This window comes from Streptomyces sp. NRRL B-3229 (assembly GCF_000719505.1).
In the GTDB taxonomy this organism is placed as follows: Bacteria; Actinomycetota; Actinomycetes; order Streptomycetales; family Streptomycetaceae; genus Streptomyces; species Streptomyces griseorubiginosus.
Genome location: NZ_JOGP01000009.1, coordinates 113083 through 170753, shown reverse-complemented (window position 1 = coordinate 170753; position 57671 = coordinate 113083). Strand labels below are relative to the sequence as shown.

49 protein-coding genes and 2 tRNA genes (2 of these 51 only partly in view) are annotated in these 57671 nt (G+C 71.4%); 25 read left to right on the top strand and 26 right to left on the bottom strand.

The features are described from left to right. Positions 1–309, bottom strand: the 5' portion of a protein-coding gene (locus tag IF54_RS0117165) for a M24 family metallopeptidase (protein ID WP_030319443.1). The gene continues 534 nt to the left of window position 1, outside the view; the window shows 309 of its 843 coding nt (coding positions 1–309); its start codon is at positions 307–309; the stop codon falls past the left edge of the window. 249 nt (positions 310–558) lie between these two features. Between IF54_RS0117165 and IF54_RS0117160 the strand changes: the two genes are divergently transcribed. The 6 genes from IF54_RS0117160 to IF54_RS0117135 all read left to right on the top strand — a co-directional run bounded on the left by IF54_RS0117160 (position 559) and on the right by IF54_RS0117135 (position 4733). Then, a complete protein-coding gene (locus IF54_RS0117160; RefSeq protein WP_030319440.1) occupies positions 559–1536 on the top strand; it encodes an ABC transporter ATP-binding protein in 978 nt (325 codons plus the stop codon). Then, on the top strand, positions 1526–2434 hold the full coding sequence (locus tag IF54_RS0117155) for an ABC transporter permease subunit (protein ID WP_030319437.1): 909 nt from the start codon (positions 1526–1528) through the stop codon (positions 2432–2434). The genes IF54_RS0117160 and IF54_RS0117155 overlap by 11 nt, the downstream gene beginning before the upstream one ends. After that, positions 2431–3342: an ABC transporter ATP-binding protein gene (locus IF54_RS0117150; RefSeq protein ID WP_020134091.1), complete on the top strand. Its 912-nt coding sequence runs from the start codon at positions 2431–2433 to the stop codon at positions 3340–3342. Before IF54_RS0117155 ends, IF54_RS0117150 begins: the two co-directional genes overlap by 4 nt. A gap of 10 nt (positions 3343–3352) precedes the next feature. Continuing rightward, on the top strand, positions 3353–4072 hold the full coding sequence (locus IF54_RS0117145) for an ABC transporter permease subunit (RefSeq protein WP_020134090.1): 720 nt from the start codon (positions 3353–3355) through the stop codon (positions 4070–4072). 112 nt (positions 4073–4184) lie between these two features. Next, a complete protein-coding gene (locus tag IF54_RS0117140; protein WP_030319434.1) occupies positions 4185–4382 on the top strand; it encodes a hypothetical protein in 198 nt (65 codons plus the stop codon). Positions 4383–4646: 264 nt separating this feature from the next. Further along, positions 4647–4733 (top strand) — tRNA-Ser (locus IF54_RS0117135). Positions 4734–4805: 72 nt separating this feature from the next. Here the strand turns inward: IF54_RS0117135 and IF54_RS0117130 are convergent. The 9 genes from IF54_RS0117130 to IF54_RS0117090 all read right to left on the bottom strand — a co-directional run bounded on the left by IF54_RS0117130 (position 4806) and on the right by IF54_RS0117090 (position 14696). Further along, complete coding sequence (locus IF54_RS0117130) at positions 4806–5603, bottom strand: HAD family hydrolase (RefSeq protein ID WP_030319431.1); 798 nt, start codon at positions 5601–5603, stop codon at positions 4806–4808. After that, on the bottom strand, positions 5600–6877 hold the full coding sequence (serS, locus tag IF54_RS0117125; RefSeq protein WP_030319429.1) for a serine--tRNA ligase: 1278 nt from the start codon (positions 6875–6877) through the stop codon (positions 5600–5602). Before serS ends, IF54_RS0117130 begins: the two co-directional genes overlap by 4 nt. A 531-nt stretch (positions 6878–7408) precedes the next feature. Continuing rightward, on the bottom strand, positions 7409–8341 hold the full coding sequence (gene pheA, locus IF54_RS0117120; RefSeq protein ID WP_030319427.1) for a prephenate dehydratase: 933 nt from the start codon (positions 8339–8341) through the stop codon (positions 7409–7411). Positions 8342–8409: 68 nt separating this feature from the next. Next, a complete protein-coding gene (gene efeB, locus IF54_RS0117115) occupies positions 8410–9687 on the bottom strand; it encodes an iron uptake transporter deferrochelatase/peroxidase subunit (protein WP_030319424.1) in 1278 nt (425 codons plus the stop codon). Positions 9688–9695: 8 nt separating this feature from the next. Further along, on the bottom strand, positions 9696–11711 hold the full coding sequence (locus IF54_RS0117110; RefSeq protein WP_030319420.1) for a copper resistance CopC/CopD family protein: 2016 nt from the start codon (positions 11709–11711) through the stop codon (positions 9696–9698). 13 nt (positions 11712–11724) lie between these two features. After that, positions 11725–12183 carry a copper chaperone PCu(A)C gene (locus tag IF54_RS0117105; RefSeq protein ID WP_030319418.1) on the bottom strand — a complete coding sequence of 153 codons (459 nt, stop codon included), beginning with the start codon at positions 12181–12183 and terminating at the stop codon, positions 11725–11727. Positions 12184–12194: 11 nt separating this feature from the next. Further along, positions 12195–12851, bottom strand: coding sequence for an SCO family protein (locus IF54_RS0117100; protein WP_030319415.1), 657 nt, complete (start codon positions 12849–12851; stop codon positions 12195–12197). A 79-nt stretch (positions 12852–12930) separates the two neighbouring features. After that, on the bottom strand, positions 12931–13668 hold the full coding sequence (locus tag IF54_RS0117095; RefSeq protein WP_030319413.1) for a YcnI family protein: 738 nt from the start codon (positions 13666–13668) through the stop codon (positions 12931–12933). Between the two features lie 170 nt (positions 13669–13838). Next, the gene (locus IF54_RS0117090) at positions 13839–14696 is read right to left on the bottom strand and encodes a hypothetical protein (protein ID WP_030319411.1); all 858 of its coding nucleotides are present in this window, start codon (positions 14694–14696) and stop codon (positions 13839–13841) included. Positions 14697–14926: 230 nt separating this feature from the next. On the opposite strand from IF54_RS0117090, the gene IF54_RS0117085 reads away from it, so the two are divergent. Continuing rightward, the gene (locus IF54_RS0117085; protein ID WP_030319410.1) at positions 14927–15373 is read left to right on the top strand and encodes an ATP-binding protein; all 447 of its coding nucleotides are present in this window, start codon (positions 14927–14929) and stop codon (positions 15371–15373) included. A gap of 119 nt (positions 15374–15492) precedes the next feature. Continuing rightward, complete coding sequence (locus IF54_RS0117080; protein ID WP_030319409.1) at positions 15493–16365, top strand: alpha/beta fold hydrolase; 873 nt, start codon at positions 15493–15495, stop codon at positions 16363–16365. Between the two features lie 150 nt (positions 16366–16515). On the opposite strand, the gene fxsT (IF54_RS0117075) is transcribed toward IF54_RS0117080, so the two are convergent. From fxsT (IF54_RS0117075) to IF54_RS0117040, 8 genes are all read right to left on the bottom strand, one after another. Further along, positions 16516–20481, bottom strand: coding sequence for an FxSxx-COOH system tetratricopeptide repeat protein (gene fxsT, locus IF54_RS0117075; protein ID WP_030319408.1), 3966 nt, complete (start codon positions 20479–20481; stop codon positions 16516–16518). Positions 20482–20560: 79 nt separating this feature from the next. Next, entirely contained in the window at positions 20561–21814 is a 1254-nt protein-coding gene (locus tag IF54_RS0117070) for a TIR-like protein FxsC (RefSeq protein WP_030319406.1), read from the bottom strand. A gap of 208 nt (positions 21815–22022) precedes the next feature. Continuing rightward, on the bottom strand, positions 22023–22841 hold the full coding sequence (locus tag IF54_RS0117065; RefSeq protein WP_030319404.1) for an aminoglycoside N(3)-acetyltransferase: 819 nt from the start codon (positions 22839–22841) through the stop codon (positions 22023–22025). After that, positions 22838–23932 carry a hypothetical protein gene (locus tag IF54_RS0117060; protein ID WP_234438996.1) on the bottom strand — a complete coding sequence of 365 codons (1095 nt, stop codon included), beginning with the start codon at positions 23930–23932 and terminating at the stop codon, positions 22838–22840. Before IF54_RS0117060 ends, IF54_RS0117065 begins: the two co-directional genes overlap by 4 nt. A 132-nt stretch (positions 23933–24064) precedes the next feature. Further along, on the bottom strand, positions 24065–28060 hold the full coding sequence (gene fxsT / locus IF54_RS0117055; RefSeq protein WP_030319400.1) for an FxSxx-COOH system tetratricopeptide repeat protein: 3996 nt from the start codon (positions 28058–28060) through the stop codon (positions 24065–24067). Next, positions 28057–29232 (bottom strand): FxsC protein, encoded by a 1176-nt coding sequence (gene fsxC, locus IF54_RS0117050; protein WP_030319398.1) that lies wholly within the window; start codon positions 29230–29232, stop codon positions 28057–28059. The genes fxsT (IF54_RS0117055) and fsxC overlap by 4 nt, the downstream gene beginning before the upstream one ends. 276 nt (positions 29233–29508) lie before the next feature. Beyond that, complete coding sequence (locus tag IF54_RS0117045; RefSeq protein ID WP_030319395.1) at positions 29509–31005, bottom strand: HEXXH motif domain-containing protein; 1497 nt, start codon at positions 31003–31005, stop codon at positions 29509–29511. Then, on the bottom strand, positions 31002–32126 hold the full coding sequence (locus tag IF54_RS0117040) for an FxsB family cyclophane-forming radical SAM/SPASM peptide maturase (protein ID WP_234438995.1): 1125 nt from the start codon (positions 32124–32126) through the stop codon (positions 31002–31004). Before IF54_RS0117040 ends, IF54_RS0117045 begins: the two co-directional genes overlap by 4 nt. Before the next feature lie 622 nt (positions 32127–32748). Between IF54_RS0117040 and IF54_RS0117035 the strand changes: the two genes are divergently transcribed. Then, on the top strand, positions 32749–33684 hold the full coding sequence (locus IF54_RS0117035) for a DUF4231 domain-containing protein (RefSeq protein WP_030319390.1): 936 nt from the start codon (positions 32749–32751) through the stop codon (positions 33682–33684). Positions 33685–33805: 121 nt separating this feature from the next. Here the strand turns inward: IF54_RS0117035 and IF54_RS0117030 are convergent, their stop codons facing one another. Together IF54_RS0117030 and IF54_RS0117025 are read right to left on the bottom strand one after the other, a co-directional pair. Further along, positions 33806–34306, bottom strand: a complete 501-nt coding sequence (locus IF54_RS0117030; protein ID WP_037820138.1) for a hypothetical protein — start codon at positions 34304–34306, stop codon at positions 33806–33808. A gap of 168 nt (positions 34307–34474) precedes the next feature. Further along, a complete protein-coding gene (locus IF54_RS0117025) occupies positions 34475–34765 on the bottom strand; it encodes a hypothetical protein (RefSeq protein WP_030319382.1) in 291 nt (96 codons plus the stop codon). Between the two features lie 128 nt (positions 34766–34893). Between IF54_RS0117025 and IF54_RS0117020 the strand changes: the two genes are divergently transcribed. Beyond that, on the top strand, positions 34894–35214 hold the full coding sequence (locus tag IF54_RS0117020; protein ID WP_030319380.1) for a hypothetical protein: 321 nt from the start codon (positions 34894–34896) through the stop codon (positions 35212–35214). Between the two features lie 66 nt (positions 35215–35280). Here the strand turns inward: IF54_RS0117020 and IF54_RS0117015 are convergent. Further along, positions 35281–35365, bottom strand: a tRNA-Ser gene (locus IF54_RS0117015). A gap of 58 nt (positions 35366–35423) precedes the next feature. Beyond that, positions 35424–37001: a S1C family serine protease gene (locus tag IF54_RS0117010; RefSeq protein ID WP_030319379.1), complete on the bottom strand. Its 1578-nt coding sequence runs from the start codon at positions 36999–37001 to the stop codon at positions 35424–35426. 257 nt (positions 37002–37258) lie between these two features. Here IF54_RS0117010 and IF54_RS0117005 point away from each other — a divergent pair, with 257 nt between their 5' ends. From IF54_RS0117005 to IF54_RS0116995, 3 genes are all read left to right on the top strand, one after another. After that, complete coding sequence (locus IF54_RS0117005) at positions 37259–38086, top strand: glycerophosphodiester phosphodiesterase (RefSeq protein ID WP_030319378.1); 828 nt, start codon at positions 37259–37261, stop codon at positions 38084–38086. Positions 38087–38144: 58 nt separating this feature from the next. Beyond that, positions 38145–38783 (top strand): ATP-binding protein, encoded by a 639-nt coding sequence (locus IF54_RS39630; RefSeq protein WP_037820099.1) that lies wholly within the window; start codon positions 38145–38147, stop codon positions 38781–38783. A gap of 162 nt (positions 38784–38945) precedes the next feature. Further along, on the top strand, positions 38946–39935 hold the full coding sequence (locus IF54_RS0116995; RefSeq protein ID WP_030319372.1) for a DUF5926 family protein: 990 nt from the start codon (positions 38946–38948) through the stop codon (positions 39933–39935). Positions 39936–40179: 244 nt separating this feature from the next. On the opposite strand, the gene IF54_RS0116990 is transcribed toward IF54_RS0116995, so the two are convergent. Together IF54_RS0116990 and IF54_RS0116985 are read right to left on the bottom strand one after the other, a co-directional pair. Then, positions 40180–40842: a hypothetical protein gene (locus tag IF54_RS0116990; RefSeq protein ID WP_030319370.1), complete on the bottom strand. Its 663-nt coding sequence runs from the start codon at positions 40840–40842 to the stop codon at positions 40180–40182. A gap of 55 nt (positions 40843–40897) precedes the next feature. Beyond that, positions 40898–41563, bottom strand: a complete 666-nt coding sequence (locus IF54_RS0116985; RefSeq protein WP_030319368.1) for a bifunctional DNA primase/polymerase — start codon at positions 41561–41563, stop codon at positions 40898–40900. A gap of 455 nt (positions 41564–42018) precedes the next feature. On the opposite strand from IF54_RS0116985, the gene IF54_RS0116980 reads away from it, so the two are divergent. The 4 genes from IF54_RS0116980 to IF54_RS0116965 all read left to right on the top strand — a co-directional run bounded on the left by IF54_RS0116980 (position 42019) and on the right by IF54_RS0116965 (position 47837). Beyond that, positions 42019–43530 carry a PP2C family protein-serine/threonine phosphatase gene (locus IF54_RS0116980; protein ID WP_199821217.1) on the top strand — a complete coding sequence of 504 codons (1512 nt, stop codon included), beginning with the start codon at positions 42019–42021 and terminating at the stop codon, positions 43528–43530. Positions 43531–43613: 83 nt separating this feature from the next. Continuing rightward, positions 43614–45080, top strand: coding sequence for an aminopeptidase P family protein (locus IF54_RS0116975; protein WP_030319362.1), 1467 nt, complete (start codon positions 43614–43616; stop codon positions 45078–45080). Between the two features lie 62 nt (positions 45081–45142). Continuing rightward, positions 45143–46555, top strand: a complete 1413-nt coding sequence (locus IF54_RS0116970) for a PLP-dependent aminotransferase family protein (RefSeq protein WP_030319360.1) — start codon at positions 45143–45145, stop codon at positions 46553–46555. A gap of 52 nt (positions 46556–46607) precedes the next feature. Continuing rightward, on the top strand, positions 46608–47837 hold the full coding sequence (locus tag IF54_RS0116965; RefSeq protein WP_037820097.1) for an MFS transporter: 1230 nt from the start codon (positions 46608–46610) through the stop codon (positions 47835–47837). Here the strand turns inward: IF54_RS0116965 and IF54_RS0116960 are convergent. After that, complete coding sequence (locus IF54_RS0116960) at positions 47812–48696, bottom strand: triphosphoribosyl-dephospho-CoA synthase (RefSeq protein ID WP_030319356.1); 885 nt, start codon at positions 48694–48696, stop codon at positions 47812–47814. The genes IF54_RS0116965 and IF54_RS0116960 overlap by 26 nt on opposite strands. A 467-nt stretch (positions 48697–49163) precedes the next feature. On the opposite strand from IF54_RS0116960, the gene IF54_RS0116955 reads away from it, so the two are divergent. Both IF54_RS0116955 and IF54_RS0116950 read left to right on the top strand, forming a co-directional pair. Continuing rightward, positions 49164–49355 (top strand): hypothetical protein, encoded by a 192-nt coding sequence (locus tag IF54_RS0116955; RefSeq protein ID WP_030319353.1) that lies wholly within the window; start codon positions 49164–49166, stop codon positions 49353–49355. A gap of 37 nt (positions 49356–49392) precedes the next feature. Then, positions 49393–51801, top strand: a complete 2409-nt coding sequence (locus IF54_RS0116950; protein WP_030319351.1) for an FxsB family cyclophane-forming radical SAM/SPASM peptide maturase — start codon at positions 49393–49395, stop codon at positions 51799–51801. A 296-nt stretch (positions 51802–52097) separates the two neighbouring features. On the opposite strand, the gene IF54_RS0116945 is transcribed toward IF54_RS0116950, so the two are convergent. Continuing rightward, the gene (locus tag IF54_RS0116945) at positions 52098–52967 is read right to left on the bottom strand and encodes a bifunctional DNA primase/polymerase (protein ID WP_030319348.1); all 870 of its coding nucleotides are present in this window, start codon (positions 52965–52967) and stop codon (positions 52098–52100) included. A 348-nt stretch (positions 52968–53315) separates the two neighbouring features. On the opposite strand from IF54_RS0116945, the gene IF54_RS0116940 reads away from it, so the two are divergent. The 6 genes from IF54_RS0116940 to IF54_RS0116915 all read left to right on the top strand — a co-directional run. Then, positions 53316–53630, top strand: coding sequence for a hypothetical protein (locus tag IF54_RS0116940; protein WP_030319346.1), 315 nt, complete (start codon positions 53316–53318; stop codon positions 53628–53630). Between the two features lie 280 nt (positions 53631–53910). Continuing rightward, complete coding sequence (locus IF54_RS0116935) at positions 53911–54900, top strand: bifunctional MaoC family dehydratase N-terminal/OB-fold nucleic acid binding domain-containing protein (protein ID WP_030319343.1); 990 nt, start codon at positions 53911–53913, stop codon at positions 54898–54900. Further along, positions 54897–55286, top strand: a complete 390-nt coding sequence (locus IF54_RS0116930) for a MaoC family dehydratase (RefSeq protein WP_030319340.1) — start codon at positions 54897–54899, stop codon at positions 55284–55286. Before IF54_RS0116935 ends, IF54_RS0116930 begins: the two co-directional genes overlap by 4 nt. Further along, a complete protein-coding gene (locus IF54_RS0116925; RefSeq protein WP_030319335.1) occupies positions 55283–56449 on the top strand; it encodes a lipid-transfer protein in 1167 nt (388 codons plus the stop codon). Before IF54_RS0116930 ends, IF54_RS0116925 begins: the two co-directional genes overlap by 4 nt. A gap of 146 nt (positions 56450–56595) precedes the next feature. Next, a complete protein-coding gene (locus tag IF54_RS0116920; protein ID WP_020134048.1) occupies positions 56596–57153 on the top strand; it encodes a SigE family RNA polymerase sigma factor in 558 nt (185 codons plus the stop codon). 243 nt (positions 57154–57396) lie between these two features. Then, positions 57397–57671, top strand: partial view of a long-chain fatty acid--CoA ligase gene (locus tag IF54_RS0116915; RefSeq protein WP_030319333.1) — the start only. It continues 1402 nt past the right edge of the window; 275 of the gene's 1677 nt are visible here — the first part of the coding sequence; the start codon lies at positions 57397–57399; the stop codon falls past the right edge of the window.

Here is a 57671-nt window from a genome sequence, read left to right as displayed (position 1 = left end):
GTACACCGGGGCCATGTCCAGGATGAACGGCATCCCCGGCTCGAGCCGGCGGTCGGTGGGGAAGAACTGGAGCGGGACGCGGAAGCCGGTGAACGCCGTGCGGTCCCCGAACCAGGCGAAGGGCAGGTGGAACCAGTCCCTCACGCCCCGCTCGCACAGCCACCCGCGCTGCATGCGGGCGGCCTGCCGCTCGGTGACGCCGGGTTCCAGGCGGGCCGCGACCGCCTCCGCGCACGCGTAGGCGAGCCGCTGGACCTTCTTGAACCCCTGGAGCCGTGCGGAGAGTTCGCCGTGCACTGCCGTCGCCATGCCACCCCCGTCCTGTCGATCGCGGTACGTGTCCGTAACGTGACACTGGCGAATGTGACAGTCGTTGGAGGCTGCGTCAATAGGCCCTGTTCAGGCTGTGGAAAACCTTGCCGATGTGGAAAACACGGTCCGCGTTGTTCGACCTCAGGGGGGACCCCTAGGTGCCCGTACGCCTGGAGTCTGATGCCGATGCAGCTCTGCGGGGTGACGACCGGAGTGGTCCGCGTCACTAATGTCGATGACGTGACTGTGATCGCGACCGAAAGCCTGAGCAAGCGGTTCCCCCGGGTGACCGCGCTTGACCGGCTCTCCTTGGACGTCGGACCCGGTGTGACCGGACTCGTCGGAGCCAACGGAGCCGGCAAGTCCACCATGATCAAGATCCTGCTGGGTCTGTCCCCCGCCTCCGAGGGCCGTGCCGAAGTGCTCGGGCTCGACGTCGCGACCAAGGGTGCCGCCATCCGCGAGCGGGTCGGCTACATGCCGGAGCACGACTGCCTGCCGCCGGACGTCTCGGCGACCGAGTTCGTGGTGCACATGGCCCGCATGTCCGGCCTGCCGCCCACCGCCGCGCGCGAACGCACCGCGGACACCCTGCGCCATGTCGGCCTGTACGAGGAGCGCTACCGCCCCATCGGCGGCTACTCCACCGGCATGAAGCAGCGGGTGAAGCTCGCGCAGGCCCTGGTCCACGACCCGCAGCTGGTCTTCCTGGACGAGCCGACCAACGGCCTCGACCCGGTCGGCCGCGACGACATGCTGGGTCTGATCCGGCGCATCTACACCGACTTCGGCATCTCGGTCCTGGTCACCTCGCACCTGCTGGGCGAGCTGGAGCGCACCTGCGACCACGTGGTCGTCATCGACGGCGGCAAGCTGCTGCGCTCCAGCTCCACCACCGACTTCACCCAGACCACGACGACCCTCGCGGTCGAGGTCACCGACACCGACGAGCACCCGGACGGGACCAGCGCGGTGCGCGAGGCGCTGCACGCGCGCGGGGTGGAGGTCCTCGACTCCACCGGCGGCCTGCCGGGCGCCGGCCACATCCTGCTGCTGACCGCGCAGGGCGAGGAGACCTACGACGTGGTCCGGGACGTCGTCGCCGACCTCGGGCTCGGCCTGGTGCGCATGGAGCAGCGCAGGCACCACATCTCGGAGGTCTTCACCAGCGAGGACGCGAGCGACGACAAGAAGCGGAAGGAGGCCGTCGGCCATGGCGGTTGAGCACCCGGTCGCCGCGCCCTCGGGCGACCAGACCCGTATCCACAACATCGGCTACCGCAGCTACGACGGCCCGCGACTGGGCCGCTCCTACGCGACCCGCTCGCTCTACTCGCAGTCCCTGCGCGGCGCCTACGGCCTCGGCCGTTCGGTGAAGTCCAAGGTGCTGCCGATGCTGCTGTTCGTCGTGATGTGCGTGCCCGCGGCCATCATGGTGGCCGTCGCGGTCGCCACCAAGGCCAAGGACCTGCCCGTCGACTACACCCGCTACGCGATCATCATGCAGGCCGTCATCAGCCTGTACGTCGCCTCGCAGGCCCCTCAGTCGGTCTCGCGCGACCTGCGCTTCAAGACGGTGCCGCTGTACTTCTCGCGGCCCATCGAGACCGCCGACTACGTCCGTGCGAAGTACGCGGCACTGGCCTCCGCGATGTTCATCCTGACCGCGGCCCCGCTGATCGTGCTCTATGTCGGCGCCCTGCTCGCCAAACTCGACTTCACCGACCAGACCAAGGGCTTCGGGCAGGGACTGGTCTCCGTGGCCCTGCTCTCGCTGCTCTTCGCCGGCATCGGCCTGGTCATCGCGTCGGTCACCCCGCGCCGGGGCTTCGGCATCGCGGCCGTGATCGCCGTCATGACCATCTCCTACGGCGCGGTCTCCACCCTCCAGGCCATCGCCGACGCCCAGGGCAGCACGTCGGCCATCCCGTGGATCGGCCTGTTCTCGCCGGTCACGCTCATCGACGGACTCCAGTCGGCGTTCCTCGGCGCGAGCTCGGCATTCCCCGGCGCGGTGGGTCCGGACAACGGCGAAGGGGTCGTCTACGTCCTGGCCGTCCTCGGACTGATCGCCGCGTGCTACGGCCTCCTGCTGCGCCGCTACAAGAAGGTGGGACTGTGACCACGCTCCAGATCGACCATGTCTCCCGCTGGTTCGGCAACGTGGTCGCCGTCAACGACATCACCATGACGATCGGCCCCGGCGTGACCGGCCTGCTCGGCCCCAACGGCGCCGGGAAGTCCACCCTCATCAACATGATGGGTGGCTTCCTGGCCCCCTCCACCGGCACCGTCACCCTCGACGGACAGCAGGTGTGGCGCAACGAGGAGATCTACAAGCACATCGGCGTCGTCCCCGAGCGCGAGGCGATGTACGACTTCCTCACCGGCCGTGAATTCGTCGTCGCCAACGCGGAGTTGCACGGCCTGGGCGCGAAGGCCGCCCAGAAGGCGCTGGCCACGGTCGAGATGGAGTACGCGCAGGACCGCAAGATCTCCACCTACTCCAAGGGCATGCGCCAGCGCGTGAAGATGGCGTCCGCACTGGTCCATGACCCGTCGCTGCTCCTGCTCGACGAGCCGTTCAACGGCATGGACCCGCGCCAGCGCATGCAGCTCATGGACCTGCTTCGGCGCATGGGCGACGAGGGACGCACCGTCCTGTTCTCCTCCCACATCCTGGAAGAGGTCGAGCAGCTCGCCTGGCACATCGAGGTCGTCGTGGCCGGACGGCACGCGGCCAGCGGTGACTTCCGCAGGATCCGCCGCCTGATGACGGACCGTCCGCACCGCTACCTGGTGCGCTCCAGCGACGACCGCGCCCTGGCGGCCGCGCTGATCGCGGACCCGTCGACGTCCGGCATCGAGGTCGACCTGGCCGAGGGCGCGTTGCACGTCCAGGCCGTCGACTTCGGCCGTTTCACCGCGCTGCTGCCCCGGGTCGCCCGCGACCACGGCATCCGGCTGCTCACGGTCTCGCCGTCCGACGAGTCCCTCGAGTCCGTCTTCTCGTATCTCGTCGCGGCGTAGGAGGCCGAAGATGTACGACCCCACAGTCGCCCGACTCACCTACCGGGCCCTGCTCGGCCGCCGCCGGGCCCTCATCCTGGGCGCCCTGCCACTGCTGCTTATCGTGATCTCCGTGATCGTGCGCGCCCTGGTCGGCGCCGACGACCAGACCGCCTCCGACCTGCTGGGCGGGCTCGCGCTGGCCACCATGGTGCCGATCATCGGCGTCATCGCGGGCACCGGCGCGATCGGCCCGGAGATCGACGACGGCTCGGTGGTCTACCTGCTGTCGAAGCCCATCAAGCGGCCGACGATCATCTTCACCAAGCTGATCGTGGCGATCGCCGTCACGATGGTGTTCTCGGCGCTGCCCACCTTCATCGCCGGCCTCATCCTCAACGGCAACGGCCAGCAGATCGCCGTCGCCTACACGGTGGCCGCGCTGGTCTCCTCGATCGCCTACGCGGCGCTCTTCCTGCTCCTGGGCACGGTGTCCCGGCACGCGGTGGTCTTCGGACTCGTCTACGCGCTGGTCTGGGAGGCGCTGTTCGGCTCGCTGGTCGCCGGGGCGCGCACTTTGAGCGTCCAGCAGTGGTCGCTGGCCGTCGCCCACAAGGTCGCCGGCGGGGACCTGGTCACCTCGGACGTCGGACTGCCGACGGCCACGGTGCTGCTGGTCGTGGTGACCGTCCTGGCCACCTGGTACGCGGGACAGAAGCTGCGGTCGCTGACGCTGGCGGGCGAGGAGTAGCGGCCACTCCCCGGCCCTGATACGGGGCTTATTGACAGGGACTTCACCTTTGTCCGGGCACACTGGGCAAAGGTGGACGTCCAGCTGCGAGGTGAAGGGAACGGGCGCGGGCATGGCAGACGACTGGGACGACCTCGTGCTGGACGAGGACTTCATACGCTCCGCCGACACCTCCGAGCCGTCCGCCCGGGCCCGCATGCTCGCCGCGCGCTGGCGCCGGGAGTCGCCCGAGCCGCAGCCCTGGCGTTCCGACGAGCCGCCCGCGGGATGGTTCTTCAGCAAGCGCCGCAAGCGGTGGGGACGCCGGTAGGTCGAACTCCCGGGAAGCCAGTAGGTCGAACACTTGGCCGTTTAATCAGTGGCGCCCAACTCGGTGTGCGGGCACGATGGTTGTGTCACCACGATCTGGGAGAGGAGCCGGACGATGTCCATGCACGACAGTACGTCCAGCTCCCGTCGGGGCGGCCGGCGGAGGACTCCGGTGTAGTTACGCCACCGTCGAGTCCACCGCAGGACCCGCCCGGGGCGGCCGCTTCGAGCACGCGATGTCGCTCTCGCGTGAGGCCGCCCACCCGGAGGATTGGCCGAGTGGTAAGGCACTGGCTTGCTAAGCCATGGTCGGGTGTCAAAGCCCGCGCACGTTCGATCCGTGCATCCTCCGCGAACAGCGAACAGCGAACAGCGAACAGCACCGACCGTCACAGCAGTTCGAGCACCGGCGGCTGAACCGGTGTCAGCCCAGCATCCGCTCCAGCACCACCGCGATCCCGTCCTCCTCGTTGGAGGACGTCACCTCGTCGGCGACCGCCTTGAGCTCCTCGTGGGCGTCCGCCATCGCCACGCCGTAGGACGCCCAGGCGAACATGGGGATGTCGTTGGGCATGTCGCCGAAGGCGATCGTGTCCGCGGCCTTCAGGCCCAGGCGCCGGGCCGCCAGGGACAGACCGGTCGCCTTCGACAGACCCAGCGGGAGCAGCTCCACGATGCCCTGGCCGGCCATCGCGACCGAGACGAAGCCCCCCGCGGCCCGTACGGCGGTCTCGGCCAGCTCGTCGTCCGTGAGTTCCGGATGCTGTACGTAGATCTTGCCCAGCGGCTCCGCCCACAGGTCGGACACGTCCGTGAACGGCGTCGCCGGCAGTGCGCCCGTCAGCGCGTACCCCGGCCCGACCAGCACGTCCCCGTCCACACCGCTGCGGCTCGCTGCCAGGAACAGCGGGCCGACCTCCGCCTCGATCTTCGCGAGGGCCACCGCGGCCAGCTGCCGGTCCAGCGTCACCGAGGTCAGCAGACGGTGCCGGCCGGCGTCGTAGACCTGCGAGCCCTGTCCGCACACCGCGAGGCCCTGGTAGCCGAGGTCGTCGAGGATGTGCCGTGTCCACCGGACACCGCGTCCGGTGACGACGATGTGGGCGGCGCCCGCCGCGGTGGCCGCGGCGAGGGCGTCCCGAGTGCGCTGCGAGACCGACTCGCCGGAACCCAGGAGGGTCCCGTCGAGGTCGGTCGCGATCAGCCGGTACGGAAAGCTCACTTGGCGACCGGTTCCAGCAGCTCCCGACCACCGAGGTACGGACGCAGCACCTCCGGCACCCGCACGGAGCCGTCGGCCAGCTGGTGGTTCTCCAGGATGGCCACGATGGTGCGCGGGACGGCGCACAGCGTGCCGTTGAGCGTCGCCAGCGGCTGGACCTTCTTGCCGTCGCGCATGCGTACGGCCAGGCGGCGGGCCTGGAAACCGTCGCAGTTCGAGGCCGAGGTCAGCTCGCGGTACTTGCCCTGGGTCGGGATCCACGCCTCGCAGTCGAACTTGCGGGAGGCGGACGCGCCGAGGTCGCCCGAGGCCACGTCGATCACCTGGAAGGGCAGCTCAAGACCGGTCAGCCACTGCTTCTCCCACTCCAGGAGCCGCTTGTGCTCGTTCTCCGCATCCTCGGGGGCGACGTAGGAGAACATCTCGACCTTGTCGAACTGGTGCACGCGGAAGATGCCCCGGGTGTCCTTGCCGTAGGTGCCGGCCTCGCGGCGGAAGCACGGCGAGAAGCCGGCGTAGCGCAGCGGCAGCTTGTCGGCGTCCAGGATCTCGTCCATGTGGTACGCGGCGAGCGGGACCTCGGAGGTGCCGACCAGGTAGTAGTCGTCCTTCTCCAGGTGGTAGACGTTCTCCGCGGCCTGGCCGAGGAAGCCGGTGCCCTCCATGGCGCGCGGGCGGACCAGCGCGGGCGTCAGCATCGGCGTGAAGCCGGCCTCGGTGGCCTGGGCGATCGCCGCGTTGACGAGCGCCAGCTCGAGGAGGGCGCCGACACCGGTCAGGTAGTAGAAGCGCGAGCCGGACACCTTGGCGCCGCGCTCGACGTCGATGGCGCCCAGCGCCTCGCCGAGCTCCAGGTGGTCCTTGGGCTCGAAGCCCTCGGCGCCGAAGTCGCGGATGGTGCCGTGCGTCTCCAGGACGACGAAGTCCTCCTCGCCGCCCACCGGGACGTCGGGGTGGACGAGGTTGCCGAGCTGGAGCAGGAGGCGCTTGGTCTCCTCGTCGGCCTCGTTCTGGGCGGCCTCGGCGTCCTTCACCTCGGCCTTCAGCTGCTCCGCCCGCTTCAGGAGCTCGACGCGCTCCTCCGGAGTGGCCTTGGGGACGAGCTTGCCGAGGCTCTTCTGCTCGGAGCGCAGCTCGTCGAAGCGGACGCCGGACGACCTGCGCCGCTCGTCGGCGGACAGGAGGGAGTCGACGAGGGCGACGTCCTCTCCACGGGCGCGCTGCGACGCGCGCACTCGGTCAGGGTCCTCACGGAGCAGGCGAAGGTCAATCACGCGGCCAAGGCTACCGGTGCGGGGATACGGCCCACGACTCACTATTCCCGGCCGCCCCACATCAGCGCTTACGTTGCGTTATGGGTGAATTGCGGAACGTGTCAAGGAAAGAGAGCCCAGGTCCCCGGGACGTGGCACGCGTGAGGCGCCGGGTTGACTCGACTCCCTTGTGTGGAGCGGGAATTGGCGCACGGTTGTCCACAGGAATCCACACCCCTCGGAAAGTTATCCACAGGGTGTGCCAAGGATCTGTGGATTTCGGAATTGATCACTCCGAAACCCGGGAGACATGACGAGGATTCCCGGCGCAAACTCCTCTTTACCCCTACTTTCGAGTGGAAACCGGTCACCCCAAAGGGTTACCCATGGGAAAAGAATGGACGAAGGGTGATGTGCGCGCGGGTGGACATCGGCAGGGTCTGTAGGCCGATTTGTCGACAGGGTCGCGCTTCGGTGTCGACTTGTCCCCAGGTCGAGAAGCCAGCCTGTGGACAACTTCTGTGGATAACTAAAATCTGCAGGTAAGACAGGTCAGAAGCGCCCGTCCTGGCACCGCGCCACCCAGTCCGAGGCCGCCATGAACTCCTCGTCCGAGGTGCCGGGCAGGGGCGCCAGCAGGTCTTCGCGTTCCTTGTCCGCACGCGGGTACGAACCGAGGAAGCGCACCTCGCGGCAGATGCGCTTCAGCCCCATCAGGGCCTCCGCCACCCGGCGGTCGGTGATGTGGCCCTCCGCGTCGATGCAGAAGCAGTAGTTGCCGATACCGGCGCCGGTGGGCCGGGACTGCAACAGCATCAGGTTGATGCCGCGGGTGGCGAACTCGCCCAGCAGGTCACGCAGCCCGCCCGGGTGGTCGTCGCGCTGCCACAGCACCACGGACGTCTTGTCGGCACCGCTCGGAGCGGCGGGCCGGGCCGGACGGCCGACCAGCACGAACCGCGTCTGCGCGTTCTCGGCGTCGTGGATCCCGGTCTCCAGTGCCTGAAGGCCGTACCGTGCGGCCGCGAACTCACCGGCGAAGGCCGCGTCGTACTGGCCCTCCTGGACCAGCCGGGCCGCGTCCGCGTTCGAGGCGGCCGACTCCCAGTGGACGTCCGGGAGGTTGTTCTTCAGCCAGTTGCGCACCTGCGGCTGGGCGGCCGGGTGCGCGGAGACCGTCTTGATGTCCGTGAGCTGCGTGCCCGGCCTGACCAGCAGCGCGAAGGTGATCGACAGCAGCACCTCGCGGTAGATCATCAGCGGGGCACCCGCGACCAGTTCGTCGAGGGTGGTGGTGATGCCGCCCTCGACGGAGTTCTCGATCGGCACGAACGCGGCCTCGGCCTCCCCCGCGCGCACCGCGTCCAGCGCGGACTGCACCGACACGTACGGGATCAGCTCCCGGGTGGCCGCCTCGGGAAGCGTCCGCAGCGCGACTTCCGTGAAGGTGCCCTCAGGGCCGAGATAGGCGTAGCTCGCTGGCATGACCTCACCCTAATGGCCCTTGCGGAACCGGGCCCGCCCGTCTCACGACCGGGTGAACCCGCGGGACCTCAGCCCTCCAGGAGGCGTTGCCCCACGTACTCTCCCTGGGCCGCGCCGCCCGGCACCGCGAACAGTCCGCTCGACTCGTGCCGGATGAACTGGGAGAGCGCGTCACCCCGGTCGAGCTTGCGCTGCACCGGGACGAAGCCACGCAGCGGGTCGGCCTGCCAGCAGACGAACAGGAGCCCGGCGTCCGGCACCCCGTCCGCGTCGATGCCGTCGTGGAAGGAGAACGGACGGCGGAGCATGGCCGCGCCCCCGTTCTGGTCGGGCCGGGTGATGCGGGCGTGTGCGTTGATCGGCACCACCAGATCGCCCTTGGCATCCGTCTTCTCCAGGTCCATCGCGGTCGTCTCACTGCCGCCGGACAGCGCGGCCCCGTTCGCCTTCCGGCGCCCGATGACGGCTTCCTGGGCCCCGAGCGACAGCTTCTCCCAGTCGTCGAGCAGCATCCGGATCCGTCGTACGACCGCGTAGGAGCCGTTGGCCATCCACGCGGGCGTGGCGGGGGACGGGACGAAGATCCGCTGGTCGAAGTCGGGCTCGCTCGGCTTGGGGTTGCGGGTGCCGTCCAGCTGGCCCATGAGGTTGCGGGCCGTCATGGGGTGGGCCGTGGCGCCGGGGGTGCGGTTGAAGCCGTTCATCTGCCAGCGGACCCTCGCCGCGCTGCCGGCGTCCTTCTGGATCGCCCGCAGGGCGTGGAAGGCGACCAGGGCGTCATTCGCGCCGATCTGCACCCACAGGTCGCCGTCGCTGCGGGACTTGTCGAGCTGGTCGGAGGAGAAGTCGGGCAGCGGGTCGAGGGCGACCGGGCGCTGCTTCTCCAGCCCGGTGCGCGAGAAGAAGCTGTGCCCGAAGCCGAAGGTCACCGTCAGGGAGGACGGACCGGCGTCCCGGGCGACGTCCGTGTCGTCGGATCCGGAAGGCTCCCCGGCCATGAGTCGGCGGGCCGTCTCCGACCAGCGGCGCAGCAGTGCCGCGGCCTCCTTGCGGCCCGCGCCCGGCGTGAGGTCGAAGGCGACGAGGTGGCCGCGCGCGTGGAGGCCGTCGGTGATGCCCGGCTGATGTTTCACGTGGAACATCACCTCGGTGCTGCCCACCGAGGTCAGTGGGGTCGCCGCGACGGGAGCGGCCGCATAGCCCGCGGCCCCGCCGGCCGCGCCGAGCATCAGCCCGGTGGCGCCGGCGGTGCCGAGCAGGGCACGCCGTGAGACGCCCGGTCGCGAAGAGGGTTTCTCTTCCGCCGAGGCGTCCTGGTCGGCGACGGGGAGGGACTGTTCAGCCATGGTGCGGGTCAGCCGATCTGCGCGTTCTTGGAGACGGTCGTCTGGTCGATGTCCGAGGTCCGCACGGTGACGGCGATCTTCCAGTCACCGGCCATGGGGATCTGGACGTTGCTCGCCGACCAGTGGCCGGTGGTGATGTGGTCGGGGGTGATGGCCAGCGGCCCGATCTTCTTGGCCTCCAGGGTGAGGGCGACCTTCACCTCGGGTATGTCGAAGGCACGGCCGTTGGGCCGCTGGACGTAGACGTGCATCTCGTTGCCGCCCACGCGTGCGGGGTCGACGTCGACCGTCACGACGCCCTTGCCGTCGGAGCCGCCGGTGTCGAAGGACATGTCCAGGGTCACCGCTCCGGACCCGGCCTGAGCCGAGGACGAGGAGGAGGACGACGAGGCAGCCGACTTGGCCGCCTTGGCCTCCTCCTCGGTGCGGCCGGGCTCGGTCTGCGTCAGCACGGTCGTGACGGCCAGCAGGACGACGGCGACGCCCGCCTCGGCGAGCACGGACCGGCGCAGCCCGAACCGGTGCGGATCGGCGTCCCGCGTCCGCTTCTGCCGGGCGGTGTCCATCGCGGCCTGCTGCCGGGCGAGCTGAGCGGCCCGGTCGGAGCCGTCGCCCTTCGCCCCACCGGCCTTCTTGGCGCCACTGGCCTGCTTCCCGCCACCGGCCTTGTCGGCGGACGCGCTGGCGCCGGACTCCTCCGCACCGCCCGCCCCCTTGACGGACTTGGCGGCCTTGGCGGAGCCGGAGGCGTTCGCGGCGACCCGCTCCTTCTGAGGGGCCCGCTTGCCCGGCCGTACGACGGTGTCGGCCAGCTGGGCCGTCCACCGCCGTGAGATGTACGCGATGCCGACCAGCACTGCCACCAGCCCGATCTTGACCAGCAGCAGCTGCCCGTACCGGGTCCCGGTGAACGCCGACCAGGAGCCGAGCTGCCGCCAGGACTGGTAGACACCGGTCGCCACCAGCGCGACGACGCTGCCGAAGGCGACCTGGGAGAACCGGCGCACGGCGGCCGACTCGATCGGCGTCTGCGAGCGGTAGAGCGCGACGAGCAGTGCGCTCAGGCCGCCGAGCCAGGTGGCGACGGCGAGCAGGTGGAGGACGTCGACGGGCATCGCGATGCCGGGCTGGAGGCCGACCGAGGCGTGTTCGGCCATCGCCCAGCTGGCCGCGAGTCCGGCCGCCACGACGGTTCCGCCGATCGCGAGTCCGAAGGTGAGGTCCCGCTTCTCCTCGGCCTCGCGCTTGTCGTAGGCGCCGAAGAGCACGGAGATGAACAGGGCCGCCGCCGCGAGCAGCAGCAGCCGGGAGACGAGGGCCGCGCCCGCCTTGGTCTGGAGGACGTTCCCGAGGAGGTCGAGATCGAAGATGTCCGCGGCCTTCCCGGAGCCCGTGTAGGAACCTCGCAGCAGGAGCAGCAGCAGGGTGGCCGAGGTGAGGGTGAGCCAGCCGCCGACGACGAACCGCTGCATGGGCCGTACCCCGGCGCCACGCTGCCAGCAGGCCAGCACGAAGGCGCCGCCGCCGACCAGTACGATGAAGCCGGCGTACGACAGGTACCGGCCGAAGCCGTACAGCCACCCCACGACCCCGCCGCCCGCGGTCTCCCCGGAGACCGAGACGGAGGTGACGGAAGGGGCGCCGACGGAGAAGGTGAAGGCGCCGGAGACGGGGTGGCTGTCGGCGGAGACGACCTGGTAGGTGACGGTGTAGGTGCCGTCGGGCAGGCCGCTGTGCACCTTCACGCCGTAGGTCGTGCCGCCGACCTCGAACGGCTTGCCCTGCTGGACCGCCTTGCCCTTGGGGTCGAGGACCCGCAGCGAGTCGTTCGACAGGGCGACCTGTTCGGAGAAGGTCAGGGAGACCTGGTCGGGTGCCTTGTCGACCACCACCCCCTGCTGGGGGTCGCTGCCGGTGAGTGCGGCGTGCGCGGAGGCGGGTCCGGCCGTGGTCAGCAGCAGGCCGGCCGTGGCCAGGAGCAGCAGCACCAGGGTCCGGACGCGGGGGGCGATGGTCTGCGTCAAGGTGGTCCCTCCCTCAGTGTCCGGTCTTGGGGACGTAGGTCGCCGACTTCACCGGCATCTTCACGACGACGGGGTCGGACTGGGCGAAGTGCAGTTCGACGGTGATCGTCTGGCCCTGTTCGGGCTTGCGCTTCAGCTTGTCGAACATCAGATGGTTGGCGCCGCTTTTGAACACGAGTTGACCGTGGGCCGGGACGGTGAGGCGGGAGACCTCCTCCATGGTGCCGCCGTTGGTCTCGTGCATGGTGATGTCGCCGTCGTCACTGGTGACCGAGGTCAGCTCGTCCTGGGACGAGCCGGGGTTGGAGATGGTCAGGAACCCGGCGGCCATGTCGGCGGAGACGGGCTGCGGGATGTAGGCGCCGGAGACGGTGAGGTTCTTCGCGGAGGCGTCGGAGCCGGAGCAGCCGACCAGGACGACCGCTCCGACCAGGGCGAGGCCCCCGGCGCCGGCGAGGGCGGTGGCCGACATCGCGGTACGCCTCACGGGTTCTGCCCCTTGATGATCTTGGGCAGGTCCTTGGTGTAGTCGTCGACGGTGGCGTCCTCGCCGTAGAGGACGTATCCCGCGTTCGTCTTCGGGGAGAAGGCGACGACCTGGGTGCCGTGCACCGAGACGGTCTTGCCGGTCTTCTTGTCCTTGTGGGTCGGCTCGATGGAGATGCCGAGGGTGCGGGCGCCCGCCTGGATGGTGGCGAAGTCGCCGGTGAGGCCGACGAACCGGGGGTCGATGCCCTTGAGCCACTTGCCGAGCTCGGAGGGGGTGTCGCGGGCCGGGTCCGTGGTGACGAAGACGACGGACAGCTTGTCCTGCTCGGACTTGGGCAGCTGCTTCTTCGCCACGGCGATGTTGTTCATCGTCAGCGGGCAGATGTCGGGGCAGTGGGTGTAGCCGAAGTAGATCAGGGTGGGCCGGCCCTTGGTCGCGGCCCGCAGGTCGTACTTCTGGCCCTTGGTGTCGGTGAGGACCAGGTCCGGCTTCTCGAACGGCTGGTCGAGGACGGTGGCGGCCTTGTTCGCGGCGGAGTCCTCGGAGACCACGGAGACCGGGGAGGAGCTGTCGTCGCCGCTGCCGCAGGCGGAGAGGGTCAGGGTGGCGGCGGCGATCAGCGCGGCCGCGGCGAACATCTTCTTGCGCATGTCGAAAGGTCCCAGATTCAAGGTTTGGGGTCCGCGCCGGGGGCCGCTACGACCCCCGGCGCGTGGTCACGGAACAGGGTCAGGCGTCGCTGCGCCGACGGCCGGCGAGCACGCCGTAGGCCACGCCCAGGGCGCCGACGACGATGCCGACCACGCCGAGCACCCGGGCGGTGGTGTCGCTGCTGTCGGCCGGGGCGACTTCGCTGCTCGCGGCGGCGTTCTCGGTCTTGGCGTCCGTCTCCTCGGCGGCCGCCGCGCCGTGGTGTCCGTCCTCGGAGGCCGCGGACAGGGCGAGCACGGGGGCCGGCGTCTCGGGCTCCTCCGCGCCGTCCTCCTGGACCTCGATCCAGCGCACGCCCTCCTTGTTGGAGTACGTCTGGATCGCCTTGAAGACCAGTTCGTCGGCGTCCTCGGGCAGGGCGCCGACGGAGAGGGGGAACTTCTCGAAGTAGCCGGGCCGGATGCCGCCGTCCTTGCCGGTGGCGGTCCAGGTGACCTTGGAGACGGCCTCGGTGATCTGCTTGCCGTGCATCTCGAGGGGCTTGGCGAGCTTGGACTTGGTGACGACGATCTTCCAGCCCGGCATCGGCTCCGGCATGACAGAGGCCAGCGGGTGGTCGGCCGGGAAGTTCACCTCGAGCTTGGTGGTGGAGGCGTTGTCCCGCTCGTTGGGGACCTTGAAGTCCACGACCGCGTAGCCGCCCTTGGCGGCGGTCCCCTCCGCCTGCACGCTGACGTGCGCGAAGGCGGGTGAGGAGAGGACGACGACGGCGGTGGCGGCGACGGCGCCGGGGACGACGAGGCGAGAAGCCTTCATGAAGAGCACTCCGGTTCGAAAGGGGTTCCGGTGAAGTCCGCTGGGACTCCGGTGAGGTCCGGTGAAGAGGGATACGCGTGCGCGCACGCGCCTGCCGCACGACGGCGGCCCCCTTTTTCACGTCCCCCGGGAACCCGTCCCTCGGAAAGTGGAGTGGTGGTCGCGTCGCGTCAGGCGGCGAGAACGAGCCCGGAGGCGGTTGGCGGACCCCGGCGGATCACCGTGTGCTGGAGTGCCCTGGTGCGCGGTCGGGGCGGCGTGAGCGAGGCCGTCAGCGGCGCACGCGGTCCGGCCTCGGGCGCCCCCGGCAGACCGGCACGCAGGGCCCGCACCAGAGCGAGCGCCGCGCGCAGGGACCGTACGAGCGCCCTTTCCGCCATCGAGTGCGCCGAGTACGCGGACAACTCGGCGAGCCGGAGCAGCGCCAGGTCTCCGCGCCGGAGCAGCCAGCCGGCAGCGGCGGCCGCGAGGACGTGGCCGAGGAGCATCGGCAGGGACGGCAGCAGGGACAGCGCGGAGGAGCCGCCGGAACCGGAGGCCTCGCTCATGGCATGCGCCCCGCCGGCCCCCATCCCGGTTCCTGTACCCGCCCCCGATCCGGTCCCGGTCGCCGGGTACAGCCGGGCCTCGACGAGGAGCCGGTGCGCCTGCGCCGGACTGATCGCCGCCGCGGTGGTCCCGCACAGCAGCCGCGCGGCCTGCTGGACCAGAGCGGCGTCGGACGTACCCGGCATCGACGACATCGCCGTCGTGGTCGTCCCGTGCTGCCCCAATCCGAACAGCACGTGCAGCACGGTCTGTCCGAGCGCGAGCAGGGTCGCGATGCCCGGCAGTGACCGCTCCCGCCCGGCGAGAGGGGCCACGACCACGAGCGCCCCGGCGAACCCGGCGCCGAGCGTCCACCACGGGACGGTGGCGCAGGAGGCGAGGGAGTGACCGGCCGCGGCCAGCACGACGCAGACCGCGGCGAACACCGCGGCCCGCAGAACCCGGAGACCGTCTCCGGAACGTGCGTGGGGGGCAGTCATGGCGGGCTCATCATCGCACTGGCCTTACCGGCGCCATACGGCAGGTCCACAAGATGACGTACGGGGCGTACGACCGGAAGGTCACTTCTGGCGCGTGCTGCCCCACATACACCGTGTATCGACCCCCGCGCATCGCCCATATGGGCGGCATCACGTCCACGATGCGCTTACACCCGGGCACGCGCGGCAATACGTAACGGTATGTCGAGCCGCGGCCAGGAGGCAGCAGCATGAGCATCTGGTGGTCACTCCATCTGCGGCGCGAGGCTGCGAGCGTGCCGCTCGCCCGGCGCCTGCTGCTCGGCACCATGGAGACCGCGGGTGTCGACCCGGACGTCTCCTACGACCTCTCCCTCGCCCTCAGCGAGGCCTGCGCCAACGCGGTGGAGCACGGCGGGCAGCGGGACTCCTCGGCGGCGTACCGGGTCACCGCGTACCTCGACGGCGAGAAGTGTCGTATCGAAGTCACCGACTCCGGGCCCGGGTTCGCCCGCCCCCAGCCGGTCCAGCCGCTGCGCCCCGTCTCCGGGGAGGCCGAGAACGGCCGGGGCCTGTGTCTCATCCAGGAACTCGCCGACCATGTCCACATCGGCAACAAGCCCGGTCGCCGCGGGGCCGTGGTGAGCTTCGACAAGATCCTGAAGTGGAAGAAGGACGCCCCGCTGATGGCGGTGTGATCCGATGTCATGACTCCTGGGGTTCCGGTCTGCATACTGACCGGTGCCGGTCGCACCGACCGGGGCCGGCTGCTCGGTGGCCGGAGTCAGGGGAACGCCGGGCCGTGGGGGGACTGCCGATGGCGTGGACGGTTTGCGCGAGGGACGGCCGAAGGCTGTCGGTCGAGGAGCGGGGGGACCCCAAGGGGCGTCCGGTGTTCCTGCTGCACGGCACCCCCGGGAGCCGTCTCGGCCCCGCCCCGCGGCCGTCGGTCCTCTACCGCATGGGGGTCCGGCTGATCACGTTCGACCGTCCCGGATACGGCGGTTCCGACCGCAGCGTGGGCCGTACGGTCAGCGCGGCCGCCGAGGACGTCCGCCTGATCGCCGACGCGCTCGGGATCGGGCGGTTCGGTGTGGTGGGCCGGTCCGGGGGCGCCCCGCACGCGCTGGCCTGCGCGGCACTGATCCCGGAGCGCACCGCGCGCACCGGAGCGCTGGTCGGGCTCGCCCCTCGGGACGCCGCCGATCTCGACTGGTTCGACGGCATGACCGAGGCGAACGTCCACGCCTACGTCAACGCGGCCGCGGGCCGGCACCGGCTCACCGCCGCGCTGGGCCTGCGCTCGGTGACGATCCGCGCCGATCCCGCGGCCATGGTCGCCGAGATGCGCAGCGGGCTGCCGGAGTCCGACCGCCGGATCGTCGCGGACGCCGGTATCCAGGCCATGCTGGAGCGCAACTTCGCGGAGGGACTGCGCAGTTCCGCCGACGGGTGGGTGGACGACGTCATGGCGTTCAGCACGGGCTGGGGCTTCGACCTCGCGGACATCAACGCGCCCGTCGTGCTGTGGCACGGCGCGGAGGACATCTTCGCCCCGGTCGAACACACCCGCTGGCTGGGCCGCAACATCCCCGGCGCCCTGGTCGAGGTCGAACCCGACGCGGCCCACTTCGGAGCCCTGCGCGTCATGACCCGCATCATCGGCTGGGCATCGCGCGACGACGACTGACTCCGGCGGTGGAACCGGCAAGGCCTGCCGTCACGTGTGGCTCCGTTGCCGACACAGGCCAGTTCTGCCGCGATGTGCCCGTTGCCGATACAGGCCAGTTCTGCCGTGATGTGCCCGTTGCCGACAAAGGCCCCTTCTCACCCACCCCCCTCACACCTGCTGCGGCTCCAGATCCCGGTCGATGCGGCGCCACTCCGTCGTCGCCGCGCTCAGCGGATGCATCTCGCCCAGGCGTTGGACGAGTTCGGTCTCCGCCTCCTGGTGGAGCTTGGTGGCCTCCTTGTCGTGGCCCAGGGCGCGCAGGGTGATCGCGAGGTTGGCCATGGCGGCGAGGGTGTCGGGGTGGGTGGGCCCCAGTCGCTTGCGCAGCCCGGTCATGGCGAGCCGCTCCCAGTGCTCGGCCTCCTCCAGACGGCCGAGGTCGGCGAGGGCGTTGGCCAGGCTGGCCCCCGCGCTGAGGGTGGCCGGGTGCTCGTTGCCGAGGGCCCGCGCGAGCGCGGTGTGGGCCTGTTCCGCCAGTTCCGCGGCGGTGCCGGGCTCGCCGAGGGCCCGGTGATAGGTCGCCAGGTTGTTGATGCAGAACATCGTGAACGGATGCCCCGGCCCGAAGGAGTTCCGGTACCCCTCGAGCACCTCGGTGACCTGCCGAACCGCCCGCTGGGCCCCCTGCTCGGGATCGGTCGCGAGGTAGTCGGCGGCGAGATTGAGCCCGCAGGCCAGTTCCTCGGGAATGGAGCGGCCGTACCGGTCCCGGTAGCGCGTGTGGGTCTCCCACGTCTGCTCGCTCAGCTCCAGCGCCTCGGCGTGCCGCCCGGCCTTGCGCAGCGACACCGCGAGGCTCTTGTCGACCCGCAGCACCTCCGGCACATAGGGGTTCAGGACCTGTCCGAACAGCTCCCGCACCTGCCGCAGGATCTCCACCGACTCGTCGTACTCGCCGAGTTCGCGCAGGTCGCGGGCGTAGTGGCTGCGGGTGGTGAGGGTGTACGGGTGCAGCGGCCCGTCCATCGCCGTACGGCGGCGCACGGTGTCCTCGTCGAGCCGCCGGGCGGCCTCGCTGTCCCCGGTGAGCCGGTGGTCGATGGCGAGGTTGTTGGCGGAGCGCAGGGTCCGCGAGTGGTCCTCGCCGAAGATCTCGCGGAACCCGTTGTAGTTCCGCTGGTCCAGCTCCAGCGCCTCCTTGAAACGGCCGAGCGCCCGCAGGTCGGCGGCCACGTTGCCGGAGGTGATGAGCAGGGACGGGTGGCCGTCGTCGAGGAGCTGGCGCTGCCGGGCGAGGGTGTCCTCGTCCATCTCCCGGGCGGCCTGGTACTCGCCCTGCGAGCGCAGGATGTTGGCCAGCTCGAACCGCAGGTTGAGGATCTGCTCGTCGTTGGAGTCCGCGAACTCGGTGCTCCAGAACTCGTTGAGCTGGGTGCCCAGGGTGCGGGCGAGATGGAGTTCGCCGCGCTTCCACAGGTAGCGCATGCGGTCCACCATCAGCTGCCGGGGCTCCTCCTCGGCGCACTCACGGATGTTGGAGGGGACCAGGTGCGGCCAGATCACCTCGAACTCGGGCCACTTGGCGGGGTCGTCCACCGCGTCCTCGGAGGGCCTTATGGCGGCGAGGATGCGGTGCACCTCGTGCACGGTGTCCTCGGCCGTCCGCGGGTCCATGCTGTCGCGCACCGCGGCCTGCACCAGCCGGTGCACCTGGATGGAGTTGTCGGTGGCGTCGACCTTGGCCAGCGCGAACCGGTTCAGCGCCTGGGTGACCTTGCCGAGCATGTACCGGGCGCGCAGGTCCTTGTCGTACGGCAGCAGGGCCTTGATCATCGCGTCGCTGCCGACCAGGGCCATCGAGATCGGCTCCGCGGACAGGAAGCTGCACAGTTCGAGGAGCCGGGCCGCCGCCGGTGACTCGTGGCGCAGCCGGGCCACGGAGATGTTCCAGGTGGCGCCCACCGAGGACGGGTACTCCACGGCGTTGACGGCGGCCTGGACCGACAGGACCTGGGTGCTCTGGTCGCGCAGCTGCTCGATGTACTCGCCGACGGGGGTGGCCGTGGTGGCCAGCCAGGCCGCCGCGACCTCGATCGCCAGGGGCAGGTCGCCGACCGCCTCGGCCACCAGGGCCGCGTCCTCCTCGCGCAGTCCCGGTACCCGCGCGGTCAGGTGCTCGACGCTCTCCTCCCGGGTGAAGACCTCGACCTCCACGGTCCGCACCCGGGTCGAGGTCGGCTTGGTGCGGGTGGTGACCAGGAGGTGCCCGTAGACGTCGTCGGGGATCGGTCCGGTCTGGTCGCTGAAGCGGTTCAGCACGTCGTCCAGGTCCTCGACGTTGTCGAAGACCAGCAGCCAGCGCTTGTACGGGTGGCCGGCCCGCAGCGCCTGGAGCGCGGCCACGGCGGCCTCGGACACGTCGTCGCCGATGCCCGGGGCGAGCCGCCGTCCGAGGTCGGCGAGCTTGGGCGCGACCAGGTCGGCCTGTTCGGCGTCGACCCACCAGACGAGGTCGTAGTCGGGCTTGAAGCGGTTGGCGTACTCGCGGGCGAGCTGGGTCTTGCCCACGCCGCCGAGGCCGTGCAGCACCTGGGGCAGGCCGCCGCCGGGAGCGCTGGTGACGAACTGCCGGCGCACCTGTTCGAGGATGGAGGAGCGGCCGGTGAAGAACGGGTAGCGGGGCTGGACGTTGGACACGCTGGTGCTGCTGTTGGGGAAGCGGGCCCCGTGCGGCCGGGCGGAGGGCTGCGGCGAGCTGGGCCGGCCCAGACCGGTCAGCAGGGCGGCCGTCGCCGTCTCCTCGTCCAGCCGGGCCAGATCGATGGTGCCGCCCCGGCTGGCGTAGGGGATCTGCTGGACGTCCCCGACGCGCAGCGCGATCGGCTGGTGCTTCTGCGGGCCGCCGGAGTGCACGGTGGCCTCCCAGGCGGCCCGGGCGGTGCGGGAACCGAGGAAGGCGGGGGAGATCACGGCGAGCGTCCGCTGCGAGCCGCCGGACACCGCCTCCGAGCCGAGCTCCAGGGTCGTCATCGACCGCAGGTCCTGGGAGGTCACCTCGAAGCGTGCCTCGCGCAGCACCGCCTCCAGCCAGTCCGCCCACATGCGGTCCTCGGAGACGTACTGGAGCAGCAGCTTCGACGGCGGCAGGGGACGGCGGCGGGTGTAGGCCGCGACGTACTGGTTGCGCTTGATCTCGTTCAGGGGCGGCAGAGAGGTGACCCGGCCCCCGGTGACGACGGAGGTCAGCCGCTCGCAGGCGGTCAGCATGGAGCTGGCGACCTTGGGCGGGTCACCGAACGGGGCGAGGATCTCCTCGTAGGCGTAGTAGGGCCGGTAGGGGATCTCCACCGAGCCCCAGTAGGCGGTGAGTTCGTCGGCGTCCATGCCGCTGGGCAGGCCGTCGAAGCGCTCGCGGGCGAGGGCCCGGCCGGCGTCGACCTTGTCCTTCTCGCCGTCGTCGATGCGCATGGCGACCGGCAGGATGCGGATGCCCTTGTCGCCGTACCGCTCCTCGATGTGCTGGGCGACGGCGGCGGCGCCCTCGATGCTCTGGTCGCTGAGGGTGTAGCAGACCACCAGGGTGCTGGGCATCTGCACGGTGCAGATGTCGGCGAGGTCGCTGTGTCCGGTGCGGCTGTCGATCAGCGTGAAGTCGTAGTAGCGCTCCATGTCCGCGCGCATCGCGTCGAAGAACTGCCCGCCGCCGTAGCTGTTGTAGAAGCTGTCCCAGTCCATGTTGCCGACGATCGGGTAGTCCCGGTGGCGCATGCCGGCCGACAGGAAGTCCAGGCTGCCGGGCTCGGGGAAGGCCCAGTCCAGGGAGAGGGCGTGCGGGCGGACCCGGGCGTAGTGCCGGTGCCAGTCCGGCTCGCGGTCGGGCAGGTCGCGCAGCGCCTCACGCCGGTAGTCGTCGATCAGGTTGATCAGGCCAGGGGTGGCCTGCATTAACGAGGGCTTCAGGAACGGGTGGAAGAACCTGTGCAGCCCCGGCGCCTCGAGGTCCCAGTCGACGGCGAGCACGCGATACCCGTTGGCGGCCAGGATCCAGGCCACGTTGGCGAGCGCCATGGTCCGGCCGGTGCCGCCCTTGTACGAGTAGAAGGTGATCACTGAACCCTTGCGGTTCTCGGTCATGAAGCCCTCCGCTGTGTAGGCCTTGCACTTCCCTCGTGCCGTACGCGCCGGGTGCCGCGGGCGGGGCCCGGCGTCGCGCTCAGATCTGGGATCCCAGCCTGGGCAGCCGCGGGGGATCGACGGTCGGCCCCTTCGGCGGATAGGTCCTCGCATGGGCCTCGTAGTAGTTGACCGCCTGTCGTACGGCCTTCTGGAGTTCGAGCTGGAAGGCCTCCAGGGTGCGTATGGCGCCGCCGGGCGAGCGATGGCCGGAGCCGACCACCTGCCGTGCGGCCAGCAGCCGGTCGGTGAGTTCCTGCAACTGCCGGTCCCGTTCCGGGGGGACGGTGTCGTCCCGGTGCTGGGGGATCATCACGCTGATCCAGGGACGCTGCCGCTCGGCGAGCTGGGCCATGAGTTCCGTCACGCGCGGGGAGTCCAGGGCCCACCGGTCGAGCAGCAGCAGGGCGGGGGTGGTGGGCGGGCTGACGGTGAGGATGCGGTCCGAGTCGGTCTCGAAGTCGCTGACGGTGACCCGGTAGTTCATGGCCCGGACGAGGTCGGCGGCGTGCTCCGCGAGGGAGCGGGTGGACACCGGATGGTAGGGGTTCCACTCGAGCGGGGTGTCCCCGTAGTAGTCGGCCGCCCGGCCCGGCGGCAGGTCGGACCGGGAGCGGGCGATCACGGTGACGTCGAACTCGGGCGGGTGGGCACTGTCCCCGAAGGCGCTGGGCAGGGACTCGTACTGCCGGTAGATCTGCCCTTCCTGGAGGTCGATGGCCTGGCTGGCGCGCACGATCCGCTGGGCCAGCCGGTAGACGGCGCGTTCGTACTGGTCCTTGAGATAGCTGAGCTTGGTCAGTCCGTAGAACCCCTCCGCCGCGTAGTCCTCCCCGAAGTCCGCGTGCTGGAACTGGAGGTCCTTGGCCACCTGCGGAAGCTGGGCGACTTCCACGGGAACCCATAACGCGGGGACGATGGCGCTCTCGCGGGACTCCCCGCGCAGGGTGCGGCGGTAGATCTCCCGCTGCGAGAACGCCCACCACTCGCGGCCGCATTGTTCACTGATGAAGTACCGGGGCGAGTACAGCGGCACGAACACCTGGCAGCGGGCCAGGTTCTCGGACAGCTCGTCCGTCCACCGGGTGCCCAGCGCGATCCCCTGGTCGAGGAATCCGGCCCTGGCACCCACCGGTAACGACGTCATCTCCAGGATGTGCGCGCACAGGCCGTCGTACAGCTTTTTCACCCACGCGTTGGGGCCGGCGATCTCGGAGTCGTTCCGCGGCGTGTGCGCGTAACTCAGAAAAAAATACGGACGCCCATTCCTGGGGTCGTCTGGGTCCCCTCGCACGAATACCCCCCGATACGCCGTCCGACCGAGCTTCAGTGTAGGAACCACGCCTCATCGGCGAAACGGTACGTCGAACACCACTGTGCGAAACAGGAGCGAGCACCGCGGGGAGCGAGAGCGCACCCATGCCCCCCCCGGGGGCGGCAAGCCGCCCCTCGCCCCTTCCCCGGCCCCCGCACCGCGAGGCGCACGCAACACCCCGAAACCGCTACCCCGCCCGCCCCCGTCCCGCCCGATGCCCGGTCAGCCAGGTCTCCGCGTACGCGACCGCCGGGGCCAGGTCGAACAGGCGGGAGTCGGCGGTGCCGATGCGGGCTCGGGTGACCGGGTGTTCGGGGAGGGACTCGTAGGCCTCGCCCAGCGCCGGGAAGTCCGAGGTGTCGAAGTCCACGTCACGGTAGCGGTGCCAGCGCCTTCCCGAGCCGTCGTCGACGGCGCAGCCGTACTCGCGGCTGCCCTGGCCCGGCACGCGGTACTCGGCGAGGTGGAAGGCCGTGCAGACGGAGTAGCCGACGCCCAGCAGCAGGACACGCGCGTCCAGTTCCTCCAGCCGGGCGAGGGGGGAGTCCTCGCCCAGGTGACAGTCCAGGGCGTGTCCGGCGGTGATCCGCGCCGCGGCCGGCCCCAGGGCGGCGAAGGAACTCTGCGGATGGTCGCTGCGCAGCGCTCCGGGCCGGGTGCGGACCTCCTCCGGCAGTACCCCCACCCCGTAGCTCGGCGTCCGCGCGGGATCGAACGCGGGCAGTGTCGCCCGCAGCCCGGCCCATTCCGTCGCCGGCACGGCACGGCCCCTGGTGAGGGGCCAGCGGGACGGGTCGGAGTTGTCCGGGGTCTGGGCGTAGACGACCAGGGTGCCGTCCGCCCCGAGCACGTCCAGGAGCGAGTCGACCACACCTCGCGCCCCGTCCTGCACGGGCCCGACGGCCCGCAACGACGTGTGCACGAGCAGGGTGTCGCCGGGCCGGATACCCAACGCGCGCAGCTGTGAGGCCAGTTCGGCCCCGAGAAGAGGGGTGGTCTGGGTCAACTCGGCACTCCTTCGAGGACGTCGGCGTGCTCGCGCCGCACATCGGCCCGGTTCAGCCCCACCGGCAGGGGCGCGGACCACAGCAGCCGCAGGTCGTGGCGGACCGCGGAGGCCAGGGGCCCGCCCCGGGGGCTCCCGCCCTCGAGGAACTCGCGCAGCCCGACGTCCCCGCCCCTGGCCATGGTGTACGGCGGTACCGAGTGCCGGGACAGCACCAGCGCCCCGGGAGCCGCCGCACCGGAGGCGCCGGCCGCGAACAGGTGTCGTACGGCATGGAAATGGCGTTCCTGGAGGCCGCCGACGTCGATCACCGTGGCGTGGGCCGGGACCGCGGTGCCCCGGCGCAGGGCGAGGGGGACGGCGGCGCGGTCGTGGACCAGGACGTGGGCGGCCGCGTAGCGCAGGGTCTGTTCGTCGGCGGTGGCGCCGCCCTTGCCGCCGAGCCGTTCGAGGACGCGGGCCCGCCGGGCCGGGGTCAGGGTGCGGACCAGGGCGTCCAGCGCGGCGACGAGACCGGGCTCCGGGAGGGTGTCGTACAGCCCGAAGCGGCCCGGCACCAGGGCCGACAGGAGCGGGTCGAGACAGCGGGCGAGCAGCGTCGTCTCCTCGGCGACGGCGGCACCGGAGAGGCCGTTGACCCGGCAGCCGAGGGAGCCGGCCAGCACGATCTGGAGGTACGGGGCGGGCAGTCCGGCCCCGGTGAGCCGGGTCGCCATGCGGACGGCCGGCAGGACGTAGCTGAGCGCCCGCAGCGGGACCGTGGTGCTGGCGCCGTACACGATCCGCAGCACCAGCGGGGCCCGGACGGCCTCGCCCGCGGCCCGCAGCAGCGCGGCGGCGCCGTGCCGGGGCAGGCCCTGGACGTAGCCCGAGCGTCTGGCGTCGGCGCCGACGAGCGCGTTCAGCACCCGCGGGCGCAGCCGGTTGACCTCACCGGTCTCCTGCGCGTCGGCGCACGAAGGCAGGGTCTCCAGGAGCCGGCGGACGTCACCGTCGGCGAGGGGCCGCGGTTCCTTGCCGGCCCCCAGGACCGGCACCCCCCGCAGGACGGCCGTGAGCAGATTGGCCTGCTTCTTTCCCAAGGGTGGCACCCCTGCGAAGACGTTGTGCATCGCACCTGACAATTCGCCAAAAAACCCTGAATGGTTACGAGTTGATGGCCTGAATTGTGTCACGACAGGTCGCCCGGATCACCCGAAACGGGAAAGAACGACATAACCGGATCAGGTCGGCGGCATCTCCAGGTCGAAGTCGATCCGTTTGCGGTCACGCATCGCCCGGACCGTGGGGTGGTCGGGCCCGAACTCCTCCTCGGCCGCGCGCCGTGCGCTCCGCAGGTCCTGCTCGGCGTCGGCGTCGCCCGTCAGACTGCGGTCCAGGGCGACGTTGAACTCCGCGCAGAGCACCCGGGGGTGGTAGTCGCGGTAGAGGTGGCGATAGGCGTCGCGCACCTCCTCGTCCTCCGCCAGCGCCGCCTCGTAGCGGCGCAGCACGGACAGCACGCCGGCCCGGTTGGCCCGGCAGGCGACGGTGGCGGGGTGCATGGCGCCCAGCAGCCTGATCAGGAGCGGCAGCGTCTCGTCGGCGAGTGCCAGCGCCCGCTCGGTCTCCCCCTGGTTGCGCAGGATGGCCACCAGGTTGGTCGCCGCCGCCAGGGTGAAGGGGTGCTCCGCGCCCAGGCGCTCGCGGTAGCGCTGGTGGTTCCGCTCACCGAGCCGGACCGCCTCCGCGCCCCGGCTCGGGTCCAGCTGGGACAGGGCCAGCAGGTCGCAGGCGAGGTTGGCGGTGCACGACATGGTGTCCGGGTGCCCCTCGCCGTAACGCTGCCGGTAGACGTTGAGGGTGGAGCGTGTCTGGGCCTCCGCCTCGGCGTAGTGGCCGAGCCTGCGCTGGGTCACCGCCAGGGAGGTGTCCGTGCGCAGCACGTCGTTGGACTTCTCGCCCTGGAGGTTCACGAACCGCCGCCGGATCTCGAAGAGCAGGTCGAGGGAGCCCTGGTAGTCCCCCATCTCACGGCGGTCCAGGGCGACTCCGTTGGCGAGGATCCAGGTGACCCGGTGCTGGAGTCCGAGCGCCTGGCGGCACCTCTGGTAGGCCTCGGTGGCCCGTTCCAGCGCTTCGGCGGGCCGGCCGACCAGGTTGAGGGAGACGCCGAGGTTGTTCGCCGCGCGGAGGGTCTCCTCGTGGTCGGGGCCGAAGTGCGGGCTGTTCAGGTAGAGCTCGTGGGTGTTGCGGTCCTCGGCGTGCGCCTCCTGGTAACGGCCGAGACCCCGCAGGTCGGCGGCGTAGTTGCGGGCGGTGACCAGGGTGTACCCGTCGTCGGGGCCCAGTTGGTCGCGCTGGCGGCGCAGGGTGTCGGAGTCCAGTTCGTGGGCGTCCCGGTAACGGCCCAGGGAGCGCAGCGGGTTGGCCACCTGGGCGGCCAGCCGCAGCCGGAGGTGGTGGTCCGCGCCGAGGGAGTCCGTCCAGACCTCGAGCGCTTTCTGGCCGAGCGCGGCGGCGGCGCGGTGGTCGCCGATCCGCCACTGGTTGCGGACCTGGCGGATGACCCACTCGCAGACCCGCGCGTCGGTGTTGTAGATCGCCTCCGAGGGCTCCAGATGGGGGAGCAGCTCCGCGAACCGCTCCCGGGCCGCGGCGCTGTCCTCCTGGAAGGCGGCCGAGGGCAGCGCTCCGGCCAGCACGAGCTGGGCCTGTCGCCGGGTCCGTGCCTCGCGCTCGGGGTCCTCCCCCAGCCACTCCCGCACGGCGGCCTGGACCAGCCGGTGCACCTGGATGGAGCCGTTCTGCTGGTCCACGGTGGCCAGCGCGTACCGGCCGAGGTCGCGGATCAGGTAGCCCATCACCATGGGGTCGAGCACCGACTCGTCGCCGGTCTCCTCGGCGAGCCGGTTGCGCATGGCGTCGCTGTAGAGCAGCGAGTGCGCGATGGGCTCGGGGGAGAGGTAGGCGCACAGCTCCAGCAGGCGCACCGCGGCGGGCCGTTCGTTGCCCAGCCGGTCGACGGTCAGCCGCCAGACCGCGAAGAGCGATCCCTGCTGGCTCTCGCCGGCGCCCGGGGAGCCGTTGAGCACCGAGCTGACCCGGCTGTTGACCTGTTGGAGATAGGTGTCCAGGGGCATGGCCGTCTGCCGCAGCCAGGCGGCCGCGAGTTCCATCGCCATCGGGAAGTCGCCCAGGGTGTCGGCGATCCGGTCGGCGTCCGCCGCCGAGAGTCCGTCCACCCTGCGACGGAGCAGGGCGATGCTCTCGGACCTGTTGAAGGAGTCCACCTCGATGGCGGTCTCGGCCTCCTGGTGGGGAGAGCGCCGGGCGGTGAGAATGACGTGGCCCGGCCCCTCGGCTGGAAGGTACGGCTCCACCGTCGTGTCTCCCTCGTTCCTGTGTGGCGTTGCGCCGTTCGCGTCCTGGCTGTCGGTGACGTTGTCGAAGACCAACAGCCACCGGCCGTGACGGTCACTGCTCAGCTCCGTCATGGTCGCCTGGACGCGCTCGTCCACTGTGTCGCCCAGGACTCCCAGCTCAAGGCCGAGTTCCGCCAGGAGCTGCGGGATCCGGTTGGGCTGTTCCGCCGGAATCCAGTGCACCAAGTCGTACTGGGATCCGTAACGGTGGACGTATTCCTGCGCGATCTGAGTCTTACCGATTCCACCCAAACCGTACAGAAATGCTCGACTGACCGGCGTATCCACGCGGAGCGATTCAGCACTCAGCTTGGTCCGCAGCCGTTCCAGCTGGACGTCCCTGCCGGTGAAGGAGTTGTTGCGGCGCGGCACGTTGAAAATCCCGGGAACACGGCCCGGGAAGCCGGTTCCCCCGGTGACGACGGCGGTGGCCGACGCATCGATCTCCAGCATGGCGAAGACCTTGCCGAGAACCTGCTCGGCGGAAGCGTCCACCAGTGTGAATCCGGGCAGTCCGCGCAGCGCCGGCTCGGGCTGGTGCTCCCGGGTGCGCAGACCGATGATGCGGGGTCCCTCGCTCGCCGCCACCAGCGCCCGCACCTCGTCGGCGACCGGGGTCGTGGCGAAGTCCGGCGACAGGAGGGCGACGACCACGTCGGCGCCTTCCTCGGCCCCGCCGGGCAGGGGTTCGGACGGGCTGCTGCCACGCTGGGTCACCGTGACACCCGCCGCCTGGAGCTGGGTCGCGATCCAGTCCGCCCAGGCCCCGTCACGCTTGGCGTAGTCGATCCGCACCCGCGGCACCAGCCGCCCGCCGGGCACCGGCACCCGCTGGAACCGTGAGAGCAGCTGCCGGCGCACCGGCTCCTCGACCGGCCGCAGGGCGGTGACCCGGCCGTCGGTGATGACCGAGGTGAGGCGTTCGTAGGCGCCCAGCAGGGAGGCGGGCTGACGGGGCGTGTCCGCGACGGTGGCGAGGACCTCCTCGTAGGCGAAGAAGGGCTTGTAGGGGATCTCCACCGCACCCCAGTAGCCGTCGGGGTCGGCCGCCCGCGGGGTGTCCTTCAGGAACTCCTGGAAGCGGTGGCGGGCGTGTCCCCGGCTGATCGCCAGCTTCTCCTGCTCGGCGTCCTCCACCCGCATGGGCACAGGGAGGATCTTCACGTGCGGGGCGATCCGCCGCACGTCCGCGGCCACGCTGGCGCTGCCGTCCACCGACTGGGTGTTCAGGGTGAAGCAGTTGACCAATACGTCTGGCATCAGCACGGTGGTGATGCCGGAGGTGTCGCTCCAGCCCGTACGGCTGTCGATCAGGGCGTAGTCGTAGTTGTGCCGCATGTCGTCGCGCAGGGCCTGGAGGAAGGCGGCTCCATCGCGCTGTTCGTAGAAGCCCTTCCAGTCGTAGGTGTTGATGGTCTCGGAGTACTCGGGGGTCCGCCGGCCGGGGGAGACGAACAGGACGTAGCCGCCGCTGTCGAAGCTCCAGTTCAGGGCGGAGGCATAGCGCTCCACCCGCGCCTGCCGGCTGTAGTCGCCTCCGGCCGGCCTGGGCCTGGCCAGGTCGAACCCGCGGATCAGGTCGATGACGCCGGGCGTGGAGCGCAGCTCCGGGTCGCCCAGGAAGGGGGCGAAGTAGCGGTGCAGACCGGGGGCTTCCAGGTCCCAGTCCATGGCCAGGACACGTTTTCCGTTGCTCGCCAGGATCCAGGCCACGTTCGCGAGGGCCATGGTGCGGCCGGTTCCGCCCTTGAACGAGTAGAACGTGACGATCGTGCCGGAGTCGTGGGTACCGGCGCCACCCGGGTCGAACGTCATGAGGAGTACCTTCCGAGCAGGGGAAACGTATGGAGCCCTTCCGCCGGCGGCGCCGGTGACCGCACGGCCTGCACCGACCTGAGGGCTTCGTTCTGAAGGCGGATGAGTACCTTGCGCAGGGACGAGGTGAAGCTCTCCGCGTCCGGCAGCCCCCAGCGTTCGTACTCGCTGTGGCGGGCGCGCAGCAGCGGGAGCGTGCGGTCCAGGAGTTCGTCGAGGGTGGCCGTGAGTTCCGCCGACTCGGTGTCGTCGCGTGCCCTCGGTTCGAGTGCCGTCGTCGCCTCGGGGCTCCGCTCGTCGACGGCGGCCAGGAGGCTGCGTTTGTCCCCCCGCAGGGCCACCCAGGCGTCCACCAGCAGCACCACGAGCTGCTCGGGGTCCTGTTCCCGGCTGATCCGGTCGACGGTCTCCTCGTCCAGGGGCAGGACGGTCGCCGTGAAGTCGAGGGTGGTGGCGGTGTCCACCACCAGCGAGACCAGCGCCCCTTCCTCCCCGGGGGCGTAGGGGGACCAGGTCAGGGGGGTCTTGCCGTAGCTCTGGCGCGAGTGCCGTTCCTCGGGCAGTTCGTTCTGGGCGGGGGCCGCCACCACGAAGCTGACCGTCTGTCCGCTCGCGGGGGCGGGAACGCCGACGGGCGACCGGTTGCCGGACATGTCGAACCCGTGCACCTCCGGCAGCCGTTCCGTGGCCGCCACGACGCGGTCGGCGATCGCCTCCAGCACCTCCTCGTACGCGGCCCGGTAGCGCGCCCGCAGCCGCAGCAGGTGCAGCAGCCCGTCCTGCCGGTAGGCCTCCGACGCCACCCGCAGCGGCGGGTAGGGGACGAGCTCGTCGAGCTCGCCGGTCGGATCGGGTTCCCACATCACCGGTACGACGGCGTCGGCGCGGCGGCCGGTGCGGGACCAGTGCAGATTGAGCCGCCGCTGGAAGTAGGACCACTCGGCCAGGCAATAGGACTGCGCGAAGTAGGGCGGGGAGTGCAGCACCACCAGGACGGTGGAACGGCCCAGCAGATCCGTCGAGATGTCCGACGAACGGGGCTCGCCGCGCGCCCCCACGGTGTCCGGTGGACGGCCGGTGCGGCGTCCGACGACCGCGCACAGGTCGTGGAAGAACGCCGCGACCCACTCCTCGTCGACGGTGCGCACGTGACTCAGGTAGAAGTGGCTCACGGTGACTCCAGTTGCTCGGCACGGCCCGGGGACGCGGGCTGCCTCGGGCGGTGCCGGACGGAGGCCGGAGGCCGGCTGCCGTCCTCCTCGGCACCAGCCCCGCCACATCGGCTTGCTGTTCGGATGTGGGAGAAGCACGAACACGGGCTTTTCGCGCACGATAAGCGGCGCTCGACACCTCGCCGGCCACCCACCGCGCCTCCGGTCCCGCCCATTCCCCCTCCTCCGCTCGGCCGACCACCAGGCTGATCCCGCCCCTCGTGGCGGAACCGCTGCTTATGCACTGCGGGTCGACCTCGGGGGCGGCGGCCGCACCCGGGCGGCACCCGACGGAGGGACGTCTTCCGCCGCCGTCCGAACCACCCGGAAAGGTGTCAGCCCCCGAACGCCCGATTCACCGGACGGGTGAACGGCTTGACCGGACGGGTGAACGCCCGATTGACCGGACGGGCGGATGGCTTGACCGGACGGGCGAACGGCTTGACCGGACGGGTGAACGGGACGCCGGTCCACCCGAAAGCCGTACGCCTCGGCCTCCTCGGTCATGTGCTCGACGAAGCAGGCGCCCAAGGAGGTCAGGGCGGCCCTGTTCCGCCGCAGCACCCGCAGCGCCTCCGCCGCCTGGGTGCCGCACAGCCGCAGCCGCTGCTCGGCCGGCCGGGCCTGGGCGCCTCCCAGCGTCTGGGCGGCCCGCGACCAGAAGTCCAGCAGGCCGATGTGCGCGTGGGTGCCGGTGAGCACGCCTGCCAGCGGGCGCGGGTCGGGACGCCAGCCCACCCGGTGGAGCGTGCGGTCGTAGGGGTCGGTGAGGTCGACCAGATCGGTCAGCGAGCCCAGGGCCAGGTGACCGGTCTCGTGCAGGACGGTCTCGGCCAGCAGCAGGGGGTCCCGCTGGGGAGCGGCCGCCAGCGCCCCGTACGCGTCACGGGTGGACGAACTGCGTCCGCGGCCACGGGGTCCGGGGCGCAGCGGCACCAGGGCGGACCACAGAAAGGCGCAGTCGGCGGCCCGTTCCGGCATCAGCCCGCCCAGCAGCTCCCAGGTCCGCTCCACCGCCGACTGCCACGCGGCCAGCCGGGCCGGCGACTGCCGGGACTGGACCGGGAAGCCGTACACGTCCCGGTACGGATCCGCGTCCTCCACCGTGAGGGACAGCCGGGGGGCGGCGGGCGCGGACGGCGGGACCACCAGGCGGCGGGGCGCGAACGGACGCTGCGTGTCCTCACGGGGGTTCTCCCGGCGGCTTTCCCGAAGGCTCACGGTCCGGTCCGCCCAGGCCACGGTCCAGCCGTCCAGCCGGACACTGTTCGCTCCGCCGGACAGCCGGACCACGCCCAGCGTCGGCAGCCACAACGTCCCGTCCCGCACCGGAAGGGACAGCGCGGGCAGCAGACCGGCGCGCAACGCGGCGGCATGCCCGAACGTCCCGAGCCGGGCGAGGTCGACGGACAGGTCGGTGCCGGGGCCGGTGCCGTGCAGGGCGCGCAGGCACCGTCTGAGCCAGACACCCGCGTGCGGGTGCAGCAGCACCCCCTCGAAGGCCCGCGGATCGGCCCGGTACGCCCGCACGCACAGCTCCCAGCCGGCGGCCGCGTCCCGCGCCCACGCCTCGGGCACGGTCCGCCGGGCCGCGTCGGCCAGGCCCTTCAGAAGCAGCAGACGCCGGCTGACCTGGCCCCGGCGGAGCACCGCCAGGGCGGGGGCGGCGGGACGGGACCGGGCCAGGGCCGCGAGATCCTCCGCCGTCAGACGCAGCGCCACGGGTTCGCTCACGAGGCCTCCCCGAACCACTCCCTGACGTCGGCCGCCACCCGGTCCCGGATGTGCGTGGTGAGCAGGCGGAGATCGGCGCAGAAGACACTGGGGTTGTCGAAGCCGTTGCGGGGGTGGAAGCGGTGCGCCCGCAGTCCCCCGCCGCACAGCCGGACCACGGGACAGGCGACACAGTCCGCGGCCAGGGGGTCAGGTCCCGCGCCCCGGGCCGCGACCACCTTCGGATGCCGGGCCACGGTGTCGAAGTCGTGGTCGCGGAGGTTCAGCCCGGTCGCGGCGGCCCCGTCGTAGGCCGCTTTGAGGTTGTCGGGCAGTTCCACGGAGAGGTCGCTCTCCACCACGATGTGATCGGAGACGGTGAGCTGCACGGGTGCCGCGGGGGCGAGTTGGGCGCCGAGCGCACGCTCCATGATCTGCTCGAAACGACGGATCCGGGTCTCCCGCACCGGCGCGGAGTACCAGCGCTCGAAGACGGCCAGCAGCCAGTCGGCGTACGGCGTCGCCGAGCCGTCGCGGCCGGGGGGCGGGTGTTCCCAGGTGCTGTGCGGAAGCAGGAAGTCGATCATCGGGGGCCGGTGGGCGAGGAGTTGCTCGTAGACGGCGACCGGGTCGTTGTCGAGGTCCACCGTGCAGAGCAGACCGCTGTAGAGCGCTCTGTTCTCCGGTCGCCTCAACAGTTCCAGCCCTTTCAGAACGGCGGTGTAGCTGCTCCGGCCGTTCCTGGAACGCCGATGGCGGTCGTTCGCCGCGCGGCCGCCGTCGAGGCTGACCCCCACCGACACTCCGTGCCGGCGGAACAGGTCCAGCCAGTCAGGATCGAGGAGTGTTCCATTGCTCTGTACGGAGATATCACAGTCCGCTACACCCTGTAACCGGTTTGTCAACACCGACACGATGTTTTCGATCCGCTCTTTTCCGGCGAGGAGCGGCTCTCCCCCGTGCAGAACGACCCGGACCTCCGGCAGGGCATGGGTCCGGGCGTGCTCCGCTATGCGCTCGGCGAGCGGGACGACCGACTCCTCGGCGAGCACCCGGGGTTTGCGCCGCCAGCTGGAGTCCTGGAGTTCGTACACGTAGCAGTGGTCGCACGCGAGGTTGCAGTGCTGGGCGACTTTGACCACCCATTCACGTAAAGGCCGCACCTTCCGCATGTGCCACCTCCTGCGGCCCGGAGTGCCTCCGTGCCGGGCGCGACGCGGGGGCGGACGGCAGGGCCGAGTCGAACGAGGCCGCACTGTCGCCCGGGGCGTCAGGGCCGTACACGACCTGCCACAGGACCTGACCGAGGGGACCGGCGGGAAGGGGTGCGTCGAGGTCCCGCTCCAGTTGTCCGGCCAGGTCTGGCATCCCCAGATCCACATCGGTCGCTGGCTTGTCCACGAACCCCCCGTGCTCACTCGTACCGCCACACCCGGCGGTTGTTCCGGGCACGGTGGTGTGGATGTGGTCGTTGCGGGCGTGCGTCGACCCGCAACTCGGCCGGGAGCGCATCGAGTTGCGGACGGAGTCATGCGGTTCTGCCTTCAGGGAAGCACATTGATCGCCCGGCGGCCAGGAACCCGGGACCGTGCTCCCCGGCCAGCGGCCGGTTCTCGCCATGATGCCCACCAAAGCCCCCTCGACAACGCGGTGTTGGCACCCGCACGACTCCAAGTCACCATGAGTCTTCCCCTCTTCATGGCGAGGTGACGCATGCCGGTTCCGGGACCGCGCGCGACGATAGGCAACGACGATCTTCCGCCGTTGTTCCGCTCCAACGACCAGTGGGCGCTGACCCGTCAGAGCGAGGCGTTCCGGGCCACGATGACCCAGCTGACCCTGCTCCTCGTGGCAACCGTGTTCGCCACCCTGGCCGACCACTTCAACAGCCATGTCCTGACCGCGGTGTCCGCCCTGCTGTACGGGCTCACCGTGGTCACCGGAGTCGTCATCCAGCGCCGCCGGGCCCGCGCCCACTGGCAGGCCCATCGCGATGCCGCGGAGACCGTCAAGTCGCTGGCCTGGCAGTACATGGTGCACGGCGGTCCCTTCCACTCGAAGGTGCGCGATCCCGACGGGCTGTTCAACCAGCAACTGGAGGAGCATTTACGGGGGTTACGGCGCATAGGGTGGCAGGAGCCGGCACCCGAGCGGGTCCTTGGGACGAACTCCGGCCCTGTTCCGGCGTCTTCCCGCCACACCCTGTGGGACCCGGCCAGTCGGCACGAGCCGGACGATCCGCGGCACCCCCAGATCACGCGCGCGATGCGGGCGGTGCGTGACAAGCCGTTCGCCGTGCGGAAGGACATCTACCTGCGCGACCGGGTCCTCGACCAGCTCAGCTGGTACGGCGGCCGGGCGGTGCAGGCACGCCGGTCCGCCGCCCTGTGGTCCGCGCTGACCGCGCTGCTGACCCTGCTGGCCCTGGTCGCGGCGGTGTCCAGAAGCGCGGGCCTGGTCTCCGGCTGGGACCTGAGCGGCCTGCTCGCCGCCGCGGCCGCCACCGGCGTGGCCTGGCTGGAGACCCGCCGCCACCACCCGCTCTCCTTCGCCCACGCCCTGGTGCGAGAGGGCCTGGAAACCCAACGCGCCGTCCTGGCCCAGAGCGTGGCCGAGGACCGCTGGCCCCAGGCGGTCACCGACACGGAACATCTGATGCTGCCGCAGCACACGGACTGGCTGGCGCGGTTCGGGGGGTGACGTGCCGGGGGGGTAATCACGGGGACTGCGATCACTCCCGTAGGCCCGGCTGCCGCCGCCCCGTCAGGGCCGCCGCGCTCCCGGTCTCCACGACACCCGTACCGGTACGGCCGCCGCCCCGTCAGGGCCGCCGCGCTCCCGGTCTCCACAGCACCCGTACCGGTACGCCCACCCGGCTCGCGTACGCCACGATGTCGCCGGTGCCGCCCACTCCCCGCGCCGGCTCACCGTCCCATACGGCCACCAGTCGGTCGGTGTGGTCGACGATCCAGCGGCCGGCCGCCGCGTACGCCTCCTCCTGGGTCCGTTCCACCGGCAGGTCGACGCGGTCGGCGCAGGCCAGCAGCAGCCGGCGGAAGGCGAGCCGGACCGCAGGACCGCCCAGTTGATGTTCGTAGTCGGTGCCGGTGCCGGGGATGACCGCCGTGAGCGGGATCCCGCCCCGCAGCGCGAGCTCGGCGAAGAGCTGGTCGGCCCCGGCGGCGAGGGCACTGAACGCCTCGACGGGTCCGCTCGCGCCCTGGCTGGAGAACTCGTCGAGGATCCCCGCGCTGACGCACTCCAACACCGGCTCGGGGAGGTCCCGGTGCCCGGTGACTCCGATCCGAGTCGTACGCTCCACGCTCGCCGCCACCCTCGGTAGAACCGTCAGGGACGCCCTCCTCCCTACCCAGTCCCACCACGGAAGCCACACTTCACGGTCGCTCCTGGAAGCGGTGAAGGGGCGCCCTCCCGACGGGACGCCTCTTCCTTCACCCCGGACAACCTGCCGTTCTGCCGAGCCGGCCGATCATTCGGGGTCCACCGACGTCGTGCCCACGACCACTGCATCAGCTTCGGCTCCGGCGGCAACAGCAGCGAAGTGCCTACGCACCAGGGCCAGGACGATCCACCCCGTCAGCGGCACGAGCCCACCCACGGCAGTCCACAGGCCACCCGCCAGAACGCCGAATGTCGTCACGGAGCCACCGAGCATGGCCACGGAAGCCGCCGCCGACTCGGCCCGAAGCTGACGAGGGGGGCGTCTGCCGGCCGAAGGCTTGACGAGCTGACGCCCGAGGAAGACCTGCACGGCGTTCACCCCAGCCAGAACAGCAGCGAGAACACCTCAGACACCGAAAGCGAGAGCGAGAGCAAAGGGCACGACGCGAAACTGCACACCGGGAGTAGGAACACACGCTCGGGACTGCGCACAGACTGGAGAGCACCATGCCCAGATGGGCCATCGTGAAGGCTGCCGGTGAGGCGGAGGCGTTCCGGTACAGCATCCACAAGGAGCTGGAAGGGACCGAAGCCCAGGCCCTTGCGGAGATGCTGCGGATCATCGGCACCACGGCAGGGGCCCTCACCGAAGCCGGGCGCCGTCGAGAGAGGAGACGGGTCTTCCGCGTGTCCGACCGCAGCTACGTCGTGCGCGTCGAAAGCCGATGGTCGCACTACGAGGCCCACTTCACCCTCGCCGAACTCATAGCCGACACCCACGACGACGAGCTTCCCGACACCGCCGCCGACCTGACGGCGAAGCCGTGAGACATGGTCATGCGGAAGGGGTGCCGCTCCGGAGAGTGGCACCCCTTCTGACCTGGAACTGCTACGCGGTGGGTGTGGGATTTGAACCCACGGTGACTCGCGCCACGACGGTTTTCAAGACCGTTCCCTTAGGCCGCTCGGGCAACCCACCCCGCGCCGCGGTGATCTCGGCGCGGGGACAAGAGTAACCGTTGGGCCGCGCCCGCGGGTCAGCTGTCGCCCGTGCGGGAGCCCAGGGTCAGGGTGACCGTGTGGGTCTTGCCGTCGCGCTCGTACGTGATCTTGACCTGGTCACCGGGCTTGTGGGTCCAGATCTCGCCGATCAGGGTGGGCCCGGAGTCGATGACCGAGTCGTCGAGCTTGGTGATGACGTCACCCGGCTTGAGGCCGGCCTTGGCCGCCGGACCGCCCGTCTCGACCGGGGCGGAGCCCCCCGCGCCCTCGGTGGTGATCTTCGCGCCGCCCGAGGAGTCCTCCAGCGAGACGGACGCGCCGATCTTGGCGTAGACGGGCTTGCCGGTCTGGATCAGCTGCTGGGCCACGTACTTGGCCTGGTTGATCGGGATGGCGAAACCGAGGCCGATCGAGCCGGACTGGCTGGTGCCGCCGAGGCCGCCGCTGCCGGTGGACTGGATCGCGGAGTTGATCCCGATCACGTTGCCCTGGGCGTCGAGGAGGGGGCCGCCGGAGTTGCCCGGGTTGATCGACGCGTCGGTCTGGAGCGCGCTCATGTAGGACGCGTTCGAGCCGCTTCCGTCGCTGGACGCCACCGGGCGGTTCTTCGCGCTGATGATGCCGGTCGTGACCGTGTTCGACAGACCGAAGGGGGCGCCGATCGCGATCGTGGAGTCGCCGACCGCCACCTGGTCGGAGTTGCCGAGGGTGAGCGGCCTGAGATCGTTCGGCGCGTTCTTGAGCTTGATCACCGCCACGTCGTAGCCCTGCGCGTGCCCGACCACCTCGGCGTCGTACTTCTTGCCGTCGGGGAAGGTCGCCGAGAGCTTGCCGCCGTCGACCGCGTCGGCCACCACGTGGTTGTTGGTGACGATGTGGCCCTGCTTGTCGAAGACGAAGCCGGTTCCGGTGCCGCCCTCGCCGTTGGTGGACTCGGCCTCGATGGTGACCGTGCTCGGCAGCGCCCGCTGCGCCACACCCGCCACGGTCCCCGCGTCCCGCTTGACGCTGCCGCCGCTGTCCGAGGCGGAGACGGTCGTCGAGGAGCCGTTGTCGTTGTCCTTGGCCAGGGTGTAGCCGAGCCCGCCGCCGATTCCTCCGGCGACCAGCGCGGCCACCAGCATCGCGGCGACGAGACCGCCGCGGCCGTTCTTCGGCTTCGGCGCCGGCTGCTGGTAGCCCGCGCCCCAGACACCGGTCGGACCGGCGCCGCCGGCACCGGCTCCACCGGGGGCGTCGTAGCCACCCGCGCCGGCTCCACCGGGAGCGTCGTACCCGCCCGGGCTACCGGCGCCCTCCGCACCACTGCCGTAAGACGGGTTGTCGGGCACCTGCGGCGGCGGCCAGCCGCTGTCCGGGGCAGCACCCGCACCCTGGGGCGCCGGAGGCTGCGGGGCACCGCCCTCCGCGGAGGCGTACGACGGGGCCGGCCCGGCGTGCACCAGTTCCGGTCCCTGCGCGCCGCCCGGGGTGGTCGGCGGCACCGGCGGAATCGGGGTGGTCGGAGCGCCCGCGCCGGAGGTCTGGGGTGCCGAAGCCGCGGGAGCGTCCACCGGCACGGGGGGTGCGGACGGGGCCGGGGGTACCGCGGTGCCCTCGTTCTCGGTGCTCACAGCTTCTCTCCTCGGTCCACGGCTGTCTCTGTCGGTCGCACTCGGTCACGCTCGGCCAGTGCCGCTCGGTGCCCGGCGTGCGTCAGCTGTGCATGTCCTTTTGTATGCGGTCAGCTTTTCCCACGGGCCGTCAGGGCACCATAAGCGGTGCCTGTGGGTCCGCGGCTGCTCTTTATATAGGCCATGTAAGACAAATGAGGCGCAATACATATGCCTCCGTTCGCACGCGTACCCCTGTGCGGTGGCACCATGACGCGGTGACCCACGCACGGCAGCAGCTGACTCAAGTCGTCGCCCACCGCGGAGCCTCGGAAGACGCTCCCGAGCACACCCTCGCCGCCTACCGGAAGGCGATCGAGGACGGCGCCGACGCCCTCGAATGCGATGTACGTCTCACCGCGGACGGACATCTCGTCTGTGTCCACGACCGACGGGTCAACCGTACGTCCAACGGCCGCGGAGCGGTCTCGGCGCTGGAGCTCGCCGAGCTCGCCACCCTGGACTTCGCCTCCCGCCGGACGCGGGAGTTCTGGCGCACCCGCGACGAGGAGCCGGACTGGGTCTACCGGCCCGAGGACCGGGAGGACACCTCCGTCCTGACCCTGGAGCGGCTCCTCGAACTCGTCGCGGACGCCGGGCGCCGCGTGGAGCTGGCCATCGAGACCAAGCACCCGACGCGCTGGGCCGGACAGGTGGAGGAGCGGCTGCTGGTGCTGCTGAAGCGGTTCGGTCTGGACGCGCCCGCCTCGGCCGCCGAGTCCCCGATCAGGGTCATGAGCTTCTCGGCGCGTTCGCTGCACCGCGTGCGGGCCGCCTCGCCGACTCTGCCGACCGTCTATCTGCTCCAGTTCGTCTCGCCCCGGCTGCGGGACGGCCGGCTGCCCGCCGGGGTGCGCATCGCCGGGCCCTCGATCCGGATCATGCGCAACCATCCCGGTTACATCGAGCGCCTCAAGCGAGCGGGCCACCAGGTGCATGTGTGGACCGTCAACGAGCCCGAGGACGTGGACCTCTGCGTGGAGCTCGGCGTCGACGCCATCATCACCAACCGCCCGCGCGCGGTGCTCGACCGACTGGGCCGCTGACGTCGTCTCCGTCACAGGGTGTGCCCCGGCGCGTTCGGTACGTGTTCGACCGTTCCGAATGCGTCGGCGGAACGTGATTGGCCGGTTTCCGGTACAGGCCAATGGGGCATCCACACCGTGGCGTGGGGCGAAGGAGGTCTCGGGGGTGGCGTTGGTGGTGGCACAGGAGGTGCCCACGTCGTCGAGCATGGCCGTACCCCATGGCCCTGCGGGCGTGGGGAAAGCGAGACACCGGATGCGCGGGCAGCTGCGCAGCGGTGGCGTGGCGGAATCGGTCATCGACGACGCCGTACTGATTCTTTCCGAGCTCTTGAGCAATGCGTGCAAGCACGGCCGGCCGCTGGGCGATGCTCTGGCCGGGGACGGTGACGTCCGTGCCGCCTGGCGTGTGGACGGTTCCGGCAGACTTACGGTCGAGGTGACGGACGGCGGTGGGCCCACTCGCCCGGCTCCGGCGACGCCCTCGGTCACCGCGCACGGCGGCCGAGGGCTGAACATCATCACCGCGCTGGCCGACGACTGGGGCGTCCGGGACGACGCCCGGGGCGAGGTCACGGTCTGGGTGATCGTCCACGCGGACGTGCACGATCCGGACGCGGGGCGCAGGCGCGACGACTTCGCCTCCCGGGTCACGGCACCGGCGGTGTCCGCGATGTCCGACCTGGGCTTCATGGACGCGTTCGACGATCCCGACTGATACGGGCCCGACTCAGGTGACCCCGACCGCGACGAACCGCCCCGGGCGTGCGGGTGGCCCATCCGCCTGACACCCGGGTTGTCCACAGGCTCCCGTCGGCCAAGTCACGAACGGCTAGGCTCGCGCCCGTACGAGACGAGCCGTAACCGGGAGACAGCCACGATGGCCAAGAAGCGACCCCAGACGAAGGCCAAGCGCCCGCAGATCACGGAGGGCGCCCGCGCCGTAGGCGCTGATGGTGAGATTCCGGTCGTCGGCGCCCGCGAACCCTGCCCCTGCGGCAGCGGTCGCCGCTACAAGGCATGCCACGGCCGGGCGGCCGCGCAGGCCGCCACCGAGCTGGTGCACCGTCCGTTCGAGGGGCTCCCGGGTGAGGGCGACTGGGTGGCCCTGCGCGAGCTGGTCCCCGCCGCCACCGTCGAGCTGACCCTGAAGGACGGCCTCCCCGAGGGCGTACCCTCGGTCACCCTCGCCACGGTGCTGCCGATGGCCTGGCCCGCCCTGCGCCGCGACGACGGCTCGGTCCTGCTGGGCCTCCAGAACGACACGGCCTCCGGCGACATCAGCCGCGACCTGGCCGACACCCTCCGGCGGGCCCTGGAAGCGGCACCCGGCACTCCGGTGGAGGGCCGCCGGGCCCCCGCCGACGGTCCCCGGCTCCAGGAACTGCTCGACCCCGAAGGCGCCTTCGAGCCAGTTGTGCACGAGGGCTTCGAGTTCTGGGTCCCGGACGCGGAGAACGCCACGCCCGAGGTGACCGCCTCCCTGGAGCGCGCCAACGCCGCGGCCATCCCGACCGTCCGGCTGACCGGCGTCGATGCCGCCTACTGGTGCGAGACCCCGGACAAGAACCACCTGCGCTGGGTCATGCCGCACCCCGAGGAGCAGCTTCTGGACGCGCTGGCGCGGCTGCACGCGGCCGGCCGCTCCAGTCTCGGCGAGGGCACGCGACTCGTCGGTTCCTTCCGTGCTCACGGCCTCACCGTCCCGGTCTGGGACCTGCCGAGCGGGGTCACCGCGGACGACGTGGAGAAGCCGGCCGCCGAGTTCGCCGAGCGGCTCGCGGGCGCCCTGGCCGTGGACGCTCCGCTGACCGCCGACGAGCGCCGGGCCCGCGGCGGCCTCACCAACCGCCAGGTCACGCTGAGTTGACACAACGGGTGCGGCTGACCGGTCGGTCAGCCGCACCCGTTCTCCGCGCGGCGACCGGCCCTCTTCACAACTCCCCCCGGAAGATGGCGAATCGGTGTCCGAATCAGCCACGGAGCGCCGCGGTCGAATTTGCGAACAGCCGATCTCTTGTTACCGTTCCAATAGCCCGGTTGCTGGTGCATCCCCCGTCGCCAGCAACCGGGTCTTTCTGTGTCCGGGCCTCTTTACGGAACGACGCCGCGTGTCAACTGCCCGTGACTTCCTCGGAGTTGCTGCCGACCCGCAGCAGCAGCGGTCCACTGCCCCGCCGGGCGGCGAACTCCGCGACGGCCGTGTAGTCGCCCGGTGCCCCCTCGGTCCGCTCCCTGGGCGTCTCGCAGCTGTCCGGCTCGTCCCCGGTACCGACCACGCAGTGCATCTGCACCGTGTGCGCGCCGGGTCCCATGAGGCTGAGCACGGCGTCCAGGGCCGTGCCGGTCGCGTTGCGGTAGTAGGTCCGCGCCCAGGTCTCCTCGCCCTGCGTGAGCACACAGGTCTGCGCCTCGATGCCCTCGGGGGAACTCAGTTCGGGACCGCAGCGGGCGGCGGTGGCCAGGCCCAGGCCGAGGAGCAGCGGAGAGCGGTCCGCGCCGGCGAGCGGCGCCTTGTGGTCGTCCTCCACGGAAGGCCGTCCGGCAGACAGCCCTGCATCAGAAGGCCCTGCATCGGAAGGCTGTACATCGGAGGGCCGTACGTCAGAAGTCCGGGCAGGAGACCGCCGTACCGCGGCAGGCGGCGCGGACGAGCGCACGAGATCGCGTACGACCGTGCGACCCCCGTCGCCCACCTGCCCCGCGGAGGCCACGGCAAGCGGCAGCGCGACGGCGCCCAGCACGGCACCGGACAGGGCGAGCAGACGAAGGTTCATGGGCGGACGATAACGACCGGGCGCGGGCAGTCCCTCGCGTCCGCGCCCGACATGCCTACAACTCGGGGGCGCTCACACCCGTACGAGTGAGGGCCTCGACCACCGCGTCCACCACGGCCTCGACGTCGGGGACCCACGGAGAGGCCGAGCCGGGCAGCGGGGCGCGCTCCCAGGTGATGTCGCCGTGCCCGGTCTCCGACGGCGGCAGGGCGAGGTAGCCGCCCTCGCCGTGGAAGCGCAGGGAGCCAGGGACGTGGTCCTGGGCGTAGAGCAGTTCGCCCAACTGCTCCAGGGAGTACGGCTTCACGAGGATCGCCCAGCGCAGCGGCGAGGCGACCACCGGGCCCAGGCGCATGCCCTGGGCGTCGAGCGCGGCCAGGGCGCGGGAGGCCGGGAGGGCCGGCAGGCTGACCGCGCAGGGCGCGTTGCCGCCGGTGGCCAGGATGATCGGCGCGGCCGGGCGGTTGGTCCACCACCAGCGGACCATGCGCTCGTCGGCGGTGGCCGCGAGGAGGCCGGGGTCGAAGGGGTGGGCGCCGGGGACCGTGCACTCCGGGTCGGGGCAGCCGCAGCGGGCCCGGCCCTGCGGGTCCGGTGCCACGCCCGGGAGTACGGGCCACTGCCATTCCTTCGCGAAGGTCAGGGCCGCGCTGAGCAATTCAGGCCTTCCGTCGCTGCGCTGGGACAGGAGCCTGCGTCGCCTTCCGAGGATCTCGCGCATGAGCGCTCGTTCCTTTCCGTTGCACCGCTGGCAACACCGAGGACCACATCACACCATGTGTCGATCACTTCACTGTGCGTACCTGTTGGCGCATCACACCCCTGTCCGAGACAAGGGGAACCCCATACTGCGTCGTCTATCAAAAGCATGGGCGTGGCGGGGGGTGGCGAAGTATGGCGTTTTGCCGTCGCGCGTATTTCTCTCCGCCTCCACCACGGGAGGATGGGGCTCGGTCGTCGGTGGCTAAGACGCCCGGGTCGGTCACCAGGTTCCGGGTGACCGTCCACCACCCCTGGTCCTTACCGAGTACGTACCCATCACGACCGCTGTGACGCTCTGTGGAGCAAGGCCAGTCGACCTCAATACACCGTAACCCCAGGCATTTTTGAGCCAACTTAACCCTTCGCCCCGCTGTCCACCAGTTACCCGTGGACACCAGGAATCCCAGCAGGACAATGCTGGACATCCCCTTACGAGTGCGTGTACATGTGGAGACACTGCTAGCGGCGCAGAATGACATGGGGGTTTGCGATGCTTTTGAGCAATACGCACCGGTCGGAAAGCCGGACGCCATGAACGCCCCTCACCCTCCGAAAGTGGCTGGAATCGATTCAACGGTTCCCGCGCCCGCACACACTGTCGCGCCCGCGCCCGCCGCCCCGGCCGCCCCCTCGGGCGGCTCACCGAACGCCCTCGGCGCCCTGCTCCAGGACCGTCTCGCCGGCTGGGTCTCCGACCTCACCACCCTCCACGAACTGACCGAGCGCCTCGTGCGCACGGACGCGCTGTCCGAAGCGCTCCAGGAACTCCTGCGCGCCGGAGCCGCCCTCGTCGGCGCCCGCCGCGGACTCGTCGTCCTCGAACCCGACGACGGCCTCGGCCCCGACACCACCATCGGCCTCGGCCTCGCCCGCGCCGACCTCGGGCACATCGAGACGGTGCCGCGCAGCGCGATGTCGTACGGCAGGATCCTCGACGGGCTGCCGGGCGGCGACGGCGAGATCGCCCAGCCCGACCTGCTCGCCGAGGACGGCCTGGACCCGCGCCACCGCGAGGTCGCCGCCCGTCTCGGCTACGCCGCCAGCTACGCGCTCCCCCTCGCCACCGACGACGCCGGCCGCCTCGGCGCCGCCGTCTGGCTCTACGACGAGCCCGCCGAGCCCTCCGAGCGCCAGCGCCACCTCGTCGGTCTGTACGTCCGCCACGCCACCGAGCAGCTGGCCCGGCTCCTGGAGGTCGAGCGCACGCGCGCGTGCATGGCGACGATGACGGAGGAGCTGCTGCCGTCCCGGCTCCCCCGGGTCGCCGGCGTACGGCTCGCCGCCCGGCACCGCACCGGACCGCGCGGCGGCGGCGACTGGTACGACGCGCTGCCGCTGCCGGACGCGGCCCTGGGACTCGCGGTCGGTTCGGTGACCGGCTCCGGCGCGAGCGCGATCGCCGCGATGGGCCGTCTCAGGGCGTCGCTGCGGGCCTACGCGGTGATGGAGGGCGAGGACCCCGTCGCCGTCCTGTCCGACCTGGAGCTGCTGCTGCGGCTGACCGAGCCGGCCCGCTCGGCCACCGCCCTGTTCGCCTACTGCGAGCCCGGGCTGCGCAAGCTCACGCTGGCCGGTGCCGGGCACTGCCCGCCGCTCCTGATCGGCGACCGGCGCACCGAGTTCGTGGAGACCTCGGTGTCCGCGCCGCTCGGGATGCTCGCCTGCTGGGAGGCACCCAGCGTGGAGCTGAGCGCCGAGCCGGGAGAGACGGTTCTGCTGTACACCGACGGGCTGCTGCACCGCACCGGCGACGCCACCGACCGCGCCTTCGCCCGGCTGCACGCGGCGGCGGCCGGGGTGCCGAAGGCGCTGCGCCGCGACCCGGAGGCGGTCGCCGACCACGTACTGCGTACGGTGCTGCCGGACGGGCTGGACGAGGCGGACTCCGAGGAGGACGTCGTACTACTCGCGGCACACTTCGAGTAGCTCCTGGTAACAGGCACTACGGCCCTGGGCCCCCTTCCGTGCGACCGTACGATGGAGGGGGTCCAGTGCCGTTGCGTAGGAGGATGACCGTGGCCGAAGAGCTCACCCCGGCGACCCCGGAAGATGAGTCCGAAGAGCCGATCAAGAAGCGGAAGAACGGCCTGTACCCGGGCGTCTCCGACGAGCTGGCCGAGAGCATGCGGACCGGCTGGGCCGACACCGAGCTGCACGACCTGGAGCCGATCGCGCAGGCAGCCGAGACCGAGGCCCGACGCGCGGCGCTCTCCGCGCGCTTCCCGGGCGAGCGGCTGGTGATCCCCGCGGGCAACCTCAAGACCCGGTCCAACGACACGGAGTACCCCTTCCGGGCCTCCGTGGAGTACGCCTACCTCACCGGCAACCAGACCGAGGACGGCGTGCTCGTGCTGGAGCCCGTCTCCGGCGGCCACAGGGCCACGCTGTACCTGCTGCCGCGCTCCGACCGCGAGAACGGCGAGTTCTGGCTCTCCGGACAGGGCGAGCTGTGGGTCGGACGCCGGCACTCGCTGACCGAGTCCGAGAAGCTGTACGGCATCCCCGTCTCCGACGTGCGCGAGCTGGCGGACGCCCTGCGCGAGGCGACCGGACCGGTCCGTGTCGTACGCGGCTACGACGCCGGGATCGAGGCCGTGCTGACCGACAAGGTCACCGCCGAGCGGGACGAGGAGCTGCGGGTCTTCCTGTCGGAGGCGCGCCTGGTCAAGGACGACTTCGAGATCGGCGAGCTCCAGAAGGCGGTCGACTCGACGGTCCGTGGGTTCGAGGACGTGGTGAAGGTCCTCGACAAGGCCGAGGCCACCTCCGAACGCTACATCGAGGGCACCTTCTTCCTCCGCGCGCGTGTGGAGGGCAACGACGTCGGCTACGGCACGATCGCCGCGGCGGGACCGCACGCGTGCACGCTGCACTGGGTGCGCAACGACGGGGCCGTGCGGTCCGGTGAGCTGCTGCTCCTGGACGCCGGCGTCGAGACGCACACGTACTACACCGCCGACGTCACGCGGACCCTGCCGATCAACGGCCGCTTCAGCGGGATCCAGAAGAAGATCTACGACGCGGTGTACGACGCCCAGGAGGCCGGGATCGCGGCCGTCAAGCCTGGCGCCAAGTACCGGGACTTCCACGACGCGGCCCAGCGGGTGCTCGCGGAGCGGCTCGTGGAGTGGGGGCTGGTCGAAGGGCCCGTCGAGCGGGTGCTGGAGCTGGGACTTCAGCGGCGGTGGACGCTGCACGGGACCGGGCACATGCTGGGCATGGACGTCCACGACTGCGCTGCCGCGCGGGTGGAGTCGTATGTCGACGGGGTGCTCGAGGCGGGGATGGTGCTGACCGTCGAGCCCGGGCTGTACTTCCAGGCCGACGATCTGACGGTGCCCGAGGAGTACCGGGGGATCGGGGTGCGGATCGAGGACGACATTCTGGTGACCGCGGAAGGCAACCGGAACCTGTCCTCCGGGCTGCCTCGGCAGTCTGACGAGGTTGAGGCGTGGATGGCGGGTCTGAAGGGGTAGTGGGCCGGCTGCGGGTGCGTTGTGGCTGGTCGCGCAGTTCCCCGCGCCCCTAGGGAGTTGCAGTGGACCTGCATCTGGATGCCGACTCCGTCGACGGGCGTCGTGCTGGGCTCGAACGGGCCCTGCGCGACGCCATTCGCGGTGGACGTCTGGCTCCCGGAGCCCGGCTGCCCGCCACCCGGCGGCTCGCTGAGGAACTGGGGGTCTCCCGGGGGACCGTGAAGGCGGCCTATGACCAGCTGATCGCCGAGGGGTTTCTCACCGCTCGGCAGGGGGCCGGTACCGAGGTCGCTTCTCTGCCGTCTCTGGACACCCCGCCTCCGAAGTCCGCTGCACGCGTGCGTGCGCCGGTGCACGATCTGCGGCCCGGCGCACCCGACGTCGGTGCCTTCCCCGCCGACGCCTGGGTCAAGGCCGTGCGGCGGGCCGTCGCCGTCGCGCCCGTCTCCGCGTACGACTACGGCGATCCCCTGGGGCGGATCGAGCTGCGGACCGCTCTGTCGGAGTACCTGGGGCGGGCCCGCGGGATCGTCGCTCCCCCCGAACGGATCCTGGTCACCTCAGGGGCCGTGCAGGGGCTGGCGCTGCTCACGCGGGTGCTGGAGGGCGGGGCCGTGGCCATGGAGGATCCCGGGCTGCCCTTCCACCGGGAGGTCGTACGGCACGCGGGCGGGCGTGTGGTGCCGGTGCGGGTGGACGACCTGGGGGTCGACGTCGACGATCTCCGGGATCCCGCGGCCGTGGTCGTGACGCCCGCGCACCAGTACCCGACCGGCGTGACCCTGCACCCCTCGCGGCGGCGGGCGCTCACCGACTGGGCACGCGCGCGGGGGGCGTGGATCGTCGAGGACGACTACGACGGGGAGTTCCGGTACGACCGGCAGCCCGTGGGGGCGCTCCAGGGGATGGCGCCGGGGCAGGTCGTCTGTCTGGGGACGGTGTCCAAGACGCTCGGGCCCGGGCTGCGGCTCGGGTGGATGGTGCTGCCGCCGGACCTCGTCGGCCCGGTCGCGGACGCAAAGTTGCACAGCGACCACAGCACCGAGACCATCGGGCAGCTGGCCCTCGCCGAGCTGATCCGCAGCCACGCCTACGACCGTCATGTGCGCGCCGGCCGGCTCCGGTACCGGCGGCGCAGGGACCTGCTCGTGTCCCGGCTGGGGGCGCGGTGGGGAGTACGGGGGATCGCAGCCGGGCTGCACGCGCTGGTGGAGGTCGAGGACGAGACGGCGGTGCTGGAGCGCGCGGCGGCGGAGGGGCTCGCGGTGGGCTCGCTCGGGGAGCACTGGCACTCCCGGGGGCCGCGCGAAGGCTTGGTCGTGGGGCCGCGCGAAGGCCTGGTCGTGGGGCCGCGCGAAGGCCTGGTCGTGGGGCCGCGCGAAGGCCTGGTCGTGGGGTACGGGACGCCTCGGGAGGGGGCGTATCCACGGGCTCTGGAGGCGCTGGCCCGGGTGCTGGAATTGGGCCACTCCTAAGGGCCGTCATTGGGCCTGTCGAGCGGTCCACTGCGCTTCTAGTGTCGTAGCCATGAGGCACTCACTCGTACCGCCCGCGGGACCGCAGCGCGTGCTGGCCCTGGCCCAGTTGAGCAACTCCGTCGGTGACGGCGCCTACTACGTGACGTCGGCGCTCTACTTCACCCATGTCGTCGGGCTCGCCCCCGCGCGCGTGGGACTCGGGCTGACCGTCGGCTGGGCGGTCGGGTCGGTGGTGGGGGTGCCGCTCGGGCGGCTCGCGGACCGGCGCGGGGCACGCGGTACGGCCGTGCTGCTGGCGCTGGCCACGGGGCTGGCGGTGGCGTCCTTCCTGGTGGTGCGGGACTTCGTGCCGTTCGTCCTGGCGGCCTGTGCCTACGCCTCCGCGCAGTCGGGGCTCGCCGCGGCCCGGCAGGCGCTGCTCGCGGGGCTGGTGTCCGCCGGGGAGCGGACCGGGCTGCTGGCCCACCTCCAGGCGACGCTGAACGCCGGTCTCGCCGTGGGCGCGGGCCTGGGCGGGCTGGCGCTGCACGCCGGCACCCGGGCGGCCTACCTCGGGGTGTTCGCGGTCGACGCTGTGAGCTTCCTGGTGTGCGCGCTGCTGTTGCTGCGGCTGCCGTCGGTGGCACCCCGGGTGCCCTCGGGGAAGCGGCCCGGCGCGGGGGTGCTGCGCGACCGGCCGTACGCCGTGATCACCGTGCTGAACACCGTCCTGCTGCTGCGGATGCCCCTGCTGAGCCTCGGGATCCCGCTGTGGATCGCCGAGCGGACCGCGGCTCCCACCTGGGTGGTGTCCGCGCTGTTCGTGCTCAACACCGGGGCCGTGATGGCCTTCCAGGTGCGGATGGCGCGCGGGGTGTCGGGGCTCGCGTCGGCGACCCGCGCGGTGCGGCGGTCGGGGTGGATCATGCTGGCCGCGTGCGCGGTGTTCGCGCTGTCGGCGGGGTCCTCGCCGTGGGTGGCCGTGGGTGCGCTGGTGGTGGGGGCCGTGCTTCAGGTGGTGGCGGAGATGGGGCAGTCGGCGGGGTCCTGGCAGCTCTCCTTCGACCTGGCTCCGGCCGAGCGGGTCGGCGAGTACCAGGGGTTCTTCGGGACCGGGGTGACCGTGGCGCGGACGCTCGGGCCGCTGGTGCTCACCACGCTGCTGGTGGAGTGGGGCACGCCCGGGTGGCTGCTGCTGGGAGCGGTGACGCTGGGGGCGTCGTACGCGATGGGGCCGGCGACCCGGCGGGCCGCCGGCCGGGTGACGGCGGACGTCAGGCAGCCCGAGTTCGTGCACTGACCCCTTTTGTACCGACAGCTCTTGCCCTCATAGCTCGTGCACTGACCGCCGCCGGCAGGGCGTCCATGAACAGGGCCCCCGCGAGCAGCCCGGCGCTGCCGCGGGGGCTCCACGCGCGTGCGTGCAGGTCGGCGTCGAGGGCGAGCAGGGCCTCGCGGCCGGAGTCGGTCGTGGTGCCGCCCGCCTCCAGGACGCCCCGGGCTCCCGCCTGGACGTGCCGCAGACCCGCGGGGCCCGCCGTGTGGAGGAGTTCGGTGTCCTGGAGCGTGGACATGACGGTGAGCAGGGCGTCCAGGCGGGCCTCGGTCTCACCGGCGCCCGCGGTGCGGGCCGTGGCCAGCGCGGCCAGCGCCCGCCGGACGTGCGGGAATCCGGCGCGGGCCTCGCCGCGGGCACCCGCGGCGCCGTACTTCGCGGAGACCGAGGAGCCCCGGGAGGCCCGGCGCGGGGCCCGCTTGTCGGGGTGCGCGGCGATCTTCTTGGCGGCCGCCGTCACCTGCGTGGAGCGGGCCGCCGGGTCGAGGGCGGCCGCCGCGACCAGCAGACCGAGAGTCCACAGAGCACCGCGGTGGCCGCCGCCGGCCAGGTCCACGGAGTGCTCGGTGGACCGGCCGATCGCGCCCAGTTCCGCGCGGAGCCGGGGTGTGGGTTCGCCGGTGCGGCGGGCGGCCGCGGCCATCGCCGCGAGACCGGGCGTGAGCGCCCTGGCCGACCAGCGCAGCGAACCGTGGTCTTTGCGGGTGCGACGGGCGCCGAGGTCACGCGGGTCGGGCAGGCCCGGCTTGGGAGCCAGGGCCAGCTGGCCGGTCAGCGCGTCCACGGCGGCCAGCGCCAGGGCCTCGTCCTCAGGGCTGCTCATGGCCGCACCGTAGGAACGGTGTCCGTCAGGGACATGGGTGGAGGCTGTGCGGGGGCTGAGAGTTCCGGCAGCAGTGCGGGGGGGCGCGCGGCTTTCCGTCGTCCGGGTGAAATACATGCTGGCTCCGCCGTTCCTCAAACGCCCGAACGGAGTAAAATCTTCGCAACAGATCCCGGGGGGCGGAACCGCGTGGGCCTGCTTTGCCTTCAACTACCAACACGCCCGTGGGTGCGTCGCCGCCGCTCAGACCCCCTTATGGCGGTGCAGCCGACAACGGGCACTGACATGTTCACAACTCGCCTACGGGGGAACGCAGTTGGGTTGGCGTGTGGTTTTATATCTGCCCTGCGACACCCGCTCCGGGGTCGTTCACCCGGAGCGTGTCAGCGCGCGATGCGCTTCGGTTGTCCGTAATAATCGCCCTACGTGGACCGACCAGCGGGCACACGGAAGATCGAGGTTCGTCCATGAACACGCCCACCACCACGGCCGACGAGCCTGGAAAGCAGTCCACGCCCGGGGAGCGGATCCCTCTGGTGCGACTCGCAGCCCGCGCGGACGGCCTCACCTCCGGTGCCCTCACCCGTGTCGTCTCGCACGGCACCCCGGACCGCGGGCCCGCCAAGGTCTCGGTGGCGGCGTTCCAGTCGGCCGTCTGACCCCTGCCCCCTCGGGCAGGAAACGCGCTGTGCGCTGATGGACTCCTCGCCGCACCCCCTGAGCCAGTTCGTGCTGAAGATGCACAGCCGCTGCGATCTCGCCTGCGACCACTGCTACGTCTTCGAGCACGCGGACCAGAGCTGGCGAGGCAGGCCCGTCGTGATCTCGGACGAACTGCTGGACCTCACCGCCCGGCGCATCGCCGAACACGCCCGCACCCACCGGCTCGACACCGTTCACGTCGTCCTGCACGGCGGGGAGCCCCTCCTCGCCGGCCGGAACAGGCTCCGCCGGGCCGCGCAGAACTTGTCCACCGCCCTGTCCGGCGTCAGCGCCCTCGATCTGCGCATCCACACCAACGGCGTCACCCTCGACGAGCAGTTCTGCGAACTGTTCGCGGAGTACGACATCAAGGTGGGTGTCTCGCTCGACGGCGACCGCGCCGCCAACGACCTGCACCGCCGCTATCGCAACGGCCGCAGCAGCCACACCCGGGTGCTGCGCGCGATCGAACTGCTGAGCGGCCCTCGCTACCGGCACCTCTTCGCCGGCCTGCTCTGCACGGTCGACCTGCGCAACGACCCCGTCACCGTGTACGACGCCCTCGCCGAACTCGCCCCGCCCCGCATCGACTTCCTGCTCCCCCACGCCACCTGGGACGAGCCCCCTCCCCGCCCCGACGCCGGCACCTCGGCCACGCCGTACGGCGACTGGCTGCTGCGTGTCCACGACCGCTGGACGGCCGCGGGCCGGCCCATGGGGGTGCGGGTCCTGGACTCCGTGCTGCGCACCCTGCGCGGGGCGAGCAGTCTCACCGAGTCCCTCGGACTGGCCCCGGTGGAACTCGCGGTCATCGAGACCGACGGCGCCCTGGAGCAGGCCGACTCACTGAAGACCGCGTACGAAGGAGCACCCGGCACCGGTCTGCACGTGGCCGTCAACTCCCTGGACGAGATGGCCGCGCACCCCGGCATCACGGCCCGGCAGCAGGGGCTGGACGGGCTCTGCGAGACCTGCCGGGACTGTCCCGTGGTCCGCTCGTGCGGGGGAGGGCTGTACGCGCACCGCTACCGCTCCGAGGGCGGCTCCGGAGGGTTCATGAACCCGTCCGTGTACTGCGCCGATCTGAAACAGCTCATCACCGGGATCCGCGACCGGGAAGACCGGAGGACACCGATGCCCCACCTCCCCCTGGACGACGTGCACCTGGCCGAGATCGCCGCCGGGTTCGGCGGCGCCGACGCGGTCGAGCGGCTGGCCCGGCACGAACTCACCGTCAACCGCGAACTCCTCGGCGCCGTCTGGCACGAGAGCCCGCACGACGAGACCGGTACGGCCGCCTGGGAGACCCTCGCGGTCCTCGACGCCGAGGCCCCCGAGTCGGTGGACGCGGTCCTGGCCCACCCCTATCTGCGCCCCTGGGCCCAGCGCGTGCTCCGCGGCGACGGGGAGGCCGGGCCGATCGCGATGCGCGGGGTGGCGGAGCTCGCCGCGGCCGCACTGCTGCGGTCCGGGCAGGCGGGCGGCGTGACCGTACCGACCCACCTCGGGGTGCTGCGGCTGCCCACCCTGGGCGCACTGGTCGTGGGCGAGGCGACGGAGGCACGGGTCACCAGCGTCTCCGACGAGAGCTTCCACGTCCGGGTCGAAGGGCGCGAGCACACCGTGGGCCTCAAGTCCGCCGCGGATCCCGCCTGGTGGGCCCGGCACCGCTTCGAACTGCCGGGCTGGGCCGTCGCCCTGGAGGACACCGACCCCTGGCGGGACGCCCACGGTTACCCGGTACGGGGCCGGCTGTCCACGGAGGCGGCCGGGAGTTGGCACCGGGACCTCGCCGCGGCGTGGGAGTGGATCCGTCGTGAACTTCCCGCCTACGCACCCGGACTCGCGGCGGGGCTGAGCGTCGTCACCCCGCTGCGGGAGTCCACCGGGGGCGCGGACATCAGCTCGGCGGCCAGGGACGCCTTCGGCGCGGTCGGCATCGCCCGGCCGGGCACGCCCCAGACCCTGGCGTGTCTGCTGGTCCACGAGTTCCAGCACGTCAAGCTGGGCGCCGTACTCGATGTCGCGGACCTCTACGACCCCACCTGTGAGCGGCTGTTCTACGCCCCCTGGCGCCCCGATCCGCGCCCGCTGGAAGGGCTGCTCCAGGGGACGTACGCGCATATCGCCGTCGTCGACTACTGGCGTGCCCGCCGACGGACCGCGCCGGGCGCCGAGGCACGGGACGCCGAGGTCCGGTTCGCCCGGTGGCGGGAGCAGACCGCGGAGGCGGTGGACACGCTGATCGGCTCCGGCGCCCTGACCGACCTGGGCATGCGCTTCGTCGCGGCCATGGGGGAGACCGTCGCGAACCGGCTGACCGAACCGGTGGACGCCGACGCGCTGCTCAGTGCGCGGCGCACCGCGGCGGACCACAAGGTCCGTACCACCGGGCTGGATTGACGCCGTATCACATCCGGCGGACCGGTCCCGTCGGCTTCCGTTGTGCGGGTGGGCTCGGATGCAGGCGTACGTCTCCCGGGGCGGGGCCGGCACGGTGGCGAACGGTGACTCGCTCCCCCTCAGGGGCATGAGCGCCCCCGAGGTCTCACCCCCGCCGCCTGAGGGGCCGGAGAACAGCAGTGCCCCCCCCGAGCCCGGGGCGCACCAGTGCCCCCCGACCCCGCGGAGCCCCCCGCCCCGCGGAGCCCCCCGCCCCGCGGAGCCCCCCGACTCCGCGGAGCCCGCCCCCGCCCTCCTCACCCCCTCCGCCCCGTCATCCGAGCCGCCGAAGCGATCGTCGCTCGGGCCTCGCGTTCTGTGAGGCCCGTGTCGAGGGCCGCGGAGAGCAGGGGGGCGACCAGGGCCGGGCCGATGCCGTTCTCGTAGGCGCGGCAGGCTGCCCAGAACAGGCGGGTGTTGCGCTGGCCCTCGTGTGCCGCGAGGACGAACTGGACCAGGCCCTGGCCCTGGTCGCCCGCCGAGGGATGGGTCGCGGGGTGGGTGGGCCGCGGTGGGGGCAGCAACAGCCGGAGCAGGGCGGGCGGGCAGGGCGCCGGGGCCAGATGGGCCGTGCCCGGTGCCGTGCCGTAGGTGCCGTGGTCGGTGCGGGAGCCGGGCCCGACGAGGTAACCGCCGGCACCCCTGATGTCGATGCCCGGGGCCAGTCGGCCGGCCGAGTTGGGGACGGCCGCGTCGGGCGGGCCGGTGAGCCACAGGTGGCGGCCGCCGCTCGGGGTCAGGACCACGACCGTGTCGGGGATCGTGAACAGATGGCGCAGGGCCAGTTCGCGCAGGGCCGCCGAGGAGTCCGTGCCCGACTTGGTGTCCAGGTCGATGCCGATCAGATGGTGGGGCGGCAGGCCGCACGCGATGCCGTAGCCGGTCGCCCAGGGCGCGGCGGCGAAGAGCTCGCGGATGCGGACGGGGTCGGTCGAGGCGTCGTACACCCCGTGTCCGAACGCCCCGCACTGACCGTGGCAGGGCGCGGCCGAGGGGTCGTCGCGGTGGGGGGAGCGCAGGGCCGGGAGCTTGGTGCGGGACAGGGGGATGACGGCCAGCCCGCGCTCGGCGGCTGACAGGGCGTGTGCGAGGGCCAGCGTCGTGGCCTGCCGGTCTGTGGTGGCCATGCCTCTATGTTCGTACGAGTGTTCGAAAAAGGGAAGGGTGAGCGAGCGCGACTCGCCGGGCTCGCGCGATTGGCCGGAAATCTGCCGGAACGCTTTGCCTCTTGGGGCGCTTGATCACCGAGTGCCCCAACCACCCCGAAAAGCTCGGTGAAGTCGCGAAAGGGGTTTATCGACTTGTCCTCACGCTTCAGGGGGAATAACTCCTTCCGCTCTGGTTCGCCGGGGATCCGCTGGGCAACTCTGGTCTCGCGACGTCGTGCACAGCACCGGGAAGGTCGGCCAACTGCCCCGGAAACAGCCTTACTTGACGTACTACCGGCACCAGGCCGGGTTCTGGAGGAAACACACATGGCAAGCATCCGTACCGCCCGCGTCATCGCCGCCGTCTCCGCCCTCCCGCTCGCCGCCGCGCTCTTCACCGGCGTCGCCGCGGCGGACAACGGCGGCTTCGCGGACGACGGATCGAACGTGGGGGTCGCGAGCATCGTGGGCAGCGGTGTCGGACACGACAACAACGGCAACGCGTCCACCACACAGCAGAACGCCGTCGGCTCGGGCGCCTCGAACCAGAGCAACACCGCGCAGGTCAAGGGCTCCGCCTTCACGGCCGTCAACCAGGGGAACAACAACACGGTCGTGCACTTCAGCCCACTGTGGTGGTGACGGTGACCCGCGGGGGCTGACGAGCCCCCGGCGGGCCGCTCACGGGGGAGAGCGGCAGGAGGGGATCCGCAGGGGGGCGGTAAGAGGGGGATCGGTCAGGGGGGATCGGAACGAGGGGGTGGATCAACGGGACAAGGGGACTCTTCGGGGAGGTGACACGTCCACGCGGCGGTGCTTCGGTGCCGCCGCGCAGGCGTGTTCGCATGCGTGGCAACGACCTTGACAACCCATCACATCTGACGGACAGTCAGAAACTCGTGAGCGAGGGAGGCGTGCGCCCGTGGACGACGACGACCTGACGGCCCGGCTCAAGTCCTACGAAGGGCACCCCGCCGCCGTGGCCGCCACCGGCAAGGACCCCGTCAACATCCCCATGATCCGCCACTGGTGCGAGGCACTCGGCGACACCAACCCCGCCTACGCCGGCCCCGACGCCGTCGCCCCGCCCACCATGCTCCAGGCCTGGACGATGGGCGGTCTCACCGGACACACCGGCCGCGCGCGGGCGTACGACGAACTCCTCGCCCTCCTCGACGAGTCCGGCTGCACCTCGGTCGTCGCCACCGACTGCGAGCAGGAGTACCTGCGCCCCTTGCGCCCCGGCGACGAGATCACCTTCGACACCGTCATCGAGTCGGTCTCGGCCAGGAAGACCACCAAGCTCGGCACCGGCCACTTCGTCACCACCCGCACCGACGTCCGGGTGGGCGACACCCTCGTCGGCACCCACCGCTTCCGCATCCTCAAGTACGCCCCCGCACGACAGAAGCAGCCCCCGCCCCGCTCCGAGCGATCCTCTTCGGAGCGCCCGCGCTCCGAGCGATCACGCCCCCTGCGCCCCCGCCCCGTCGTCAACCGCGACAACGCGGGCTTCTGGGAAGGCGTCGCCCAGCACCGGCTCCTCATCCAGCGCTGCGCCGCCTGCGCCACCCTCCGCTTCCCCTGGCTCCCCGGTTGCGCCCACTGCGGCCAGCCCGACTGGGACACCGTCGAGGCGAGCGGCGAGGGCACGGTGTACTCGTACGTCGTCATGCACCACCCGCCTTTCCCGGCGTTCACGGACGTCGATCACGCCGCCGACGCGGCGGGGCCCTACGCCGTCGTCCTCGTCCAACTCGCCGAGGGCGTCCGGATGATCAGCAACGTGGTCGGGACGCCGTACGACAAGGTACGGATCGGGATGCCGGTACGGCTCGCATTCCGTTCCTACGGCTCCCACGACGACGAGTTGGTGCTCCCCGTCTTCAGGGCCGCCGAGGAGGACGCATGAAGGCCGGTGACGAACTTCCCCCGCTGGAGATCCCGATCACCCGCACCCTGATCGTCGCCGGAGCCATCGCCTCCCGGGACTACCAGGACGTGCACCACGACCCGGAGGCCGCCCGCGCCAAGGGCTCCCCGGACGTCTTCATGAACATCCTGACGACGAACGGCCTGGTGGGCCGCTACCTCACCGACCATTTCGGCCCGCACGCGGTGCTCAGGAAGGTGGCGATCAGACTGGGCGCGCCCAACTACCCCGGGGACACGATGGTGTTGACCGGAACCGTGGAAGCCCTGGAGGGCGATCTCGCGACCGTCCGTGTCGTGGGCGCCAACGGCCTCGGCCACCATGTCACGGGCACGGTCACCCTCGCCCTGGGGAGCGCCGGATGAGCACACGCGCGCGTGACCGGCTCGGCGGACAGGCCGCGATCGTCGGCATCGGCGCCACCGAGTTCTCCAAGGACTCCGGCCGCAGCGAGCTGCGACTGGCCGCCGAGGCGGTCCGCGCGGCGCTCGACGACGCCGGGCTCGCCCCCGCCGACGTGGACGGCATGGTCACCTTCACGATGGACACCAGCCCGGAGATCACCGTCGCCCAGGCCTGCGGGATCGGTGAGCTGTCCTTCTTCTCCCGGGTCCACTACGGCGGCGGCGCGGCCTGCGCGACCGTCCAGCAGGCGGCGCTGGCGATCGCGGCGGGCGTGGCCGAGGTGGTCGTCTGCTACCGCGCCTTCAACGAGCGCTCGGGCCGTCGCTTCGGCTCCGGGGTCCAGCACCGCGAACCCTCCGCCGAGGGAGTCGCCCTCGGCTGGTCCCTCCCCTTCGGGCTGCTCACCCCGGCCTCCTGGGTGGCGATGGCGGCCCAGCGCTATCTGCACACCTACGGCCTCACCCCGGAGGCCTTCGGCCATGTGGCCGTGACGGACCGCCGGTACGCGGCCACCAACCCGGCGGCCTGGTTCCACGGCCGCCCCATCACCCTCGCCGACCACGCGGCCTCCCGCTGGATCGTCGAGCCGCTCCGGCTGCTCGACTGCTGCCAGGAGACCGACGGCGGCCAGGCGATCGTCGTCACGTCCCTCGCACGCGCGCGTGACCTCGCCCAGCGCCCGGCCGTGATCGCGGCGGCCGCCCAGGGCGCGGGCCGGGCCCAGGAACAGATGACCAGCTTCTACCGCGACGACCTCACCGGCCTGCCCGAGATGAACGTCGTCGCCCGCCGCCTCCGGGCCACCTCCGGCCTCACCCCGGCGGACGTCGACGTGGCGATCCTCTACGACCACTTCACCCCGTTCGTCCTGATGCAGCTGGAGGAGTTCGGCTTCTGCGGGAAGGGGGAGGCGGCGGACTTCGTGCGCGAGGACCGGGTCCCGCTCAACACCCACGGCGGCCAGCTCGGCGAGGCGTACCTCCACGGGATGAACGGCATCGCGGAAGGCGTACGCCAGCTGCGGGGGACGGCGGTGAACCAGGTGGCGCAGGCGGGACGCGTCCTGGTGACGGCGGGGACCGGGGTGCCGACGTCCGGTCTGGTGCTCACCTCGGACGGGTGACCCCCAGGGGTGAACCCGCAGTACCGCGCCCCTCGTCCTCCACCTACAGGAGGTGCAGTCAGCCCCACTTCTACAACCTGAGGCGGAGTCGTCTTCGGGACCTGTGGCCGATGAGGGGGAGGCGGTCTCGAACCTAGCGTGGAGCCATGACCACACCCGTCTGCACCAGCGCTTCGAAGGCCGCCGTCCCGGCGACGCAGACCCTCGCGTACCCCTCGTTCGCCTCGTACGTGAAGGCCCGCCAGCCGGTGCTGCTGCGTACCGCCCGGTCGCTGACCGCGAACCCGAGCGACGCGGAGGATCTGTTGCAGACCGCCCTGACCAAGACCTATGTCGCCTGGGAGCGCATCGAGGACCACCGGGCCCTCGACGGCTATGTGCGCAGGGCCCTGCTGAACACGCGGACCTCGCAGTGGCGCAAGCGCAAGGTCGACGAGTTCGCCACCGACGAGATCCCCGAGCCCGAGCCCGTGCCCGGCGAGGACGACCCCGCCGAGCAGCAGGCCCTGCACGACGCCATGTGGCGGGCGATCATGAAGCTGCCGGCCCGGCAGCGCGCGATGGTCGTCCTCAGGTACTACGAGGACCTCAGCGAGGTGCAGACGGCCGAGGTGCTCGGCGTCTCCGTCGGCACGGTGAAGTCCGCGGTCTCCCGCGCGCTGGGCAAGCTCCGCGAGGACCCCGAACTGGTGCTCGCCCGGTAGGGACCCAAGGGGCCGCGGCAGGGACCCGAGGGGGCCGACTCGGTAGGGACCCGAGGGGGCCGACTCGGTAGGGAAGCGAGGGGGCCGACTCGGTAGGGAAGCGAGGGGGCCGACTCGGTAGGGAACCGAGGGGGCGGGCCGTCCGTTGTGAACACAACGTGACGTGATCGATCGCCCGGCTCTAGTGACATACCGCGCGGTATGTGCGCAGAATCGGCGCACACCCTTACTACCGCGTAGGCAATGTCGCCCCGGGAGGACGCCGTGCTGAGCACCATGCAGGACGTACCGCTGCTGATCTCCAGGATCCTGACCCACGGGTCGTCGATCCACGGCACCTCACAGGTGACCACCTGGACCGGCGAGCCGGAGCCCCACCGCCGCTCCTTCGCCGAGATCGGCGCCCGCGCCGCCCAGCTGGCGCACGCCCTGCGCGAGGACCTCGGCGTCACCGCCGACGAGCGGGTGGCGACCCTCATGTGGAACAACGCCGAGCATGTCGAGGCGTACTTCGCGAT

Coding starts and splice junctions, on each gene's coding strand:
- IF54_RS39630 (WP_037820099.1), top strand. CDS start 38,145: ATGCGTCGGCGGAACGTGATTGGCCGGTTTCCGGTACAGGCCAATGGG.
- pheA (WP_030319427.1), bottom strand. CDS start 8,341: ATGCCAGCGAGCTACGCCTATCTCGGCCCTGAGGGCACCTTCACGGAA.
- IF54_RS0117095 (WP_030319413.1), bottom strand. CDS start 13,668: ATGAAGGCTTCTCGCCTCGTCGTCCCCGGCGCCGTCGCCGCCACCGCC.
- efeB (WP_030319424.1), bottom strand. CDS start 9,687: ATGGCTGAACAGTCCCTCCCCGTCGCCGACCAGGACGCCTCGGCGGAA.
- IF54_RS0116980 (WP_199821217.1), top strand. CDS start 42,019: ATGCTGGACATCCCCTTACGAGTGCGTGTACATGTGGAGACACTGCTA.
- IF54_RS0116925 (WP_030319335.1), top strand. CDS start 55,283: ATGAGCACACGCGCGCGTGACCGGCTCGGCGGACAGGCCGCGATCGTC.
- IF54_RS0117080 (WP_030319409.1), top strand. CDS start 15,493: ATGGCGTGGACGGTTTGCGCGAGGGACGGCCGAAGGCTGTCGGTCGAG.
- IF54_RS0117090 (WP_030319411.1), bottom strand. CDS start 14,696: ATGACTGCCCCCCACGCACGTTCCGGAGACGGTCTCCGGGTTCTGCGG.
- IF54_RS0117085 (WP_030319410.1), top strand. CDS start 14,927: ATGAGCATCTGGTGGTCACTCCATCTGCGGCGCGAGGCTGCGAGCGTG.
- IF54_RS0117020 (WP_030319380.1), top strand. CDS start 34,894: ATGCCCAGATGGGCCATCGTGAAGGCTGCCGGTGAGGCGGAGGCGTTC.
- IF54_RS0116950 (WP_030319351.1), top strand. CDS start 49,393: ATGGACTCCTCGCCGCACCCCCTGAGCCAGTTCGTGCTGAAGATGCAC.
- IF54_RS0116995 (WP_030319372.1), top strand. CDS start 38,946: ATGGCCAAGAAGCGACCCCAGACGAAGGCCAAGCGCCCGCAGATCACG.
- IF54_RS0116965 (WP_037820097.1), top strand. CDS start 46,608: ATGAGGCACTCACTCGTACCGCCCGCGGGACCGCAGCGCGTGCTGGCC.
- IF54_RS0116975 (WP_030319362.1), top strand. CDS start 43,614: ATGACCGTGGCCGAAGAGCTCACCCCGGCGACCCCGGAAGATGAGTCC.
- IF54_RS0117100 (WP_030319415.1), bottom strand. CDS start 12,851: ATGCGCAAGAAGATGTTCGCCGCGGCCGCGCTGATCGCCGCCGCCACC.
- IF54_RS0116990 (WP_030319370.1), bottom strand. CDS start 40,842: ATGAACCTTCGTCTGCTCGCCCTGTCCGGTGCCGTGCTGGGCGCCGTC.
- IF54_RS0116930 (WP_030319340.1), top strand. CDS start 54,897: ATGAAGGCCGGTGACGAACTTCCCCCGCTGGAGATCCCGATCACCCGC.
- IF54_RS0116960 (WP_030319356.1), bottom strand. CDS start 48,696: ATGAGCAGCCCTGAGGACGAGGCCCTGGCGCTGGCCGCCGTGGACGCG.
- IF54_RS0116920 (WP_020134048.1), top strand. CDS start 56,596: ATGACCACACCCGTCTGCACCAGCGCTTCGAAGGCCGCCGTCCCGGCG.
- IF54_RS0117105 (WP_030319418.1), bottom strand. CDS start 12,183: ATGTCGGCCACCGCCCTCGCCGGCGCCGGGGGCCTCGCCCTGGTCGGA.
- IF54_RS0116955 (WP_030319353.1), top strand. CDS start 49,164: ATGAACACGCCCACCACCACGGCCGACGAGCCTGGAAAGCAGTCCACG.
- IF54_RS0116940 (WP_030319346.1), top strand. CDS start 53,316: ATGGCAAGCATCCGTACCGCCCGCGTCATCGCCGCCGTCTCCGCCCTC.
- fxsT (WP_030319408.1), bottom strand. CDS start 20,481: ATGACCGAGAACCGCAAGGGTTCAGTGATCACCTTCTACTCGTACAAG.
- IF54_RS0116985 (WP_030319368.1), bottom strand. CDS start 41,563: ATGCGCGAGATCCTCGGAAGGCGACGCAGGCTCCTGTCCCAGCGCAGC.
- IF54_RS0117140 (WP_030319434.1), top strand. CDS start 4,185: ATGGCAGACGACTGGGACGACCTCGTGCTGGACGAGGACTTCATACGC.
- IF54_RS0117145 (WP_020134090.1), top strand. CDS start 3,353: ATGTACGACCCCACAGTCGCCCGACTCACCTACCGGGCCCTGCTCGGC.
- IF54_RS0117155 (WP_030319437.1), top strand. CDS start 1,526: ATGGCGGTTGAGCACCCGGTCGCCGCGCCCTCGGGCGACCAGACCCGT.
- IF54_RS0116945 (WP_030319348.1), bottom strand. CDS start 52,967: ATGGCCACCACAGACCGGCAGGCCACGACGCTGGCCCTCGCACACGCC.
- fxsT (WP_030319400.1), bottom strand. CDS start 28,060: ATGACGTTCGACCCGGGTGGCGCCGGTACCCACGACTCCGGCACGATC.